Raw genomic sequence first — 44,078 nt, forward strand, 5'->3', positions numbered from 1 at the left:
CTGTGAACCGGTTCAGGAAACAACTTTCAACCCTGTGAAGTTTTTCAGGAGAAGCTTCTCTAAGATGTGAAGTACCTTAGAAAATAACAGTAAAATCTGTGAAGTAAATTTAGGCATAGTCAACGCAGTACTTACTTGGCCAAGTAAGTATATATCCTTTGCCACTTGCAGTATATATTCTATGGGCAAGTAAGTACTGCCGTATTTTTCGGGCTATAAAAATGGCTGTCCTACATGTTGTACTGAGGAAATAGAGAATCTCTGTTAGTGGTATTGTTTTTTATGCTAACTTCGCGTCTCAAACAGAAATAATAAGAGTATAAATGAAACGATTAGGTTTTAGTTTATTGCTTTCGTTGGCCGTATTCGGAAGTGTGGCCGCACAAACCGGAAGCAAGCATGTTGACTTAAAAGAAATAACCGATGGGAAATTTCGTCAAGTGACGGCTATCGGAGAGATGCGATCCCTGCCGGATGGAGAACACTACACAGCCATGAACGCCGATAAGAGTATGATCATTAAATATTCCTATCGTACGGGAAATCCTGTGGATACATTGTTTAATGCCCGTAAAGCTCGTGAATGTACCTTTACGGATTTTGATGGATATACAATCAGCAGTACCGGGCATCACATCTTGGTTTGGAGGGATACGGAGTCTATTTATCGTCGCTCTACTAAGGCGGTGGTTTATGATTATGACGTGCGTCGTAATTATGTGAAGCCTATTTCCGATGCCGAGGGTAAGCAAATGATCCCAACTTTCTCGCCGGATGGTCGTATGTGCGCTTATGTACGGGATAATAATATTTGGATACGTAAGTTTGATTTCGACACGGAGGTACAAGTCACCAAGGACGGTGAGTTGAATAAGATATTGAATGGCATCACGGATTGGGTGTATGAGGAAGAATTTGCGGTGACAAATCTAATGGCGTGGTCTCCCGATAGCGAGTATCTGGCCTTTGTCCGTTTTGACGAGTCCGAGGTGCCCGAATATTCTATGCAGATGTATGGTGAGGGACTTTATCCGGGGTATTACGAATATAAATATCCGAAGGCCGGGCAGAAGAATTCAAAGGTTTCCGTACATTCTTATAGCGTAGTCACCAAAGACACGAAGGAGATGAAGGTCCCGGTAGAAGGCGACTTCTATATTCCCCGTATTACTTTCACGCAGAATCCGGATCAGTTGGCTATCATGACATTGAACCGCCAGCAGAATGTATTCAATATGTATTATGCAAATCCGAAGAGCGGTGTGTTCCGTTTGATCTTGCGTGAGGAAAATAAATGCTACGTGGATTCTGATTGGTTGACTTCCATCCAGTTCTTGAACAATGGGTTTACCTATGTGAGTGAACAAGATGGCTATTCCCATATTTATTTGTATTCCCCGACAGGTGTTATGCAACGTCAGGTAACTCAAGGGAACTGGGATGTCACGAAGTTCTTGGGCGTGGATGAGAATACGAAGACTTTCTATTACGAGTCTGCCGAGGAAAGCCCGATCCGCCGTTCTATCTATAAGATCGACGCTAAAGGCGTGAAGACAAAACTCTCTACAGAAGAGGGTATGAATAAGGCGGTCTTTAGTGACAATTTCGCTTATTTCGTGAATACCTATTCCAATGCGAATACCCCGGCGAAGATTACGGTGAATGAGACGAAGACCAAAAAGGAACTACGTGTTCTGCAAGATAACGCCGCGTTGAAGAGTAAGCTGAAGGAGTATGTTTTTGCTAAGAAGGAATTTATGAAGGTACATACGGCTTCGGATTATGAGTTCAACGCTTGGATCGTAAAACCCGCTGATTTTGACCCGTCGAAGAAATATCCGGTGATGATGACGCAATATAGTGGTCCTAACTCCCAGCAAGTATTGGATCAATACGGTTTCGATTGGGAGCAATATCTGGCCTCAAATGGTATTATCGTGGTATGTGTGGATGGTCGTGGAACCGGTGCCCGTGGTGAGGCATTCCGTAAATGTACTTATTTGAGAATGGGCGAGCTGGAATCCAGAGACCAAGTGGAGGCTGCGCAAGCGTTGGGCAAGTTACCTTATATCGATAAGGATCGTATCGCGATCTGGGGTTGGAGTTTCGGAGGTTATAACACGTTGATGGCCTTGAGTACCGGAAACGGAACGTTTAAGGTGGGTATCGCTGTAGCTCCTCCGACGGACTGGAAATATTATGACTCCGTTTATACGGAGCGTTTCATGCGTACCCCGCAAGAGAATTTCGAGGGCTATGCGGCTACCTCCCCGTTACGCCGGGTGAAAGACTTACAAGGCAAGTTATTGCTGGTTCATGGAACCGCCGATGATAATGTTCATTTTATGCAAACAATGGAATATGCCGAGGCTTTGGTTCAAGCGGGTAAGCAGTTCGATATGCATGTTTATAAAGATCGGAATCATAGCATATACGGTGGTAATACCCGTTACCATTTGTATACGAAGATGGCTAATTATTTATTCAATAATTTGTAAGACATGGCGCAGCATTTAAGAAAGCCGGATTGGTTGAAGATCCGGCTTGGCGGAAATGAGCAATTCACGAAGACAAAAAGTATTGTTGAATCTCATTGCCTTCACACAATATGCACAAGTGGTAAATGCCCGAATATGGGTGAATGTTGGAGCCGGGGAACAGCTACATTCATGATCGGTGGTGAGATCTGTACTCGCTCTTGTCGTTTTTGTAATACGCTAACGGGTAAACCTCTTCCGTTGGACCCGAAAGAGCCAGCGAATGTAGCGGAGAGCATCCGTTTAATGAATCTCAAGCATGCGGTGATCACGTCCGTTGATCGTGATGACTTACCAGACTTAGGCGCTTCTCATTGGGTAAATACGATCCGTACGATCAAAGAGGTGAATCCTCAAACGACCGTGGAAGTCTTAATCCCGGATTTTCAAGGACGATTGGATCTGGTTGATCAGGTCGTGGATGCGGCGCCTGAGATTATCTCCCATAATATGGAGACTGTACGCCGTATCAGTCCGCAAGTGCGTAGCGCCGCAAAGTATGACGTGAGTTTATCCGTTTTGCGACGAATCGCTGAGCAGGGTGTGGTAGCCAAGACTGGTATCATGGTCGGACTGGGTGAGACCGAGGATGAGGTGCTTGAATTAATGGATGATGTTTTGCTGGCGGGTGTTTCTGTTTTAACAATCGGGCAGTATTTACAGCCTTCTCGCAAGAATATTCCCGTCTCTGAATATGTGACTCCTGAATGCTTTGAATATTATAGACAGCAAGCCGTTGGCAAAGGTTTTAAGAAAGTAGAGAGCGCTCCGCTGGTACGCTCGTCGTACCATGCGGAAAAGCATATATGATTCATGAACTTTTGACAATCTTTGTTGTTATTAATATAAAAGTGGACTAAAGGGGGGGAAGGAATGAACAGAGTAAAGAAAGGTCTAGATAATCAGGCGATAGGTTTATTGCCATTGTTGTTATTCATGTTTTTGGATAACTATTTTTCTTATTTATTATCTTTTATAATTGGGGTTACTTTCTGTTTTGTTTGTATTTTTTTGTTTCAGGTGTTGAGCAAGGATAAGGTATACCAATTTATGCTTCTGCCATCGGCGGGCACATTGGTCTTATATTCCGTATTTCTTTGTCTCAAGCTTGAACCTGTGTTGTTTATATACTCTCCTCTTATCACGGAAGTATTACTGGTCGTGGCGTTAGCGATCGTGGGGTTCACGAGGAGAACGGTCATACAACGTATACGCGATTCGAAACGTCCCTCTTTTAAACGTACTTTGCTTCGTACTACCTTGAACGAATTTTATTTCCTCGCTCAGTTGGTACAGAACCTGTACACGTTGCATCTTTTCATCATCTTGTTATATAGTATCTTGCCGGAAACGATGCAGAATATGCGTACCGAACGTTTTTTATACCGGGAGTTGGGATTGGTAATCGGTGTTTTGGTCATTGTTTATGAGCAAATACGTTTGTCCTTGATGCAAGGTAGCTTGAAAAAGGAAATGTGGCTTCCCGTATTGAATGACAATGGGAAGGTGATCGGTTGTATCGCACGTTCGGTCAGCCGCTCTTTACCGAAGAAATACTATCATCCGATCGTGCGTATCGCCGTTGTTTATAATGGTATGTTATATCTGGTGAGACGAAGTAAGGATGAGTTTGTCTCTCCGGATACGATGGATTATCCGTTCCATAATTACGTGCTCTTCCGACATAGTATAGATAGCACGGTCAAAGAGACTCTCGGAAGTTTGGCGCAAGATAAATCAATTGCTCCACGCTTCCTGATCCGTTATACATTTGAGAACGAGAAGGTGAAACATTTGGTATCTCTCTATGTTATTTGTTTACGTACGGAAGAGCAATTAAATCAATGTAAGCGCCGTAGCGGAAAGCTTTGGACAGCGAAACAAATCGAGGAGAACTTGAGCTCCGGGGTGTTTAGCGAATATTTTGAGAAAGAGTTCGCTTATTTGCAAAATACGATTCTTTTCGCCGAGAGTTTCTGTTGCGGTAACTAATCATCTTATAATGCCCGATTCCCTAGCTCTATAACTTCCAAATCTTTGATATCCTTTCCCGCAATAACGAAACGTAATAAGGTACGTACTTGATGAAAGCCACTTTTTCCAGCCGCTCCCGGATTCATATGCAGACACTTCAAGCTTCGATCGAATACTACTTTCAGGATATGCGAATGTCCGGAGATGAATAGATTTGGCCGTGTATCGTATAATTCTTTGCGGATCTCGGGATTGTAGCGGCCCGGATAACCTCCGATATGAGTCATCATAACGTTCACGTCTTCTACCTTGAAATGAGCTACTTTAGGATATTGCAGGCGAATGGCTTGTCCGTCTATATTTCCGTATACGGCCCTGAAAGGTTTCAATGCCTCGAATTTCGCGGCCAAAAGATCGGAGCCTATATCGCCCGCATGCCAGATTTCATCGCAATCTTTAAAATATTCGGCGTACTTATCATCCCAGTACGCATGGGTGTCTGAAAGCAATCCAACTTTAATCATAACAATTTCTTTTATTGCTCGAAAGTATCTATATTTACACGCCTAAGATAAGAATATTATGGAGAATTCATATCAATATTTTAAACGGGACTTAAGCTGGTTGTCGTTTAACTACCGTGTCTTGCTGGAAGCGGAAGATGATACGCTGCCTATTTATGAGCGTATTAAGTTCCTTTCTATCTATTCCTCGAATCTGGAAGAATTTTATGAGATCCGGGTTGCGGAACACCGGGGGGTAATCATGAAAAAGAATTATTCGGAGGAGAGCGCAGCTGAGGCGGAAGAGACCTTGGCGGCTATCACCCGGGAGGTTAACCGCCAGCAACGGGACTATTACCGTATTTTCTCGGAGAAGATATTGCCGGAATTGAATCGCCAGAATGTTTACTTATACCAGAATGAGAAGCCGGAACCTTTCCATGAAGAGTTTGTCCATAATTTCTTTAATGAGGAGGTTTTCCCATTCCTGTCGCCGGTCATGATTCAAGCCGGTGATATACGTACGTTCATCCGGGATCGTCGGCTTTACCTTGTGATCCGTATGATTAAGCGGAGCAAGCGGATGAATGAGCCGGGCTTCGTACCCGAGTATCATTATGCGTTGATGAAGATTCCTTATGCGAAAGTTCCCCGTTTTATCGAGTTGCCTCAGCATGACGGGAAATATTATATCATGTTTATCGACGACATTATCCGTGCGAATTTACAGAATGTTTTTCCCGGTTATATTATTGATGGCTGTTACAGCATCAAGATTTCCCGGGATGCGGATATTTATTTGGATGATGAGAGCCGGGCGAATATCGTGGAGAATATCCGTAAGAAGGTGAAGAAGCGCAAGATCGGAGCCTTGAGCCGTTTTATGTATGATCAAGCGATGCCGGGTGATTTTCTGGCTTTTGTTTGCGATGCCTTTGGTATTACGTCGGAGGACTTGGTGTTAGGTGGACGATATAATAATTTGCAGGACTTGATGAAATTGCCGAATCCGGCAGGAAAGCATTTGGAGCAGCAGCCACCGGTGCCTATGCGTGTGCCTTTCCTTGATGAGATGGGGTCGGTATTCAAGGCCGTGAAGAAGCGGGATATCTTATTGCATTTCCCTTATGAGTCGTTTGATTATTTGATCCGCTTTTTGATGGAGGCGGCCTTTGATCCGAAGGTGGATGAGATCAAGATTACCCAGTATCGAGTGGCAGAGAATTCGGCCGTGATTAATACGCTGGTCAGCGCTGCCCAGAATGGTAAGAAAGTGACGGTATTTGTGGAATTGAAAGCCCGTTTCGACGAGGAGAATAATATGAGTACGGCAGAGCGTATGGAGCAGGCCGGTATTCGTATCATTTATAGTATTCCGGGCTTGAAAGTACATGCGAAGGTTGCGGTCATTCTTCGGAAGGATACGTCCGAGGGACTTAAACGGCGTGATTTTGCCTATTTGAGTACCGGTAATTTCAATGAGAAGACGGCCAAGATCTATTCGGATATGGCGTTATTGACTTCGAATACGGAGATTATTACGGATATCAATAAAGTATTCGCTGTTTTGGAAGGGCGTATGAAAGAACCTACTTTCCGCCATTTGTTGGTGGCCCGTTTCAATATGGTCTCGGAATTGATTGGTAGGATTCGGCGGGAGATCGAGCATGTGCAGGAAGGCCGAAGAGGACGGATCATATTAAAGATGAACGGACTGCATGACCAACATATGATCGAGGAACTCTATCATGCGAGTGAGGCGGGGGTAGAGATCGATCTGATTGTCCGGGGGATTTGTTGCCTGGTACCGAACCAACCTTACAGCGCTAACATCCGGGTTACTCGTATCGTGGATATGTTTTTGGAGCATTCCCGGGTTTGGTATTTTCTGAATGATGGTCAGGAGGATCTTTTCCTTACCTCGGCGGATTGGATGCGTCGGAATTTGAACCGACGGATCGAGACGGCTTTCCCGATCCTTGATCCGGATCTGAAGAGGGAGATAATCGATATCTTGAATATCCAGCTAAGTGACAACGTGAAAGCTTGTTATTTGGATGGCGAGTTACGTAATAATTTTAAGTGTGATGATAATCCGGTAAAAGTGCGTTCGCAATTGGCTATCTATGATTATCTGAGAAATAAATCCATACGGTAACCGGGATGGGGGAGTTTTGGGGATTTGTTGATTGGGGGGCTGGTTGCTTAGCCTTGATCGTGGCGGTGGTATTTAGCTTTTTGTTGGGAGTACGTACGGGACGTATCCGGGAGAGAAATGAATCTGTCCGTTCTCGCATTCGGCAGAATAAAGCGAATATGTATCGTTATAAACAACAATTAGCCTCCTATCAAGAGCAAGTCGTACGCTTGGAGCGGGAACGGGATTCTCTGGTCATCCGCTCGGAGGCTTATGACCGGATCGAGACGGAGCTGACAGCCTATCGCCAGAAGATGGAGCAGTTGGAGAGAGAGATCCTTGTTCTTTCCGGCGATAATAACTTATTGGACAATGCTACCGGAAAAGTAGATGTGGATGTACCTAAGCTTTTATGTGCCCTTAAAGATGATCCTCTCCATGTGAATCCAAGTAAAGAGGAATGGGCTGAGATTATTGATATGACCGATCTTCTGTTTAATAACTTCTTAACCGATCTGAGAAATAAATACAGTATTACCCGCCATGAGCAGGAAATATGTTGCTTGATCAAATGGAATTTCTCCCGAAAGGAGCAACTAGCCGTGTTTAATAATACTCCGGATGCGTTAACCAAATCGAAAGGCCGTTTAAAAAAACGTCTAGGCTTGGATGAAAAGACGGATTTGGATGCCTATGTCCGTTTATTATAAAGCTTAAAGTTATTTTGTTTGTCGTGATTGTCCGGCAATATTATCCGTTTATCTCCCATTGCGTGGTTTATATGTGTGATTATTAGTTGTTTGATGTTCGCTTGTTTTGTCCGGTACCATTTCTTTCCTCTTTACGATCCTTCCTGTACTTTTGCGATGTGTAGTTTAGTTTTTAAGAACGAATAATCAGGAATGCTATGAGAACACAAATTGTACTACTATGGATCAGCCTTAGCCTAATGGTGGGGCTTTCCGCTTGTGATTGGACTTCGTCCTCTCCGGTGGCCTCGCTACGGCGGGCTACCGGATGGCCTTTCGAGGTGGTGGTTGTAATGGATCGAGACGCATGGAATGGTGAGGTGGGGGAGTTGCTGCAAGAACAATTGCGAGCGCCGATACCTGCTTTGCCTCAAGCGGAAGCATCTATGCGTGTCACCTATTCGGAGCCATCGGGCTTTTCCGGTTTATTACGATACGTACGAAATATCTTGATCGTATCCGTAGATACTAACCGGTATACGAAAGCTGGAACAAGAGAGAGTCCCGATGAATGGGCCAGCGGTCAGAATGTTGTGACTCTGTATGCTCCGACTACCGCTGCTTTAACCGAGTTCCTTTTATTAAATGAAGGACGGTTGGTCAACCATTTCAATCGAGTGGAAAGGGAACGTTGGATAGTTGGACTTTCTAAGAGCCATAGCAGTTGGATCAATGAGAAGTTGAAGTCCCGTTTCGGTATCTCGCTGTTCGTGCCGGAAGATATGTCGGCCTATAAGGAAGAGACCGATTTCTTTTGGGGCTCGAATAACGCAAATAGGGGACGGACTGATATCTTGGTATATAGTTTTCCCTATACGGCTCAAGAGGCATTTACCGAAGATTATCTGGTCGCTATGCGTGATTCTGTAGTGAGGCGGAACGTACCGGGCTCTTTCCCGAATTCTTATATGAAGACAGAGAAGCGCTTCGAGCTTTCTTACGAGCCGATCACCTACCGTGGCGAATACCGCGGCGTATTGCGTGGTCTTTGGCGTATGGAAGGAGATAAGATGGGCGGCCCGTTCGTCAGCCATGCCCTGCTCGACAAGAAAAAAGGGCGGGTTATCGTAGCGGAAAGCTTTGTCTATGCCCCGGAATCAAAAAAGGCGAACTTGATCCGCCGGATGGAGGCCGCCTTGTTTACGTTGCGATTCGTGGATTAGGATTGATTCTCTCACGTATATAGGCGTAACCTCATGCGTATATACGCATCGGCCTACACGTACGTAAGTGTGGTCTTATACGTATATACGTGTGGCTTTGTGCCTATATAGTGGTCTTATCGTCCTAAAAATAGTTTGATTTCCTCCGGAATATATCCCGTCCGTATACGCCACTCTTGCGGATACAGGTTATTGGCCCGGTTGCCAAGGTTCTTTACAAAACCTAGTGGAAGTCCTTGGTAGCGTACCAACACATATCCCTTATCTGTACCGGAGGGTAAGACGAGCGCCTCTTTCTTTAAGAATTTAATAGCGTCTTCCCATTCCAGTTCCACGGATGGAAATGCGTTGGGGGTTAAGGCAGTACTTAAAGCCAGCTCTTGAGATGGGATAAAGTCTTTCCCTTTCGCTTCTCCTAGGTAAATACCGGCGGAAAGTACCCGTAAAGGCTTGGCATTGATGAGTGAAAATAGATCCGAATGGGCTTTGGGATACGCTCGAAGGAAACTGCCGTTCCATTCGAGAGAAAACGAAGTTTCATCCGAAAGGAACAGACGGGCCTCCTGTGGGATGGACGGAGCGGCTTTTCCTCGCTCTTTTTTCCCTTTGGACTTGACACGAATTTCCTCGATCTCGCCTTCCGCTTTCCGGAGGGCGGCGAGGAAAAAGCCTTCGCCCCGTGTCTTATGCGGGAAGAAGCGGTAAACCGGATGTTCAAACCGGAGGGCGCCGGTGATCTGCCATTCCTCTTGGGTAGGGATAGGCAATGCCTCGGCTCCCAGCTCCTCTATTATATAATGTATGTTCTCCTCATCCTCTTCCGTATTATAGGTACATGTACTGTAGATCAAGATACCTCCGGGTTTCAAGGCGTTCCAGATATCATGGATGATGCGCCGCCCACGGGAGGCGCAAAGCCGTACGTTATCTACGCTCCATTCGCCTGTGCTATCCGTATCTTTCCGGAACATGCCCTCACCGGAACAAGGTACGTCGGTGACGATCACGTCGAACAGATGAGGCAATGCCTCGCCGATCTCCTCCGGGTCATTATTGATAACGATCGTGTCCGGGCGGCCCCATTTAGCGATATTCTCGGCCAATACATAACTCCGGCTGCGGATCACCTCATTGCTCACTAACAGGCTTCCATCCGGCAATAAGCTCGCCAGATGCGTGGACTTGCCACCCGGGGCGGCGCATAAATCCAAGCAACGTACCGGCTCTTTTACGTATGCCTTGATCGCTTGTTCCAGAAACATGGAAGACGCTTCCTGCACGTAATAGGCCCCCGCATGGAATAGAGGATCGAAGGTGAAAGACAACCGTTCCGGCAAATAAAAACCGCTCTCGCACCAAGCAACCGGAGCACCTACTTTGGGAGCGGGAGTCCCTTTCATCGAGTTGATACGGATACTTACGGGAACATCAGCGTTTAACGCTGCCTCTAAACGATCGAACTCCTCGCCAAGTAAAGCCCGTGTACGGGTAATAAAATCAATAGGAAGTGCCATGATTATTCTGTTAGTTTGCGGCAAAAGTACTACTTTCGCGGAAAACAAACAGTATGCGAGCATCTCTTTTCCTTATACCAGTTACCTTGGGCGATACGGAACATCGCCGTGTTTTACCAGAGTACAACCGTGACGTGATCTTATCTATCCGGCATTTTATCGTGGAAAACGTGCGTACGGCACGCCGTTTCTTGAAAAAGGTGGAGCCGGGGATTGTGATCGATGACTTGACATTTTATGAGCTGAATAAACATACCTCACCGGAACAAGTAGCTGGTTATCTGGCTCCTTTGGCGAAAGGCGAGAGTGTAGGCGTGATCTCGGAGGCGGGCTGTCCGGCGATCGCTGATCCGGGCGCTGACGTAGTGGCTATCGCCCAACGGAAGGATTATCCGGTGGTACCGTTGGTAGGGCCTTCGTCTATCTTGATGTCGGTGATGGGATCGGGCTTTAACGGACAGAGTTTCGCTTTTCACGGTTATCTGCCGATTGATGCTTCCGAGCGAACGAATACAATCAAGAAATTGGAGGGAAGGATCTATTCCGAGCATCAGACGCAATTGTTTATCGAGACTCCTTACCGGAATAATAAACTGGCCGAGGAGTTGATCCGTACGTGCCGTCCGTCTACGAAACTGTGTATCGCCTCGAATATAACCTGTGAGGATGAGTATATCCACACTCGCCCGGTCAAGGAATGGGCGGGTAAAGTTCCCGATCTGAGCAAGAAGCCTACTATTTTCCTAATCTATAAATAAGAGGATTGATATGAGTTATCAAGCGCACGAGACAGCGGTAATCGATGCCGGTTGTGAGATCGGGGAAGGAACCCATATCTGGCATTTTTCCCATATCATGACGGGATGCGTGATTGGCAGGGCGTGTAATATCGGCCAGAATGTAGTCGTATCGCCGGGCGTGGTCTTAGGGAATAACGTGAAGGTACAGAACAATGTGTCTATTTATACGGGGGTGATTTGCGAGGATGATGTGTTCTTGGGGCCTAGTTGCGTGTTTACAAATGTAACCAATCCGCGTAGCGCTGTCTCTCGGAAAGACCAGTATAAGGAGACGGTGATTGGCAAGGGGGCCTCGATCGGAGCTAACGCTACGATTATTTGTGGACATACGGTCGGGCGGTATGCCATGATCGGTGCCGGGGCGGTGGTAACGAAGGATGTTCCGGCTTATGCGCTGGTTGTAGGAAATCCATCGCGGCAGATCGGTTGGGTAAGCGAGTACGGCCATCGCCTTGTATTTGACTCCGAAGGATTCGCCACCTGTCCGGAAAGCGGCCAACGTTACCGCCTATACAATCACCAAGTTGTAGAGACGGGGCGTGCCCCGTCTCCCACAGACTGATCGTATCTTAAATTACTATTTTGCAGGGATGAGACGGGGCACGCCCCGTCTCTACAATACAGACAATATTAATATTCTATACAAACATGAAAACATCTTTTTTCAAGCAAGGGTTCTTAGCGATAGGGATAGCCTGTTGCATGCAGCTTTCCGCCGTAGAGAATCCTGTAGACTACGTGAATACGTTAGTCGGTACCCAATCCAAGTACGAATTATCTACCGGAAATACCTATCCGGCCACGGCTATGCCTTGGGGTATGAACTTCTGGACTCCCCAGACCGGCGAGATGGGCAACGGCTGGACCTATCGTTACGACGCGGATAAGATCCGGGGGTTCAAGCAAACCCATCAACCGAGCCCGTGGATGAACGATTACGGGCAGTTCTCCATTATGCCTACTACCGAAGGCTTGGTCTTCGACGAGGAGAAACGGGCTAGCTGGTTCTCTCACAAAGGGGAAGTGGCTACACCTTATTATTATAAGGTCTATCTAGCCGATCATGACGTGACTACCGAGTTGGTTCCGACGGAACGTGCGGCTAAGTTCCGCTTTACATTCCCGGAAACCAAGAAAGCGTATATCGTCATCGACGCTTTCGATAAAGGCTCTTATATAAAGGTATTGCCTGCGGAACGTAAGATCATCGGTTATTCCACGAAGAACACGGGCGGTGTTCCCCGTAACTTCAAGAATTATTTCGTGATCCAATTCGATAAGCCATTCACGTTCTCCTCTACGGTTAAGAACGGGGCGATCCAGTTGGATGAGTCGGAGGTGAAGACAAACCATGCCGGCGCTATCATCGGTTTTGAGACAAAGGCCGGCGAGGTGGTGCATGCCAATGTGGCTTCTTCTTTCATCAGCACTGAGCAGGCCGAGTTAAACTTGCGTGAGGTGGGAGATACTGGTTTCGATCAGCTAGTGACCAAAGGGAAGGAAATCTGGAACCGGGAATTAGGTAAGATCGAGGTAGAGGATACGAACATCGATAACTTGCGTACTTTCTATTCTTGCTTGTATCGTTCCTTGCTTTTCCCTCGTAGCTTCTATGAGATCGATGCCAAAGGGCAAGTCATGCATTATAGCCCTTATAACGGTGAGGTCTTGCCGGGCTATATGTTTACCGATACCGGTTTCTGGGATACGTTCCGTTGTCTTTTCCCCTTCTTGAACCTGATGTATCCGGAGATGAACCAAAAGATGCAGGAAGGTTTGGTGAACGCTTATAAAGAGAGCGGTTTCTTGCCGGAATGGGCAAGTCCGGGCCACCGGGATTGCATGGTCGGCAATAACTCCGCTTCCGTGGTAGCCGACGCTTATATCAAAGGCTTGAGAGGATACGATATCGAGACGCTTTGGGAAGCTTTGAAGCATGACGCGAATAGCCAACTGCCGAGAACGGCTTCCGGTCGTGTCGCTTACGAGGAGTATAATAAACTGGGTTATGTACCGAATAATATCGGTATCGGACAAAACGTAGCTCGTACCTTGGAATATGCTTATAATGACTGGACAATTTATGCGTTAGGAAAGAAACTAGGCAAGCCGGCAAGCGAGATCGATATCTTCAAGCAACGGGCTAACAACTATAAGAATGTGTACGACCCAAAATATAAGTTGATGGTCGGACGCTCTGATAAGGGCGAGTTCAACCCTTCTTTTAAAGGTACGGACTGGAGCCGTGATTTCTGCGAGGGTAATAGCTGGCATTGGAGTTTCTGTGTTTTCCACGACCCGCAAGGTCTTATCGACTTAATGGGAGGAAAGAAGGAATTCAACCACATGATGGATTCCGTCTTCAAGATGCCTAGTCGTTTGGGTATGGATAGCCGCGGTATGATCCATGAGATGCGTGAGATGCAAGTAATGAATATGGGACAATACGCCCACGGAAACCAACCCATCCAGCATATGGTATATCTATACAACTATTCCGGCGAGCCTTGGAAAGCCCAATACTGGGTGCGCGAGATCATGCACAAACTTTATACCGCTGAGGCGGATGGCTATTGCGGCGATGAGGATAACGGACAGACTTCCGCATGGTATGTGTTCTCTGCCTTAGGCTTCTATACCGTATGTCCGGGCACCGACCAATATGTATTAGGTACTCCTCTGTTCAAATCCGTAAAACTCCATCTGGATAACGGAAAGCAGGTGTTGATCCAAGCGGACAAGGCTGATCGGGAGAACCGTTACATCAAGGGTATGAAAGTAAACGGCAAGACATACACCCGCAATTTCTTGACACATGAGCAGTTGCTAGGTGGCGCAAAAATTCAATACCAAATGAGCGATACCCCTAATAAACAGCGAGGTACGCAGGATAGTGATCGCCCCTATTCATTCTCTTTGGAATAAGAAAACCATGATGCCCATTGTAAGCCTGTTACAATAGGCATTCTAAGCACCTTACGATGCCCATTGTGAAGACCTTACGATGGGCATTGTTATTTTATGTGAATTCCGGTTTGAAATAATGATGGAGAGAGTTGCGTTTTACCTTAGGGTTGTTACCTTTGCGATGACTAATCAGTTTTTCTATCCTCTTTGTTTATCCTTTTAATTTAGATGTATGGCAAACTCAAAAGAGATGACGAGGGGTGCTGTATTCCCTCTTCTATTCAGTTTCACGATGCCATTGTTATTAGGGAATCTGCTTCAGCAGACTTATTCTTTGATCGATGCCGCTATCGTAGGTAAATTTCTAGGTATAAATTCGCTGGCTGCCGTAGGAGCCAGTACCTCGGTGATTTTCTTGATTCTGGGATTCTGTAACGGATGTTGCGCCGGTTTTGGCATCCCGGTAGCTCAAAAGTTCGGGGCGAGGGATTATGCGACGATGCGCCGTTACGTGGCGGTGGGGTTGCAATTGGCTACGGTGATGTCCGTGGTGATCGCCGCTGTCTCCGGTTTCTATTGCCGGGATATCTTGCGGGGGATGCAGACACCCGGGAATATCTTCGATGGGGCCTATGATTATTTGTTTGTTACTTTTATCGGTATTCCTTGTACATTCTTCTATAATTTGTTGGCAAGTATCATGCGGGCTTTGGGAGATAGCAAGACTCCATTCTGGTTCTTGCTGTTCTCTACGGTCTTGAATGTTTTCTTGGATTTATTCTGCATCTTGGTGCTAGGATGGGGCGTGATGGGAGCGGCTATCGCTACGGTTTTCTCGCAAGGGCTTTCCGCCATTCTATGTTATTTATATATGCTTCGGAAATTTCCGATCTTACGGGCTACTTCTTCCGAGGATCGAAGGTTTCATGCCGGGCTGGCCCGTACCTTATTGGCGATGGGGGTTCCGATGGGATTGCAATTTTCTATTACCGCTATTGGCAGTATCATGTTGCAGAGCGCCAATAACGCCTTGGGCACGGCCTGTGTCGCTGCCTTTACTTCCGCCGCCCGTATCAAGATGTTCTTCATTTGCGCTTTTGAGAGTTTGGGTATCGCCATGGCTACGTATTGCGGACAGAATTATGGGGCGGGAAAGCCAGAGCGTATTTTGCAGGGAATTAAAGTGAGTTCGTTGATGATGCTTACGTATGCCGCCGCTACATGGATGATCTTGATGCTGGGGTCTCGTTGGCTGGCCTTGTTGTTTGTGGCTCCATCTGAGGTCGAGATACTGGACTATACGGAGCAGTTTTTGCATATTTCTTGCTGGTTCTTCCCGGCTGTCGGGCTACTGTGTATCTTGCGTTACGCGATACAAGGGGTAGGTTTTAGCAACCTTGCGATGCTCTCGGGTGTTTCAGAGATGATCGCACGTGTCTTGGTGAGCTTGTATGCGGTTCCCGCTTTTGGGTTCTTGGGCGTTTGCTTCGGTGATCCGTTGGCTTGGGTTGCCGCTGACTTATTCTTGATACCTGCGTTTTTGTATGTTTATAAAAAGATAAAGAAAAGATTAGATGATGAGAAAGTATCGGTGTCCGCAGTGTGATATCCCTTCTATGTATGTAAAGAATGCGGCAGGGGAACGTCTTTTAGTGTATGTTCACGAGAATGGGGAGGTCGTTCCCAAAGATCCCACTACGGATCTGTCCGGATTTGACTTGACAGAGGTATTTTGCCTAGGATGCTCATGGCATGGAGCGCCTAGGAAATGCCGGTGATTTTAATGGGTGGCAAGTTCTTATAAGTCTTCTTTGGGTAATTCTCTGATCACTCTACATGGGTTACCGACGGCCACGCTATAGGTGGGAATGGATTTTGTCACTACACTGCCTGCCCCGATCACGCTGTTCCTCCCGATCGTGATGCCGGGTAAGACGATCGTTCCACCACCAATCCAAACATTGTCTTCAATGGTGATGGGGAGGGCTTTTGTCCTGAAAAATAAATCCCCCGATCGTTCGTCCCAATCATTCACGAAGCGTTCGTTCGCATTTATCGGGTGCGTAGCCGTATATAATTGTACGTTGGGGGCGATGAGGACGTTATTTCCTATTTTGATAATATTATCGTCTAAAAACGTACAGTTCATATTGATAATGACCTTGTCACCAATAAAGATGTGCTTCCCGCATTCGCAATGGAAATTTATATCAATGCTGGAATACTTGCCAATGCTTCCTAGCATTTGGCGTAAGAGGGCATCTCTTGTAGCGCTGTCGGTTATATTGGTTGCGTTCAAACGAGCGAGTAGGTTTTTCGTCTGGACGATCATTTGCAGGACTTCTTGATCCAGATGGTTGCAATACTCGCCCGCCAAGAACTTTTGATAATTTGTTTCCATAATGATTACAGGGATTTGATACGGTTATTTACATATGTTGAAGTTGTATATAGAAGACGATGAAAAAGGCGATAGTCGCAATCAGGGCGATAGAAGAATATAGACGGAAAGGCTTATCTTGTTTATAGACTCCATAGGCTAGTCCTATCAAGGCGCACAGTAGTATACCAGTAGGGATGCCGAAGAAGCCTAAAACAATGACGCTAATAAGCATTACCCATCCCATGGCTATTAATATTTTACTTCTGATAGTTCTCATCTTTAGTATCTGTTTAGTTATTGGATATAATAGACAATTTTAGTGTTGAGAAAATGGAATCTTGGCACGTATCTCTATCCTCTCGAAAGTGATAGGATGCGTGAATGCTAGATATTCAGCGTGCAGATAGAGCCGTTCCGCCTTTCGTCCGTAAAGCTCGTCGCCAAGGATGGGGCAATGAAGACCTAGGGGATGGGCGGCGTGTACCCGTAGCTGGTGGGTACGTCCGGTTTGGGGATAAAAGGCGATAAGGGTTTTTCCGGAAGTCCGTTCCAATACCCGGTAGCGTGTAAAGGCAGGTTTCCCGAATTCTTCGCTTACGATTTGCCGGGGTCTGTCCAAAGGATCGGGACATAGCGGGAGACGGATCTCGCCCTCATCTTGGGGAACTTCGCCCTCTAATAAGGCGATATACCTTTTCTGGATGGTTCGGTTCTTGAATTGGGCTTGCAGGTTCTGATGCGCTTCTTTGGTCTTGGCGGCGAGTAGCAAGCCGGATGTCGCCATATCCAAGCGATGTACGATAATTGGGCCGGTGGCTTCCGGATAAAGGATCGATAGCCTTTGATAGACGGAGTCCACATCTCCCTTGCCGGGAACGGAGAGCATACCTTCCGGTTTATTGATGACCAACAAATAGTCGTCCTCATAAAGGATATCCAGCTTCGTCTCCCGGTGAGAGTCCGCCAATAACGGATTTTCATCTACCCGCAATCCCTGTAGCATATGATGGAGGATCGGCTCGCATTTTCCTTTGCAAGCCGGATAATAATATCCATGGTGCCGGATCTCCGTCTTGGGAGAATCGCCCCACCAGAATTCAGCCATGGCGATCGGTTCCAACTGATGCTGGTAGGCGTATTGCAAGAGTTTAGGGGCGGCGCACTCACCCGCTCCGGCAGGCGGCGCACCTTGGTAGGTAGGGGCGAACAGTTCGCATAAGTCCTTCACCTCGCCCCGGGCGTTCAGGATTCGGAATTGTTCGAACAACTTGCGTTGCAAGGCCGCCGACCGTCGCTTGCGTTCTTGCTTCAGTTGCTCGATCTCCTGCTCAAGCCGATCCACCTTGGCTTGATCCTCCTCCAGTATAGACCGCAATGATTTCTTGGTTAGCTTGTGAGCGGCTTTCATGTGTTGGCTCTCTTTAATAAGAAGTGTGGTCTCTTCTTCCGTGAGAGGGAACTGCCGAAGTCGGTCGCGCTCCTCTTTCCTCTTTTTCATCAAGTCTTTTGCGGCCTGTAATACGAAATCGCAGTATTCGATCGTGCTTTGTAACCTCGACCGTGCGTCTTCGAGAGCTGGAGAGGCTTGCAGGGTTCGGATACGGGCATTGATCTCATTGATCCGCTCCTCCTCTTGCCGGAAGAAACCATCCGGTTGTAATAGGTCATAGATCGGGGGGACGAAGAAAGGATGTACATTCTTCCCCGCTAGGTTACCGGAGAACGCGGCCAGATAGCCGACCTCTCCGGCGGGAGTACGAACCACCAATACGCCGAACATTTTTCCGGTTTGTAACTCTTCCCGCCATTCGGTTCGTTCTTTCAGGTATGCCTGCGTCTCCTCAGCCGCTATTACGCATAGAGGATGCGGTGTATAGTGAAAAGGATACGTGAATCGTTCCGGTAAGGGGATCGATTGTATCGGTTGGGCAAACGTGTGAAACTTAGATTCCATCATTCATTTTTTAATAGACAATAAGCATAAACGGCCGGTGCCGTAGGATCTCCCTCTTGATACAATCCCGGACGGGAGATACGATCCCATTGGATCAACGACCGGGTCTCTTTCGCGGAGAGAGCTTCGCCGACGATCTCGTTCCATGCTTGTCCGTCCTTACTCCAGTAGAACGTGCTATGCGTACCGTTGGTCACTTTCATCCGTAGATATAAAGGCGAGGCGGGAAGAGGAAGATCGGCCAATTGATGTTCTTTCCCCTCTAGGATATATTTCAATATCAAACGGTCTCCAGCGCATCCGCAGGTGATTAGGTTATTTGCGTCTCCGTACATCGTGATTCCTTTCCAACTGTCATTCCGGTTTACGATCGCTGTTTCTAACGTGTAATCCGGGGAGGTTGGGCGTAAACAAAGTGCCGCTCCGGTCTTTACGCCGGGTTTCGGTGTTCCGGATAGAGATAGTTTACCGTTCTTGATCTCGGTCTTGACATCCGTGTAAGGATAGTTCCAACTCCATTCGGGACGCAAGGTAGCACCGGTGAAATCATCCGAGAAATCGAATACCGGCACTTGTGCGGACTCGGCAAATGGCATGGGTTGCGTGCGGCTCGCATATTCCCCGGTTACGAAGTGAGGCCAATGATCCTCGCCCATTCTCACCTCTTGCAGATAAGGTTGGCGACCTTGGTAGAAGCCGCTTCCCGGCTGGTAAGCGTGGCATAGGTAATACATGCGTCCGTCCGGTGTTGTCGTAATCGTTCCGTGACCGATGGAGAGAACCTCCTTGCTTCCGTGCAAGATCGGGTTTCCTTGGTATTTCTCGTAAGGACCTTCCAGCTTTTTCGAGCGAGCCATGGATACGGCGTAATCGCTCTGCGGGCCGCAACAGCCTCTCACGGAGTAGATGATATAGTAATATCCGTCTTTCTTGAACCAATGCTGACCTTCCATACCTTGACGCTCATCGTCACGCAGCAGGCTGAAAGGCTTTCCGTCTAGGCGAAGCCCATCGTCCGTCAACTTACAGGCCAATAACTCTATGGGTTGGTTATCCAATCCATAAGCCTTCCAACTGATGTAAAGTTTGCCTTTGTCCTCCAAGATAAATGCGTCTATCGCTTCCTTCCCAAACTCTACCACCGGGCCGTAATCCTTGAACTTGCCCGTAGGTGAATCCGCCACGGCGACACCGATGCACGAGATGTTATCCGATTGCTTCCGGGCCGTATAATAGACATATACCTTCCCTTTATGCTGATACCATTCCGGAGCCCAGAATGAGGATTTAGTCCATTCCGGCTTCTCGTCGAATACATGTCCGGTTTGCTGCCAGTTCACCAAATCGGTAGAGGTGAAAACCGGATAATAGGGGGCCCATTCCGAGGAGGTGCCGGTGATATAGTAAGTCTGATCGATCCGAATAATGGAAGGATCGGCTACGTCACCGTGGATCACGGGATTGGTAAAATAGGATTCTTGTTGCGCTAGTCCTGTGGCCAAGGAGGCGGCACAGAAGAATAGTGTGAAAATCTTTCTCATGTTTTATCGTATTTTTTTTAAGATGTTCTTACGTACGGTTCGCAAAGAGATTTGTAGTAAATCGGGTTCCGCCAGATCGAGTAGTGTCTTATATTCCTGTAATAGCTCTGGAATGGGACGGCATAACTCATATCCCAGTTTCATGCAAAGCGTTTGCACACCGGGTAATTCCTTCGCTGAAAGCATCCGGTCCAGGCAGAAGTTCAGGAAATCTACCCGTGGGGGATTCGTCTGGGGTTGTCGTACAAGCAAGTTCAAGAGAATGCGTCGCTTTCCGGAGTGCTCACAGTTAAGCACCTCATTTATCAGCTCATCCTGTTTATCATATAGCCATTCGTTTTCCTTGGTCGAGAAATGGCTACAGACCCATAACGCTTGATAACTAACGGCATCATCCGGATCGAATATCAGATCGTATAGCTCTGCTTTCCGTTCTTGGTTCCCTTGTACATAAAATAATATCTCATGGATATCCTCTATATGACAGCGGCTTGATAGTCTCTCTTTTAGGTCCATTCTCAATCTTTGTTGTTGTCTCTTTATCTTTTCTGCCGTAAAGTTATAGTCTTTTTAGCAAAGTTTCCTTAGTTCGCTTACTTTTGTGCCCCATTGATAAAAGAATGGATAGATATGCGATATATGAATTTATTAAATGATTTAACAATTGATTGTAAAAATAACGGAGGGTGTTACCGAGTAAAGGATCAGTTGAAGAAGGTTAAGTATTTATTAAAATAGTATCTTTGCTCCACAAGAAACAGTCTTGGGGCGAATGGTGACGGTTGGCTTGCGTTGTGATTTGTTTTTAAATTAGTATCTTTGATCCATTGGAAACAGCCACACGCTGGCCGTTCACATAACCCGTGTCGTTGTGGTTTGCTTTCAAATTAGTATCTTTGATCCATTGGAAACAGCGATTAAGACCGATCCTAAGCTCGTTAGCGGTTGTGATTTGCTTTCAAATTTCTATCTTTGATCCATTGGAAACAGCTTCGATGATTTGATTATTACCATACACGAGGTTGTGATTTGCTTTCAAATTAGTATCTTTGATCCATTGGAAACAGCACGAGCTTGGTGACTTGATAAAGGATTGAGTTGTGATTTGCTTTCAAATTAGTATCTTTGATCCATTGGAAACAGCACCATTTACATATACAGGTGTGCCAGTCTTGTTGTGATTTGCTTTCAAATTAGTATCTTTGATCCATTGGAAACAGCATCCGTCTTTTGTCATGTTGGATGAAGCCCGTTGTGATTTGCTTTCAAATTAGTATCTTTGATCCATTGGAAACAGCGGTAAAGGAACCTGTATATGTTCCGGTACGTTGTGATTTGCTTTCAAATTAGTATCTTTGATCCATTGGAAACAGCCATCCACGTGTATTAACTTTATGATATCCTGTTGTGATTTGCTTTCAAATTAGTATCTTTGATCCATTGGAAACAGCTTTAAAGAGGAAAGTAGGTTTGAAACCATGTTGTGATTTGCTTTCAAATTAGTATCTTTGATCCATTGGAAACAGCTTAATCTGTATTATATGCTGTATATCAACTAGATGATAGAATGGTTAGAAAATAAAAAAGAAAAGTTTCCAATGTAATAAATCCCGTTTTATGACGGGATTTATTATTTCTAGAAAAGCTCTAATTGTTGGCCGGGTGTATTAGGAGGTTGTACTTTTTTCCCATAGAACAACTCAATATTCCCAAATTGTTTGTCTGTAATGCACATTATTCCTATTTGCCCGTGTTCTGGTAAAAATGATTTTACTCGTTTTATGTGTACTTCTGCATTTTCTTGGCTGGCGCAATGTCGCACATAAATAGAGAACTGAAACATGGTAAAGCCATCACGCTGCAGATTCTTACGGAAATCACTATAAGCTTTCTTTTCTTTTTTTGTTTCCGTAGGTAAGTCAAATAATACCAACACCCACATAATACGATATTCGCTAAATCGATCCATGATTATTACCGTTCTGGATACACGATTCTTCGTTGCTCTCCACTGAAACATTTGTAAAGAGAGGCTGTTGTTTGAGCGACAGCGATCATTAACGGACTTCGTTTACCTCCAATCTTAACTTCTAATGTAGGAATAGAAAGAAGTGATGCTTTCCATTCTCTTGTTAATATTTCGGGTGATATACCCTTTGTTCTTATTAAACCAAATACAAGCTCATCAACATAAGGTCTATAAGGTTCCATGATGTCATCAGCTAAACAATAAGCATTATATCGGTTATGGTGATGAATACCCAATGTGGGTAACATACCACTTGTGACTAGTCCACGTGCAACAATAGCACGAAGGATAGCATAACCATAATTTAATAAATTATTAGGAGGTATACCTTCCCGATCTCTTGTAAAACCTTCTATGTGTCCGAACAGATACTTCCAATAATAAGCAGCTGCACGTCCTTCCAAATTGTCAGGATCTCCACTACGTACATCATTGGCCCATATCCGCATACATTTTATTTCTTCGTTTTTACAAGAGCATAATACTGATGCTTGATTGTTGATTTTCGCTTGAATAGTCTGTTGCCAAAGTTGTTTCTTTAAAGGTAAGGAAGCGTCTAATTGATCTCGAAAGCGCTCATTTTGTGTCGTGTTTCCATAAAGCGGAAGCATGAGGCCTACTGGCATACTTCGTCCATCACATGTAATAACTGCGCAATTATTCTCTAGTAATGCTTCCAATACACCCTGGGTAATAGTAATTTGTTTGTTGTCAAGAACTATCACTGCAATATCTTCAATTGGTTTAGTAATTTCTGATTGTCGTTTGAAGCTTTCGGGCACAGTATCATTCTTTACTATCTCCGGTAACTTAATAACTAATTGCTGGTTACGAAGTGACAGGTAAGCTGGATTACCAAAATAAAATGTTTTCTTAATCATAGGATAAAATCTAATTAGTTAGTATACATAAACCTACTTGAATTATATTTCCTAATCTATCAACTTTAATGGGAAAACATATTTCTTTAACCATTTCACCTGTTATAGCTTTTTGATTTTTAGATTGAGGACTACCAATACCATATTCATTCTGAATGCAATTTTCACCATTACAATAGATTTCTGCAGTAGCTTTAGGTAAAGCAAAAATCAAATTGGCTGTTGAAGCTGGGATGAAATTAGCGGTAATGCCACTTGAGTCAACCATTTTGTATATTCGATCCCTATCTATCGGCATTACGACTTCCCCCTTATTAATCTCCTCCTGTGTCGGTACATATACCAGATCATTAGGAGAGAGTATATATTTAGGTAGATTACCATTCTCATCTTCAGGAGCCGAGGAAAGTCCCTGCTTTTGGCGTTCGATCACTACATTTAAGGGAATCGTGCTATAACTTCTTTTACGGATTACTTTTTTCGTATCCTTATCAATCTCTTCTGTTTCATAGATAGCAAAGAACAGGTTGGTTCCTTTTGCTGCCTCTACAAATTTAGTTCGCTTATTCCCTTTTTGTCCTACAGTAAACTTTTCAGCTTTTTCGTAGACACGCACTTTATAAATGGGCTGATGCTTTTTTCCTTTATTCAATATAAGAATATTACGGTTCATTTCATCAATACCATCTGGAGAGAATGCCAATGTGGGATCATTGTCTTTAGTTTCCAAATGTCGAAGCATAATTTGTTGGATACCTGTATCTGTAATGCTTTCCTTTATCTTCTTTTTGTCGAAACTAGTATCTATAGGCTTCCGCACCGCAAAATAGCGGTCTTTCGTCTCTTTTGTAAAGTAATAGACTTTGATTTTTGGTGGATTAATATCTTGCCAAGTATCTTTATTTTCCTCGAAATAGTTCTTTATTCTTTTAGTGTCATAGCCTAACTCGAGCATAGCGAGTATTTTCTTCTTCAAGTCCATTTCTACTATTGCCTGTGGTTTCTTTAAGGCCTCATTAAATGATACGGTTTTTATCATACGCAAATTTACTTCTCCGTGAACCGTTTCCTTATGCATTGATTTACGGATAGCCCAACTATCCCCTTTTGATTGGTTGGAGACTATCTTCTTTCCATTTTCATAATGCTGATAGTGGTTTGTTGTCTTGTTGATCACACGCAAATTTTGCTTAAAGCTAACCGTTATTTTCTGCAAAGCTGTCAATGTATCTTGAGTGAATGTTTCCCAAGGCTTGTCAATAACCCATTTGTAATTACCGTTATTATCAGTCTTGTCCTTGTGACATAATAGGGTTTGCAAATCTCGCCGTGTTATCTTTGTGTTTTTACTAGCCGACACATTATTGAGATAGTTCACGATGTTACGATTTGCGCATGCAATGATAATGGCATCCATCGCATGATGGCGGTGATCAATACGTTTTTTATTGAATCCCTTTTGTAACTCTAAGGGCATGGAGGGGATCATTGTATTATTGGTATTGATAGAAGTGAAACGGGTACTTTCAGTCAGTTCATTCAACCGAATGAAACGAGGAAGTACAATCTTATTCCAAACATCGTTGATGCCCCAATCCTTTTTTAATCGATCGGTAATACCTCCTGTACAAGGAATGACATTCTTGGAGATAGCCTCTTGCTCGTTTTCTTCACGCACTATATTAGAAAGCAGAGATTTTACTACTTTACTAATATAGCGGCTGTCGTTGAGTTGCCGTTCTATAAATTGATCTGGAATATCTTCCATGAGTAACTTTTTCATTTTACTTCTGTTATGTGAATAAGATTCATGCACAAGTTTTTCATAGGCTTCCACGGAAAGTACCTCAACAGGCTTGTCAAAAGCTAATTCCACCTTTTCTACATGATGGTTTTTAATAAACTCATAGCCGAGGCTCCTATCCTTCAATTTATTTATCTCAGATTCACAGATCACCTTGTTGCTAAGTGAATCATCGAAATAACGTGATTGAGGAATAATATGTTCTATTTCATAAGCAGGAGTGAATAATTTACTTAATGGTATCATTTCGCCTGTATAAGGTGAACGATATTTTTGCTCCAACCATAGTTTGTAACGTAGTATTTCCGAGCGTGTTGGACGTTTTAGAGTATCTGTTTGGTTGAATTTTCCTAATATAATTCCTATATCTTCCGGTAATTCTAATATACTATTTAGTACGCCTTCTTCATAAATACGCAATAAATCCTGCTGGCTGGGGGAATATGGACGTACATTCTCTATTCCAAATTCCGGATTCAAAAATTCAGTCAATAGTGCTTTTATGCGTAAATTGGTATTCTCGTTCTTTATCATTTGTTGTGACATCCGGGCACGCTTGTCCGCCGGATTTTTCATTTCCCGTCCTAATTCAATATGTATCTCATCGATATGGCCTACTTGTTGCCAAATATCTCGTACGGTACGCAAGGTTTCCGTTATCACTTGCTCCACGATTGGGTTGCGTAACGAATGTTGTTTAAACGATTTTAAATAGAGATCTATATCCTTGGGAGTCTTCCATTTAACTATATCCTTGACTTCGGAGTGACGATCGTAAACTAGATAACAAGCTAACCATAAAGGCAAAGCTCGAAAATGGGTAATATCAGTTAGGTTAATAGCTTTTTGTCTAACTCTCTCACGAATGTTCTCGTCATACTCTCCATCTATAATTTTATTAATTCGTATTCTTGTCCCATTATCTATGTTTTCGATACTCCAATATTTACCCATTCGCATCAATGGAAGCAATTTCTTTATCGCCTTAGCCGAGTAAGAGCCATATTCCTTCTTGAAAGGAGGGAAATTCTTGAATTGTTCAATAAACTCTTCGCTTAGGTTATTCTTATTGGCAAAAGAGTGTAAGGCTTTTTCTATTTCTTGTTTATCTTCTATGGAATATAATATATGCCATAATGTCTCTTCCTTTTCCTTAGAAAGAAAAGCTTTTGGGATATGCGCTTTTCCTAAACGAGCTATTATTTGTGCATGGGTTTCATTACAGGGATAAGGTTTATCTTCCACATAATTCCAACGATAGTTTGAAGTTGTTTTCTTAAAGCCGAATGGCGGGTATTTAAAAAAGGCTTTTTGATCGATTTCTTTCTTTTCATTCAGCCACTCAAATAAAGTGACATAATCAGCCTCGGTAGGGAGTAATTCTTGTGTTACGTCAACATCCGTTTCCTTCCTGTAGATACGTAGGTTTACAATAAATTGCCAAAGGCGAAATTCTTGATAGAGAGGATGAGACTTGGCTATACATTTAATGGATGCATGTTTGATTTCTCCACTCTCTTTATCAATATACCTATTTTCCTCATAGGGACAATTGTCGATCAATGATTTCTTGCTCTTCAGTGGACGTTGATAGAAAATGATATCTTCTATAAATAAATGACAGAAATCTCGTGTGGAAATACTATTCCTACGTGGTTCGTTATTGGGATAAAGCTCATTAAGGCAAGCAATATATAACTGTTTATCTCGTAATTCCTCATGAAATTCACTTTGGGTCTTTAGTATTTGATAGAGTTCGTTTTTATAGTATTTACGTTCGATAGTACGTACTAGCTTCCCACGTATTTTCTGGTCTGGTTTTTGCAGAAGTGTATCATAAATATAAGCGCCGACAGTCATCTTGATCTTGTCGATATCTGCTTCCGTCTTCTTTTTAATTAATGTCCAATCATCATCTTTTGGCGCACGGAAAGAACGCTTTATATTTCCTTCCTTATCTTTCTTAGGACTACCATCAGCCTCTAGATCAGTGGTGACTATAAATTCTTTAGTTTTACCTTCCCAATCCAATGGTATATTACTTGTGCGCCGGTAAATCATCCCATTCTCCAAATGTACGTTATACCAGGTGTCCTTGCCTTTTCTCTCTCCCGAGTCTTCGACTTTTTCTACTTTCAATGAATAATATTCTACTAGTTTATTTGGAGTTTCCTCCTCTTCACCTCGAAGTTGATAGTATCCTCGTTTCTGATTAAAGTTCAAAAGAATCCAAGCGAGTTCCTCTTTTGATATTTTTTGTGTTAATGCTTTCTTTCTAAGGTAATAGATCGTCCAATCGTAGGGTACTTTTTTGTTGTTTGCGATAAGTATGGGATGATGTTCGGTAAAATTGGCCAACATCTCTTTAAAAGACTCCTGAAAGATAAATTTGTAAGAACCTGTATCGTCTTTTACCCAAGGTAATTTACATTCTATGTCATTTAAGAATTTGCCATAGCGATTGAGAGAATCGGAATAATGCTTTGGTAAAAAGCCGAGTAAATCGAGAATTCTATGCAGGCGCTCACGTCTTAATAGATGGCGTTCACGCAATCTACGTATACCACGATAGCTTGTTCGATCCGCAGTTTGTGAGATAGAATTTCCCTTATCGAAATTTCCTAAAATGGCTGCGTCCATAGGTATAATACGACTGCCACAAGCTTCTATACCATATAAGTGTTCTTTATTATATTCATCTATATAAGCATTGATTAATGCCCATCCTATACTATTTGTACCTAAATCTAATCCTACTATTTTTTTCATGACTAGTATTGTGTTAACGATTTTTTCAAAGATAAAATAAATTATCAAGAAATACTTGCTTTATAAATATATTCTTTATTTCTTTGCTATACTAATTTGAAGCAAATCACAATAAGGATTATTCCGTTGTGAAAACATTTAGGTTCTAGCCCATCGTCCTTTATCGGTGGGCTTTTTTTATGTGTAACTAGTCCTGTTTTTTGATAAGAATGCCTTCGTTAGGCTACGCATATAGTCATGATAGGCTACACGATTACCTTAAATTTTTAAGGAAGTGTAGCTTGAAGATGAAGTATCGGGAATGGCTTGTTGGAGGAATCTGTCTCGTCTCTTCCTATCACTTGGAATCCCAGATGCTGATAGAAATGAAGTGCGGTTGTGTTTTGCTCATTTACGTCGACTTTTCGGATGGGTGTCTCTTGCAAGGCGAATTGGATAAGTCGTTTACCTAATCCTTTGCCTTGCTCTTCCGGATGTACGAAAAGCATCTCGATAAGCTCATCGCTTAAGCCCATGAAGGCGGCGATCTTTCCTCGCTCATTTCGGATGATATAAAGTTCTACCAATGGGAAATATCCGGGAACAAGTTCTTTATAAAATAAGATATCCTCTTCTTTTAGGAAATGATGGGTACTACGTACGGACGCTTCCCAAAGCAGAAGAAGCTCATTGAAGTCCTCGAAGGAGGGACGGGTTATCGTTCGCTTCATCGGGGTGTACTTCATCCCATGTGTAGTTTGTTCTTCGCAGATTGGTTCGAACCCGAATTTCCGGTAGATTGGGATTGCATAGGAAGAGGAGTTGACTGTCATTTCCGAGACTGGCTTATCTTGGATAGCGGCCTCGAATAATCGTTTGCCGATACCTTTTCCATGATACATAGGCGTGATGAAGAATAAGGAGATATGCTTTCCTTCATTTTTTGTCGCGATTAGACCTATTAATGACTCACCCTCGAATGCTCCGTAAATGGTTAGCTCATTTACCAGATCCTTATTGTAAATGAAACTCTTGAAGGTTTTCAATCCCTCTTCGTCGAAGTCATTCTTGCCACATTGGATGAACACGTCCAAAGACAAGGTTAATGCCTTATCGTATTCGTTTACCTGTAATTGTCTTATTTGCATAAATGGATTATAAGTCTTTGTTCCCAACTAATTTCTCATCCGCTACGATCTCAAAATGATGCGCATCGATGAATCGTCCGTTTTTGTAACAAGCTTTTCGGAAGATGCCAGTCTTCTTGAATCCCACTTTCTCTAATACCCGCATGGATGCCAGATTATATTCATACACCGTGGCGAATATACGAATAACCTCCGTATGCTCAAAATAATACTGGATCGCATCGGCTAACGCTTCAGAGGTAATCCCTTGGTTCCAATATCTCTCACTGATCCAATAACCGACTTCCGCATTGAAACGTTCCACATCCGTTCCTCTCACAAAACCTATATTGCCGATTGCCTCACCATGAACCACAATGCAGAAATCCGATATTTCAGTTTTTTCTCGTGCTTGGCTGATGAAGCAGCGGGCATTTTCTTTTGTATAAGGATGAGGCAATCCATCCCGACAGTTATCCCAGATCTTCTTGTTATTAAGGTGCAAGGTTAAGGATTCCGTATCTTGACCTTCCCAACTCCTGAGCGTATATAAATCTTTTGTTACTACTATCATAAACTATTGTTTTTGTTTGAAAAGGAATGATGGTCAAGATAATAGCACAAATGATCCTCTATTTGTCCAGTATGCATTAGCTCTGCTTGATGAAGCCGTCCTTCGTATACGAATCCATTCTTCTCTAATACACGTTGTGAGCGTTGATTGTGAGGATAACAATTTGCCGTGATCAAATGTAAATCCATTTGAGTAAATCCGTAATTCAATACGGATTGCACTGCTTCTGTCATGAAGCCTTGTCCCCAACACTCTTCTTTTAGCCAATAACCCAGCATGCGAGCATGTGGGTTTTCTCTTTTGGGATCAGGAATGATGCCAATGGAGCCAATGACTTGTTGAGTCTCTTTTGATACGATAGCCCAAACCCCTTCTTTTCCGATAAATATGGTATTTAGTACATCAATAGTCTCTTCGATCGTTTCGAGAGGTTTCCATCCTGCGTTATTGCCTAGGTTTGGATTCTTACAGCTCTCAAAAACATCAGGAGCATCGCTTTCGCTGAAAGGACGGAGCACAAGACGGTTGGTTTCTATATTCGATGTTTGTGTCATATACGGATGTTTATTTAGTCGAGATAGATCATTTTCTTGGTCATCCCACCGTCAATCGTAATATTCTCGCCATTAATGAAATCGTTTTCCTCTTGACAAAGAAATAAGCACATACGGGCGATATCCTCCGGCTTTCCCACCCTTCCGGACGGATGTTGAGCATGATCCTCCGGGCGAAGCTGGTCGTAATTGTTATTCTGTATCCAACCGGGAGCGATAGAGTTTACCGTGATATGCCATTCCGAGAGCGATAAGGCCAACGCATGTGTCAAAGAATAGATACCTCCTTTAGAGGCGGCATATCCCTCGCTACCGGGTTCACTCATCAAGTAACGGGTAGAGCAGATGTTGATAATCCTGCCGTATGGATTGGGGATATCGAGAGATTGCCGATGGAGCGCTAATTGGCGGGAGGTGATAAACGCCGGGCGTAAGTTTATGGATAGTATCTTGTCGAAATCCTCTACGCTTGTTTCCGTGATGGGAGAGAACTGACTGACACCTGCGTTGTTGATAATGATATCAATATCTCCCCACTCCTCGATGATCTTTCGCAGGCAATCTTCTAGTGCGGTTTTATCACTAACGTCCACGAGATGGAATTGTGTCCCGGTTTGTAGGGCAGTCTCTTTTCCTAAGGTCTCGTTCTTGTCGCAGAAGGCCACACGATGTCCGGCTCCTCTGAAAGCCCTTACAATCGCTTTCCCGATCCCCTCGGCTCCACCGGTGATGAAGACTCTTCTTGTTTTATGAAGTGTCTTCGTTGTATGCCCCGTTCTAGTGCCGGAAGTCTTCCGGGCTTGGTATTCTGCGTACTTATTTTCCAGATAATTGTCTGCCATGATTCAGTCACTATTAAATGAGGACAAATATAGTTGTTTTCTGTCGAACCGATTTCTTTTAGTCGATATTCTGTTTGGGATACTAAAATAGAACCGGAAATTGCCATCTAAATTGCTTGTGGATTTGTTTTAATAGAAAAGTATTGATTATGAGAATAGCGATCAGCGGGGCAAGCGGATATATCGGTCAGCATCTTTCATCTTTTTTAGAGGGAAAAGGATATGATGTTATCCCTTTAGGGCGGGATTTGTTTAAGGAAGATTGTTTTGATGAATTATGCCGATGCGTGGAATCCTGTGAAGTCGTCATTAATTTGGCGGGTGCTTCCATTAATAAACGTTGGACGGAGGCTTACAAACAAGAGTTGTATGATAGCCGTATTTGCGTGACCAGACAGTTGGTGCATGCCATAAACACGAGAAGCGTGAAACTTGAGTTGTTTATTTCGGCCTCCGCCGTAGGTTATTATCCGGCTTTCGGGGAATATGACGAGTATCATGATTGCCGGGGAATGGATTTTTTGGCCCGGTTGTGTGGGGCGTGGGAGGAGGAAGCGTCCGCATGCTCATCGGATGTGAGGCTTGTCATTACCCGTTTTGGTGTCGTATTGTCTGAGGATGGAGGGGCCTTGAAAGAGATGCTTCGTTTGCAACGCTTCTCACGGGTAAGTGTCGTGATCGGTAACGGGCAACAGCGTTTTCCATGGATCAGCCTGTTTGATCTATGCCGCTCTTTTGGGTATATCATACGGAATAGGCAGATGAGGGGTGTGGTAAATTTGGTTTCTCCAGACCTTATCACCCAAAAGCAGTTGGCTCATACGTTAGCGAGAGCGGATAAGATCCGTAGGATCATCCCTTTGCCTGAGTTCTTTTTTCGGCTGAAGTTTGGCGAGGGAGCGTCGTTCGTGACAAAAGGGCAAACCGTCCATCCCTCTAAATTACAGGAATCTGGGTTTACATACATTTATCCAACAATAGAGAAACTTATGAATATAACAGATCATCATACCGTACCGGAACTGGATATTAAACGGTATATGGGGCGATGGTATGAAATCGCCCGTTATGAGAATCATTTTGAGAGAGGCATGACGGATGTGACGGCCACGTATACGTTGCTTCCGGACGGAAAGATCCGTGTGGAGAACGAAGGATATAAAGGCGGCGTTCACAAGAAAGCCACCGGTCGTGCGAAACAACCGGACCCTAAAAATAATCCCGGAAAATTGAAAGTGGCTTTCTTCTTATGGTTCTATGCGGATTATTATATCTTAGAACTTGATGCGGATTATCAATATGCGGTGATAGGAAGCAGCACGGATAAATACCTCTGGATCTTGAGCCGTGAGAGGAACTTACCGGAGGCGGTTCGGGAAGATTTACTGGGGAAGATAACGGAACGTGGGTATGATATCTCTAAATTGATTTCATGAGCTGATGTATAAAGGGGTAAAGCCGTAGTGATTACGCCTTTGCCCCTTTTATTACTCATATTGGAAAACAATCTTAACAGAGGCGATCTGAGAGAGTTCCTTTTGCTCACATGATAGGCTTTACGATTTCAATTTTAAGGCCAAGCGCATCAATAATACGGAAAAATAAACCAACTCCCGGTTCTATGATTCCTTTTTCAATTCTTGATATATAGGTCTTATTAGTTCCTACTTTTTCGGCCAACTCGGATTGTGTCATTTTCTCTTGCTTCCGTGCGTCACTAATAATTTGCCCCACACAATAAGAGTATGCTTCTTTGCGAAACTCCTCTCTTTCTGGTGAGCCAACCTTGCCGTATAATTTATCTAATACAGCGTCCATACTCCCGATCTTAGGATTTGCTTGCATAATATTCATTTTTGAGTTTTAAAGCCTTTTCTATTTCGCTATTAGGGGTTTTCTGAGCCTTTTTCTGAAACCCATTGAATAGCATGACTATATTTCCATCATCAAAGATAAAGAAGGCCCGATAGATGTTTCTGTTATGGCTTGCCCTTAACTCGTACAAACCGTCACGGATTAGCTTAACGAAGTTCTTGTTAAGGCGTTCTTGCGTTTTAAGCATATCGAGCACATAAGAAACTTTTTTCTTTGCACCATCATCTAATGACATAAAGAAATCTATGAAATAATCTTCATAGTATAATATTTCTCTTTCTTTTTCCATAGTGCAAATATAAATTAAGTTTACATATATAACAACTTTAGATAGGCTTTTCTTTTATGTTTTCAGTTGCTTCCCATCGGAAAAGGCATTTCCTACCTTTTCGCCCACTCTCAAATAGTCGTTGTTGAATGGATCAAAGATGATGGGAGCGGCTTTAGCTACATTCACCTTGCCGTTCTCATCAAGTACACGCTCGTCAACACTGACATTTACGATCTCGCCACGGAGTATGCAAGTATCTGGATCGTAATCTTTCAATTTACATTCGATAGCCACGGCCAATTCGTCGATCAACGGAGCATCTACGAAGTCTGATTTTGTAGCGTGAAATCCTGCTTTGGCAAACTTGTCGGTAACTTTATTGCCTGACACGATACCTACATAATCACAAGCTACGACATGATCGGCATCTGCCATGCTTACCGTGAAAGCTCTACGCTTCAGGATATTCTTAACTGTCTTGTGACCGGCGCTAAGACACATGCTGATCTCATTCATCTCACTGATACCGCCCCAAGCGGCGTTCATCGCGTCGGGAGTTCCATCTTCTCCATACGTGGCGATAATAAATACGGGTTGCGGATAGCTCAAAGGCTTCGCTCCAAAATTCTTTCTCATAATCATTTATTTTTTAGTCCAATTCTTGATATCTTCTTCTGTCGCTCCGTTCATCAACTTCCCTTTTTGCCAGTTCACATCCGGATAGGCTTTCCGCAATTCACTCTCTGCGTTCGAGATATTGCTGCTGCCTGATGTGGCGAATGGGATAACGGTTTTGCCCGAGAGATCGTATTTCTCCAAAAAGGTGTTGATGAGTCTTGGGGCTTGATTCCACCAGATGGGAAATCCTAGGTAAACGGTGTCATACTCCGCTAGGTTCTTCAAATCATCGATAATGGCCGGTCGTGATGTAGGATCGTCCATCTCTACGCTGCTGCGTGAGGATTTATCCCGCCAGTTCAGATCGGCGGAGGTATAGCTTTTCTCAGGTTGGATCTTGTGAAGATCACCACTGACAATAGACGCGACTTGTTGGGCCGCTTTTTCAGTATTTCCCGACGCAGCATATTATGCTAATTGATTGTCAATAGTTTATGGTTTAAAAGATAGAAGCCTCAAAAATTTACTTGTTTTTTTGCCGAAAATCGAAGATTTAACACTTTTAACCTTAGTTTGTTTTCAAACGAAGGGAAAAAGAGAAAAATGACTCTATTTTGCTCTTAAATCTCCGTTTCGCAAAGATAGGGCATGTCTGTGATTATTTCGCTGATTATGGATGCAAAATCATAAATGAGTTCACGGATTTTTTAGCTTATAATTGGGGTGGTCTTCGATTTTGGTATAGCTATTTCTTTCTTCCCTCTTTTAGTTTTACTTTAATGCGTGTATATATGAATACAGGGATAAAGTAAAGTTACTTTTCGTTTGAATGGTCAAACTAATATTAAACAGACATAGCAAGGAGGGGTTGTTTACGCCTGTATAACGAATAGTATTTTATTTGTTAGTAGATGTATACTGTGCTTATGAATAATATGATGGCATTTAATTTTGAAATTCTATTCCAAATGATTATGTCTATGACTGATTATATGGCTTTGATGCGATTTTTTATGTGTAATGTATCATTAAATAAGTAAAAAGTAGTATCTTTGTATATTATATGATGAGTTAACATGGCAAAGAATACAATGGGGACTAAGTTGCCCCGAAAATTAGAACAAAAGATGTCCGTTGTGGGAGAACAGATTAAACTGGCTCGCTTGCGCAGGAATCTGAGTGTAGCTCAAGTGGCGGAACGTGCCACCTGTTCTCCGTTGACCGTGTCCCGAATAGAGAAAGGTGTGCCGACAGTGGCAATCGGAATATATTTGCGCGTGTTGTATGCTTTACAGCTTGACGATGATATTCTGTGGTTGGCCAAAGAAGACAAACTAGGGAAAACATTACAGGATTTGAGTTTGAAGACAAGGAAAAGAGCTTCGAAAAAGAGATAAAACTCACTTTTTTCTGCATATAAGTCGATAATGACTCTATCAGGATAAAAAATACAGCTTAAAATTTTGTATTATGCCATAAAAACATTATGTTTGCACTGCATAATAATGTGGGATATGAAATTTGTTGATAGAATAGATGAAGCAGCACGACTGAAGGATGCTCTTGCAAGAGAGAAATCCTCGTTAGTTGTGATGTATGGTCGCAGACGATTGGGTAAATCAACGCTTATTAAAAGGGTGTTGTCAGAAAATGATGTATACTTCCTTGCAGACCGTTCGGAAGGTCAACATCAGAGGGCATTACTTGCAAAAGTGATAGCACAGGTGTTTCCTGATTTTGAGAAGTTGTCGTATCCCGATTGGGAGTCGATGTTTCGTGCGGTTAATTATCGAACAGACAAACGTTTTACTTTGTGTTTGGACGAATTTCCGTATCTTGTGGAGCAATCTCCTGAACTGCCGTCTGTATTGCAGAAACTTGTTGATGAGAAACAGTTGAAGTATAATCTGGTGCTTTGTGGTTCATCACAAAATATGATGTATGGGTTGTTTCTTGATTCTACTGCGCCTCTTTATGGTCGTGCTGATGAGATAATGAGACTTACCCCTATACGTTTACCCTATATTCAGGAGGCATTGAACCTTAATGCGATGAACGCTATTGAAGAGTATGCTATATGGGGCGGTGTGCCGCGCTATTGGGAACTGAGGGAAAACAGAATTTCGCTTGATGATGCCATGTGGCATAATATCCTTTCTGTAAATGGGACTCTTTATGAGGAGCCGGTAAAACTGTTTCAGGATGATGTTAAGGATATAGTCAAGACTTCGACAATAATGTCTTATATCGGTACTGGTGCAAACCGTCTTTCCGAAATTGCTGCACGATGCAATGAACCTGCAACTAATCTGTCGCGTCCATTGAAGAAACTTGTTGATCTTGGTTTTTTGGAAAAAGATGTTCCGTTCGGGATTGATGAAAAGAATGCGAAAAAGAGCCTCTACAAGATTGCCGATCCGTTTATGGCATTCTACTATCAGTTTGTTGTCCCTAATCGTTCGTTCATTGAACTTGGTCGTCGCTTACCCATAGAACAGGCTTTGACTGCTCATTTCTCTGAGTATGTGAGTATGCAATGGGAAAAACTGTGTCGGGATGCCGTAACAGGAAATCTTGTTAATGGAGTAGTTTATGGCAAAGCAAAACGCTGGTGGGGCTCTGTTCTCAATGAGGATAAGAAGCCGGAACAAGTTGAATTTGACGTGATGGCTGAATCGCTCGATAAAAAGTATCTGTTGGTCGGAGAATGTAAATGGACAACAGGGGAGAATGGCAAACAGCTAACTGCTGAGCTTCTCCGCAAAGCTAATCTGTTGCCGTTTGCTAAGAACTACACTATCGTTCCTGTACTGTTCCTTAAGAACGCTCCGAAAGATGATGCTGGGAATGCAATGTTGTCGGAAAATGTTGTAGAGTTAATGAAGTAAAGAGATATCAAATTTACGATTTGACAGAGTTATTAGATGGCAAAAAAAACAATAAATAAAGAGCTTACAGGTGCACAGGACTTATACAATTTCTTGTTTGAGGCCTGTAATATAATACGCGGTCCTGTAAGCCAAGATAATTTTAAGGATTATATCACGCCTTTACTTTATTACAAGCGGATATCTGATGTTTATGATGAAGAAACAGAAGAAGCTTTAATATCAAGTGGTGGTGATAAGGAGTATGCATCTCTGCCAGAACAACATCGTTTTGTTATTCCTGATGGTTGTCATTGGCAAGAAGTCCGAGAGCGTACAGAAAATCTTGGAGCTGCCATAGTCGGTGCTATGAGGCAGATAGAGATAGCAAACCCAGATACATTGTATGGGGTGCTATCTATGTTTTCATCTCAGAAATGGACTAACAAAGCAATACTCAATGATAGCAAGATTCGTGACCTGATAGAACATCTATCAAAACGAAAACTTGGTAATAAGGATTACCCTGCGGACTTAATGGGTGATGCTTATGAAATATTATTGAAGAAGTTTGCCGATGATAGTAAGGCTCAAGCTGGAGAGTTTTATACTCCTCGTTCTGTTGTGAGATTATTAGTGCATATTCTCGATCCGCAACCGGGGGAAACTGTATATGATCCTGCTTGTGGTAGTGGAGGAATGCTTATCGAAGCTATACGATATATGCACGATGATTCTCTTTGCTGCGGAAGTATATTCGGACAGGAAAAGAATGTCGTGAATGCGGCCATTGCTAAAATGAATCTATTCCTGCATGGTGCATCTGATTTTAATGTAATGCAAGGCGACACATTGAGAGACCCAAAAATTCTTCAAGGTGGTAATATCGCCAAATTCGATTGTGTTATAGCAAACCCCCCATTTTCTCTTGAAAATTGGGGAGCAACGGAATGGAGTTCAGATAAATATAAGCGCAATATCTATGGCACACCGAGTGATAGTTGTGGTGACTATGCGTGGATTCAGCATATGATATGTTCTATGTCTTCCGGCAAGGGGCGTATGGCTGTTGTAATGCCGCAAGGTATTCTGTTTCGTGGAAATCAAGAAGCAGAAATAAGGAAACAATTAGTCGAAAGTGATTTGATAGAAGCCGTTGTTACATTAGGAGATAAATTGTTTTATGGAACTGGACTTTCACCGTGCTTTTTGATAATACGAAGAATGAAACAGGCTCATCATTCCGGACGGATTTTGATGATAGATGGTTCCAAAATTCTAACTCAAAAGAGAGCGCAGAATATTTTAGAAGAGAATGATATAGATAGGTTATATTCACTTTATCAAAATTACTCCGATGAAGAGGACTATTCTCGAATCGTTACATTGCAGGAGATAAGAGATAAAGAGTATAATCTTTCGCCCAATCGCTATGTGGTTTACCACAAGGAGGAAATTCGTCCTTATGCGGAAGTGTTGGCTGAGTTCAAACAAGCATACGCAGATGTGAAGCGATTGGAGAACGAATTTTCATTACTCATTAACGCATAATCAATATGGCAGAAAAAGTAAAACAATATCGTCTTCCTGATGACCCTATTACGCTCGATGAACTTAAAAGTTTCCTTTGGGCGGCTGCCACTCATTTGCGTGGTCAGATTGATGCTGCAGGATATAAAGAGTATATTTTCCCTTTGCTTTTTTTCAAACGCATTTCCGATGTTTATGATGAACAGTTTGAAGGATTTGTGTGTGAAGGAGGAGTTGAGTATGCAGGTATGCAAGTAGAAGATCTCCCCATCCGTATTCCTGATGGTGCGCACTGGAGAGATGTTCGTGAGGTGACGGAAAATGTTGGTAATAAATTAGTCGAAGCATTTATTGCCATTGAGCAAGCCAATCCTGCTAAGGAAATGGATGGTAGAAAAATCGGAGGATTAGAAGGTATTTTCGGACCTAAGGATGGCTGGACCAATAAGGCGAAGATGCCTGATAATATCATTACTTCGTTGATTGAGGATTTTTCTAAATATACGTTGAGCCTAAAGGCTTGTCCTGCCGATGAGATGGGGCAGGCATACGAATACCTTGTTGGAAAGTTTGCCGATGATGCCGGAAATACTGCTCAGGAGTTCTATACGAATAGAACAGTCGTTCAACTTATGGCTGAGATACTGCAGCCACAACCGAATGAAAGCATTTATGACCCAACTTGTGGTTCCGGGGGTATGTTGGTTAAATGTTTAGACTATCTTCGCAACAAAGGTGCAGAGTGGCAGAGTGTACAGGTGTTCGGACAAGAGGTGAATGGCTTGACTTCTTCTATTGCACGAATGAATCTTTATTTGAATGGAGTTGAAGATTTTTCGATTGCATGTGCAGATACGTTGGAGCATCCTGCATTCTTGGATGGCAGCCATCTTCGTAAGTTCGACATTGTTCTGGCAAATCCTCCTTATTCAATCAAAGAATGGAATCGTGAAAAATTCATGAATGATAAGTGGGGACGTAATTTCTTGGGAACGCCTCCGCAAGGAAGAGCTGATTATGCATTTTTTCAACATATTATTGCTTCGATGGATAGAAATACTGGTAGGTGTGCTATATTGTTTCCCCATGGTGTACTATTTCGTGATGAAGAATATGAGTTGCGCAAAAAATTAGTTGAAATAGATATTGTAGATTGCGTAATTGGACTTGGTCCTAATCTATTTTTTAATGCTTCTATGGAGGCTTGTATTATTATCTGCAAAAATAGAAAAGAAGATAGTCATAAAGGTAAAGTTATTTTTATTGACGCAAAAGGAGAGGTATCAAGAAAGAATGCTGAAAGTTATTTAGAAAATACTCACATCCAGAAAATTATTTCTGCTTATGAAAATTTTGAAGATATAGAATATTTTGCAAAAGTTGCTGATATAAATGATATAGATAATAATAAGAGTTTGCTTAGTATACAAAGTTATGTCAAGCAAAAAGGAACAAATGAAATATACATTTTGGATGAATCACTCCCAAAATGGATTGAGGCTTCAAGATCAATGCATATCGAAGTTGCTAATCTTTTAAGTATGCTAAAATATGAGTAGGGTAAAGTTTGGAGATGTCGTTAAAGATGTGAAGATAAATATAGATCGTCTAAATAATCCGTATGAATACTATGTTGCAGGCGATCATATGGATTCGGAGGATTTAACCATACATAGGAAAGGATGTTTTACAACAGATGATGTTGGACCTGCTTTTATTCGTGTATTTAAACCAGGTCAGATTTTGTATGGTTCAAGAAGAACATATCTAAAGAAAATAGCAGTTGCTGATTTTGAAGGAGTATGTGCTAATACTACTTTTGTTTTTGAAACGAAAGATCCTCATGCATTTGAGCAACGTTTGTTGCCGTTCATTATGCTATCAAAGGATTTTACGACTTGGTCGATAGCTAAATCAAAAGGTTCTACAAATCCTTATGTGTTATTTTCTGATTTGGCTGATTTTGAGTTTGAATTACCTCCATTAGAGGAACAAAAAGTTCTTGTTGATAAATTATGGGCAGCCTATCGATTGAAGGAGGCTTATAAGAAACTACTTGTTGCCACTGATGAAATGGTGAAATCGCAATTTATCGAGATGTTTGGTAATCCTGTTACGAATACAAAAGGTTGGAAGACTGCTAAGATTAAAGATGTCGCCCCGGAAATGCCTTCTAAAGAGCAACTATCTGGCAAAATCTGGCTATTGAATCTTGATATGATAGAATCAAATACTGGTAGGATAATAGAGAAGGTCTATGAAGATGTTGAGAATGCTTTATCTGTTCAATCCTTTGATGAAGGGAATGTACTATTCTCAAAATTAAGGCCTTATTTAAACAAGGTTGTGATACCAGATGAGCCTGGAATGGCAACGACAGAACTGGTTCCATTACGTCCAGAGCCTAGTAAATTGCATAAAGTATTTTTGAGTCATCTGTTGCGGGGTAATCAGTTCGTTAATTATGCAAATGATATAGCTGGAGGTACTAAAATGCCACGAATGCCGCTCACTGAGTTAAGAAACTTTGATTGTATCTTACCGCCAATGGACAAACAACTTGAATTCGTTTTCATAGCAGAACAGGTCGATAAATCAAAATTTGAGTTGAAGCAGTGTATTGAAAATATCGATAAAGTCATAAAGAGTTTAATAAACGGATAGAATAAGAGAGATACGTTGATAGCTGCGGCTTAATTGGATAACAAATTTATTAATAATATGATAGAGAATCTGATTAATGACATAGAGCAGGCTATGCTGGGAGTTTTAAACAATGAGCAAATGAGTCAATTACGAAAGGTGCTAGATTATGCCTTTCGTGATATCAACGTGTCGTCTAAGAACAATGAAGAGTGCAGTGGTAATAGTGAATTAATAGATAGTTTTTTGTCGGCTAAACGAGTCGAAGGTTGTTCGGATAAGTCGATGCACTATTATCGAAGTACATTAAATAATGCTATCAGGAAAATAGAAAAAAATATTCGCCATATCACTACTGATGACTTGCGTAATTACTTAAATGATTATCAGCAGACAAGCGGTGCTACAAAGGTTACGGTAGACAATATACGTCGCATTTTGTCAAGTTTCTTTTCATGGCTTGAGGATGAGGATTATATTGTGAAGAGTCCGGTACGTCGGATTCATAAAGTAAAAGTCGGAAAAACAGTCAAAGAAACATACTCCGATGAAGCGTTAGAACAAATGCGTGACCATTGCGAAGGTATTCGCGATTTAGCCTTGATTGATTTGTTGGCCTCTACTGGTATGCGTGTCGGGGAGTTGGTCAAACTCAATCGGAACGATATAGACTTTGAAAACCGGGAATGCATCGTTACCGGTAAAGGAGATAAGCAACGTCGAGTTTATTTCGATGCTCGTACAAAGATACATTTACAACGTTATTTGGCAGAACGGATAGATGACAATCCTGCCCTGTTTGTTTCATTATTAGCACCTTACGATCGCTTACAGATAAGTGGTGTGGAAATACGTTTACGTCGTTTGGGGCGTGAATTGAATATTCCTAAGGTGCATCCTCATAAATTTCGCCGTACGTTGGCGACAATGGCGATAGATAAAGGTATGCCTATAGAGCAGGTCCAGCATCTCTTAGGGCATCAAAGTCTTGATACAACATTGCAATATGCTATGGTGAATCAGACAAATGTAAAAATGTCTCACCGTAAATTTATTGGTTAGTATGTCGCAATTTATCGAGATGTTTGGTAATCCTGTTACGAATACAAAAGGTTGGAAGACTGCTAAGATTAAAGATGTCGCCCCGGAAATGCCTTCTAAAGAGCAACTATCTGGCAAAATCTGGCTATTGAATCTTGATATGATAGAATCAAATACTGGTAGGATAATAGAGAAGGTCTATGAAGATGTTGAGAATGCTTTATCTGTTCAATCCTTTGATGAAGGGAATGTACTATTCTCAAAATTAAGGCCTTATTTAAACAAGGTTGTGATACCAGATGAGCCTGGAATGGCAACGACAGAACTGGTTCCATTACGTCCAGAGCCTAGTAAATTGCATAAAGTATTTTTGAGTCATCTGTTGCGGGGTAATCAGTTCGTTAATTATGCAAATGATATAGCTGGAGGTACTAAAATGCCACGAATGCCGCTCACTGAGTTAAGAAACTTTGATTGTATCTTACCGCCAATGGACAAACAACTTGAATTCGTTTTCATAGCAGAACAGGTCGATAAATCAAAATTTGGCGACTTCAAATCGCAATTTATCGAGATATTTTATGGCATGGAAACTACTCCTGTAAAAGATTATATTGATGATTCTTTTCCTGGTGAATGGGGTACTGAAGATAAGGATGGTAATGGAGTAAAGGTTATACGTACTACAAACTTCACAAACTCAGGAAAGCTGAATCTTGCAGATGTTGTTACCCGCAGCATTGAAGATAGGAAGGTAGTTAGAAAGCAAATTAAAAAGTACGATACCATACTTGAAAGATCAGGTGGAACTGCTGATAATCCGGTGGGTAGAGTTGTGCTATTTGAAGAAGATAACTTGTTTTTGTGCAATAACTTCACGCAGGTTTTGAGATTCAAAGACGTTGATCCAAGGTTTGCATTCTATGCATTATACTACTTCTATCAGACAAATAGAACTGCAATCAGAAGCATGGGAAGCAAGACGACAGGAATTCAGAATCTCAACATGAGTAAATATTTGGAAATCGGCATTCCAAATGCATCAGATGAGGATCAGAAAGCGTTTGTTACAATTGCAGAACAAGCCGATAAATCAAAATCTGTCATTCAAAAAGCTTTAGTATATTTGAATGACATACAGAGTGACGAATTAGGGAAAATCGCTTAATTATTAAATTGATAACAATAAAAACCATAGATATGTTTAACGAAGACAATACAGTGGAGCAAATGCTCATAGAAGCTGCAACCCAAAGTAGTTGGCAGTATGTAAAGTCACAGGATATACCTCGTAGTTCTGATTCTGTCCTTGTTGAATCATGGCTATTGGAAGCTCTTGTCAGGTTAAATCCAATAACACGTCAACAAGCGGAGCAAGTTATTTATAAACTCCGTGCTGCTATTACTTGTGGAGGTAATTATGATGAATTGGTGACTGCCAATGACCGTTTTCGTACATTATTATTTAATGAAAACACAGAGCCTTTTGGAAAGGATGGTGAATATATACCTATCAGATTCTTTAGCGAAGATGCGGTCGAAGATTATTGTGTAGTGACCAATCAATGGGAGTTTCCACGTAGTTCTGTTGAAGGAGGTAAACGTTTGGATTTGGTTTATCTGATAAATGGAATTCCGGTTTGTGTTGGTGAAGCAAAATCTCCTGTTCGCCCTCAGATAACATGGGCTGACGGAGCCATTGATATGCTGCATTACGAAAAGAGCATTCCAGAAATGTTTGTTCCGAATATATTAACCTTTGCTACAGAAGGTAAAGAACTTCAATATGCCGGCATCTGTGCCCCTGTTGACAAATGGGGACCTTGGTTTAATGATGAAAGTCGTCAGCATGGTACAATAGAGTCGGTTAAAAGTAACGTAATGGGGTTGGTTCAACCAAACCGACTGCTTGATATATATCGTTACTATAGTGTTTTTACAGGAACATCATCAGGCAAAAAAATAAAAATAGTTTGCCGTTATCAACAATATCTAGGTGGTGAAGCTATTGTTCAGCGTGTCTTAAATACATATCGAGAGAAACAAGGTCCGAAGAAAGGTCTTATTTGGCATTTCCAAGGTTCGGGAAAATCATGGTTGATGGTATTTGCTGCCCAAAAATTACGTTTGCAGAACGAATTACATGCTCCCACAGTTGTTATCGTTGATGACCGTATTGATTTGGAAGATCAGATAACGGGCGATTTTACTCGTGCTGATATTCCTAATATAGAATCTGCAAAGACAAAAGATGAGTTAGTTGCATTTTTCAAGCAGGATCAGCGCAAGATTCTGATAACGACAATTTTCAAGTTCGGAGATGTTGATAATGTACTGAATGAAAGAGATAATATCATTTTATTGGTAGATGAAGCACACCGAACTCAGGAAACCTCAAATCCGCAACTAAGCCCTTGAACGTCCTTATTGCGTTTACACGTCCTCTCATTACTGAATTTGCAGATAATTTGAACTTGAAGCACCCACTTCTGCCTACAATATCCCCTTACCC

At 42.6% G+C, this 44,078-nt stretch carries 37 protein-coding genes and 2 pseudogenes; 20 read left to right on the plus strand and 19 right to left on the minus strand.

What is annotated here, in order from left to right:
* The first annotated feature begins 323 nt into the window (after positions 1-323).
* From NBH16_RS18180 to NBH16_RS18190, 3 genes are all read left to right on the plus strand, one after another.
* Positions 324-2,498, plus strand: coding sequence for a S9 family peptidase (locus NBH16_RS18180; RefSeq protein WP_250788943.1), 2,175 nt, complete (start codon positions 324-326; stop codon positions 2,496-2,498).
* Positions 2,499-2,501: 3 nt separating this feature from the next.
* The gene (gene lipA, locus NBH16_RS18185; protein ID WP_250788944.1) at positions 2,502-3,347 is read left to right on the plus strand and encodes a lipoyl synthase; all 846 of its coding nucleotides are present in this window, start codon (positions 2,502-2,504) and stop codon (positions 3,345-3,347) included.
* A 63-nt stretch (positions 3,348-3,410) separates the two neighbouring features.
* The gene (locus NBH16_RS18190) at positions 3,411-4,529 is read left to right on the plus strand and encodes a hypothetical protein (protein ID WP_005864231.1); all 1,119 of its coding nucleotides are present in this window, start codon (positions 3,411-3,413) and stop codon (positions 4,527-4,529) included.
* Between the two features lie 5 nt (positions 4,530-4,534).
* Here NBH16_RS18190 and NBH16_RS18195 read toward each other — a convergent pair whose 3' ends face one another.
* Positions 4,535-5,035, minus strand: coding sequence for a metallophosphoesterase family protein (locus tag NBH16_RS18195; protein WP_005864233.1), 501 nt, complete (start codon positions 5,033-5,035; stop codon positions 4,535-4,537).
* A gap of 58 nt (positions 5,036-5,093) precedes the next feature.
* Here NBH16_RS18195 and NBH16_RS18200 point away from each other — a divergent pair, with 58 nt between their 5' ends.
* From NBH16_RS18200 to NBH16_RS18210, 3 genes are all read left to right on the plus strand, one after another.
* On the plus strand, positions 5,094-7,172 hold the full coding sequence (locus NBH16_RS18200) for an RNA degradosome polyphosphate kinase (RefSeq protein ID WP_122370138.1): 2,079 nt from the start codon (positions 5,094-5,096) through the stop codon (positions 7,170-7,172).
* Positions 7,173-7,177: 5 nt separating this feature from the next.
* Entirely contained in the window at positions 7,178-7,861 is a 684-nt protein-coding gene (locus NBH16_RS18205; protein WP_250788945.1) for a hypothetical protein, read from the plus strand.
* A gap of 197 nt (positions 7,862-8,058) precedes the next feature.
* Positions 8,059-9,063 (plus strand): DUF4837 family protein, encoded by a 1,005-nt coding sequence (locus tag NBH16_RS18210; RefSeq protein ID WP_048927539.1) that lies wholly within the window; start codon positions 8,059-8,061, stop codon positions 9,061-9,063.
* Positions 9,064-9,179: 116 nt separating this feature from the next.
* On the opposite strand, the gene NBH16_RS18215 is transcribed toward NBH16_RS18210, so the two are convergent.
* Positions 9,180-10,577, minus strand: coding sequence for a methyltransferase RsmF C-terminal domain-like protein (locus NBH16_RS18215; protein ID WP_250788946.1), 1,398 nt, complete (start codon positions 10,575-10,577; stop codon positions 9,180-9,182).
* A 53-nt stretch (positions 10,578-10,630) separates the two neighbouring features.
* Between NBH16_RS18215 and NBH16_RS18220 the strand changes: the two genes are divergently transcribed.
* The 5 genes from NBH16_RS18220 (at position 10,631) to NBH16_RS18240 (ending at position 16,062) form a co-directional block, all read left to right on the plus strand.
* Positions 10,631-11,335: an SAM-dependent methyltransferase gene (locus NBH16_RS18220; protein ID WP_005854278.1), complete on the plus strand. Its 705-nt coding sequence runs from the start codon at positions 10,631-10,633 to the stop codon at positions 11,333-11,335.
* 10 nt (positions 11,336-11,345) lie between these two features.
* Positions 11,346-11,939, plus strand: coding sequence for an acyltransferase (locus NBH16_RS18225; RefSeq protein ID WP_121960951.1), 594 nt, complete (start codon positions 11,346-11,348; stop codon positions 11,937-11,939).
* A gap of 86 nt (positions 11,940-12,025) precedes the next feature.
* Positions 12,026-14,302: a GH92 family glycosyl hydrolase gene (locus NBH16_RS18230; protein WP_122378505.1), complete on the plus strand. Its 2,277-nt coding sequence runs from the start codon at positions 12,026-12,028 to the stop codon at positions 14,300-14,302.
* A gap of 214 nt (positions 14,303-14,516) precedes the next feature.
* Positions 14,517-15,890: an MATE family efflux transporter gene (locus NBH16_RS18235; RefSeq protein ID WP_122370142.1), complete on the plus strand. Its 1,374-nt coding sequence runs from the start codon at positions 14,517-14,519 to the stop codon at positions 15,888-15,890.
* Positions 15,859-16,062, plus strand: coding sequence for a hypothetical protein (locus NBH16_RS18240; protein ID WP_005864247.1), 204 nt, complete (start codon positions 15,859-15,861; stop codon positions 16,060-16,062). Before NBH16_RS18235 ends, NBH16_RS18240 begins: the two co-directional genes overlap by 32 nt.
* 20 nt (positions 16,063-16,082) lie before the next feature.
* On the opposite strand, the gene NBH16_RS18245 is transcribed toward NBH16_RS18240, so the two are convergent.
* The 13 genes and pseudogenes from NBH16_RS18245 to NBH16_RS18300 form a co-directional block, all read right to left on the minus strand.
* Positions 16,083-16,685: a sugar O-acetyltransferase gene (locus NBH16_RS18245; RefSeq protein ID WP_005854288.1), complete on the minus strand. Its 603-nt coding sequence runs from the start codon at positions 16,683-16,685 to the stop codon at positions 16,083-16,085.
* A 28-nt stretch (positions 16,686-16,713) separates the two neighbouring features.
* Positions 16,714-16,944 (minus strand): hypothetical protein, encoded by a 231-nt coding sequence (locus tag NBH16_RS18250; RefSeq protein ID WP_121960947.1) that lies wholly within the window; start codon positions 16,942-16,944, stop codon positions 16,714-16,716.
* A 39-nt stretch (positions 16,945-16,983) separates the two neighbouring features.
* Positions 16,984-18,621 carry an RluA family pseudouridine synthase gene (locus tag NBH16_RS18255; protein ID WP_122144608.1) on the minus strand — a complete coding sequence of 546 codons (1,638 nt, stop codon included), beginning with the start codon at positions 18,619-18,621 and terminating at the stop codon, positions 16,984-16,986.
* The gene (locus NBH16_RS18260) at positions 18,621-20,162 is read right to left on the minus strand and encodes a family 43 glycosylhydrolase (RefSeq protein ID WP_250788947.1); all 1,542 of its coding nucleotides are present in this window, start codon (positions 20,160-20,162) and stop codon (positions 18,621-18,623) included. The genes NBH16_RS18255 and NBH16_RS18260 overlap by 1 nt, the downstream gene beginning before the upstream one ends.
* Positions 20,163-20,165: 3 nt before the next feature.
* Positions 20,166-20,678: a HEAT-like fold family protein gene (locus tag NBH16_RS18265; protein WP_057319350.1), complete on the minus strand. Its 513-nt coding sequence runs from the start codon at positions 20,676-20,678 to the stop codon at positions 20,166-20,168.
* A 1,120-nt stretch (positions 20,679-21,798) separates the two neighbouring features.
* A complete protein-coding gene (gene cas2, locus NBH16_RS18270; RefSeq protein ID WP_005864259.1) occupies positions 21,799-22,131 on the minus strand; it encodes a CRISPR-associated endonuclease Cas2 in 333 nt (110 codons plus the stop codon).
* 5 nt (positions 22,132-22,136) lie between these two features.
* A complete protein-coding gene (gene cas1 / locus NBH16_RS18275; protein ID WP_121962670.1) occupies positions 22,137-23,072 on the minus strand; it encodes a type II CRISPR-associated endonuclease Cas1 in 936 nt (311 codons plus the stop codon).
* A gap of 10 nt (positions 23,073-23,082) precedes the next feature.
* Entirely contained in the window at positions 23,083-27,645 is a 4,563-nt protein-coding gene (cas9, locus tag NBH16_RS18280) for a type II CRISPR RNA-guided endonuclease Cas9 (protein ID WP_250788948.1), read from the minus strand.
* A 266-nt stretch (positions 27,646-27,911) separates the two neighbouring features.
* Entirely contained in the window at positions 27,912-28,355 is a 444-nt protein-coding gene (locus tag NBH16_RS23470; protein ID WP_306439182.1) for a GNAT family N-acetyltransferase, read from the minus strand.
* Positions 28,335-28,772, minus strand: a pseudogene (locus NBH16_RS23475) (GNAT family N-acetyltransferase); the annotation flags it as partial. The pseudogene NBH16_RS23475 and the gene NBH16_RS23470, both read right to left, overlap by 21 nt.
* Before the next feature lie 7 nt (positions 28,773-28,779).
* Positions 28,780-29,325, minus strand: a complete 546-nt coding sequence (locus NBH16_RS18290) for a GNAT family N-acetyltransferase (protein WP_005864267.1) — start codon at positions 29,323-29,325, stop codon at positions 28,780-28,782.
* A complete protein-coding gene (locus NBH16_RS18295) occupies positions 29,322-29,879 on the minus strand; it encodes a GNAT family N-acetyltransferase (protein WP_044545687.1) in 558 nt (185 codons plus the stop codon). Before NBH16_RS18295 ends, NBH16_RS18290 begins: the two co-directional genes overlap by 4 nt.
* 14 nt (positions 29,880-29,893) lie before the next feature.
* On the minus strand, positions 29,894-30,721 hold the full coding sequence (locus NBH16_RS18300; RefSeq protein ID WP_005864270.1) for an SDR family NAD(P)-dependent oxidoreductase: 828 nt from the start codon (positions 30,719-30,721) through the stop codon (positions 29,894-29,896).
* 149 nt (positions 30,722-30,870) lie between these two features.
* Here NBH16_RS18300 and NBH16_RS18305 point away from each other — a divergent pair, with 149 nt between their 5' ends.
* On the plus strand, positions 30,871-32,157 hold the full coding sequence (locus tag NBH16_RS18305; protein WP_005864272.1) for a TIGR01777 family oxidoreductase: 1,287 nt from the start codon (positions 30,871-30,873) through the stop codon (positions 32,155-32,157).
* Positions 32,158-32,263: 106 nt separating this feature from the next.
* On the opposite strand, the gene NBH16_RS18310 is transcribed toward NBH16_RS18305, so the two are convergent.
* From NBH16_RS18310 to NBH16_RS18325, 4 genes and pseudogenes are all read right to left on the minus strand, one after another.
* Entirely contained in the window at positions 32,264-32,566 is a 303-nt protein-coding gene (locus tag NBH16_RS18310) for a helix-turn-helix domain-containing protein (RefSeq protein WP_005864275.1), read from the minus strand.
* Positions 32,550-32,885, minus strand: coding sequence for a type II toxin-antitoxin system RelE/ParE family toxin (locus NBH16_RS18315; protein WP_005864278.1), 336 nt, complete (start codon positions 32,883-32,885; stop codon positions 32,550-32,552). The genes NBH16_RS18310 and NBH16_RS18315 overlap by 17 nt, the downstream gene beginning before the upstream one ends.
* A gap of 54 nt (positions 32,886-32,939) precedes the next feature.
* Positions 32,940-33,503: a flavin reductase family protein gene (locus tag NBH16_RS18320; protein ID WP_005864280.1), complete on the minus strand. Its 564-nt coding sequence runs from the start codon at positions 33,501-33,503 to the stop codon at positions 32,940-32,942.
* Between the two features lie 6 nt (positions 33,504-33,509).
* Positions 33,510-33,953, minus strand: a pseudogene (locus NBH16_RS18325) (flavodoxin); the annotation flags it as partial.
* Positions 33,954-34,561: 608 nt separating this feature from the next.
* Between NBH16_RS18325 and NBH16_RS18330 the strand changes: the two are divergent.
* From NBH16_RS18330 to NBH16_RS18365, 8 genes are all read left to right on the plus strand, one after another.
* Positions 34,562-34,882, plus strand: coding sequence for a helix-turn-helix domain-containing protein (locus tag NBH16_RS18330; protein ID WP_004300590.1), 321 nt, complete (start codon positions 34,562-34,564; stop codon positions 34,880-34,882).
* Between the two features lie 117 nt (positions 34,883-34,999).
* Complete coding sequence (locus tag NBH16_RS18335) at positions 35,000-36,373, plus strand: ATP-binding protein (protein ID WP_025813877.1); 1,374 nt, start codon at positions 35,000-35,002, stop codon at positions 36,371-36,373.
* A gap of 36 nt (positions 36,374-36,409) precedes the next feature.
* On the plus strand, positions 36,410-37,903 hold the full coding sequence (locus NBH16_RS18340; protein WP_004300588.1) for a type I restriction-modification system subunit M: 1,494 nt from the start codon (positions 36,410-36,412) through the stop codon (positions 37,901-37,903).
* A gap of 5 nt (positions 37,904-37,908) precedes the next feature.
* Positions 37,909-39,441: a type I restriction-modification system subunit M gene (locus tag NBH16_RS18345; protein WP_004300587.1), complete on the plus strand. Its 1,533-nt coding sequence runs from the start codon at positions 37,909-37,911 to the stop codon at positions 39,439-39,441.
* On the plus strand, positions 39,434-40,546 hold the full coding sequence (locus tag NBH16_RS18350; protein WP_117860470.1) for a restriction endonuclease subunit S: 1,113 nt from the start codon (positions 39,434-39,436) through the stop codon (positions 40,544-40,546). Before NBH16_RS18345 ends, NBH16_RS18350 begins: the two co-directional genes overlap by 8 nt.
* 57 nt (positions 40,547-40,603) lie before the next feature.
* Positions 40,604-41,587, plus strand: a complete 984-nt coding sequence (xerA, locus tag NBH16_RS18355) for a site-specific tyrosine recombinase/integron integrase (RefSeq protein WP_004300585.1) — start codon at positions 40,604-40,606, stop codon at positions 41,585-41,587.
* Position 41,588: 1 nt separating this feature from the next.
* Positions 41,589-42,734, plus strand: a complete 1,146-nt coding sequence (locus NBH16_RS18360) for a restriction endonuclease subunit S (protein ID WP_250741327.1) — start codon at positions 41,589-41,591, stop codon at positions 42,732-42,734.
* A gap of 32 nt (positions 42,735-42,766) precedes the next feature.
* Entirely contained in the window at positions 42,767-43,984 is a 1,218-nt protein-coding gene (locus NBH16_RS18365) for a DEAD/DEAH box helicase family protein (RefSeq protein ID WP_250788949.1), read from the plus strand.
* Positions 43,985-44,078 lie beyond the last annotated feature (94 nt).

Source organism: Parabacteroides sp. Y3-G-102, from assembly GCF_023656845.1.
Classification (GTDB): domain Bacteria; phylum Bacteroidota; class Bacteroidia; order Bacteroidales; family Tannerellaceae; genus Parabacteroides; species Parabacteroides distasonis.

Bases quoted from the DNA above. Each gene is read 5' to 3' on its own strand.
- NBH16_RS18180 (WP_250788943.1), top strand. From the start codon at position 324: ATGAAACGATTAGGTTTTAGTTTATTGCTTTCGTTGGCCGTATTCGGA.
- lipA (WP_250788944.1), top strand. From the start codon at position 2,502: ATGGCGCAGCATTTAAGAAAGCCGGATTGGTTGAAGATCCGGCTTGGC.
- NBH16_RS18190 (WP_005864231.1), top strand. From the start codon at position 3,411: ATGAACAGAGTAAAGAAAGGTCTAGATAATCAGGCGATAGGTTTATTG.
- NBH16_RS18195 (WP_005864233.1), bottom strand. From the start codon at position 5,035: ATGATTAAAGTTGGATTGCTTTCAGACACCCATGCGTACTGGGATGAT.
- NBH16_RS18200 (WP_122370138.1), top strand. From the start codon at position 5,094: ATGGAGAATTCATATCAATATTTTAAACGGGACTTAAGCTGGTTGTCG.
- NBH16_RS18205 (WP_250788945.1), top strand. From the start codon at position 7,178: ATGGGGGAGTTTTGGGGATTTGTTGATTGGGGGGCTGGTTGCTTAGCC.
- NBH16_RS18210 (WP_048927539.1), top strand. From the start codon at position 8,059: ATGAGAACACAAATTGTACTACTATGGATCAGCCTTAGCCTAATGGTG.
- NBH16_RS18215 (WP_250788946.1), bottom strand. From the start codon at position 10,577: ATGGCACTTCCTATTGATTTTATTACCCGTACACGGGCTTTACTTGGC.
- NBH16_RS18220 (WP_005854278.1), top strand. From the start codon at position 10,631: ATGCGAGCATCTCTTTTCCTTATACCAGTTACCTTGGGCGATACGGAA.
- NBH16_RS18225 (WP_121960951.1), top strand. From the start codon at position 11,346: ATGAGTTATCAAGCGCACGAGACAGCGGTAATCGATGCCGGTTGTGAG.
- NBH16_RS18230 (WP_122378505.1), top strand. From the start codon at position 12,026: ATGAAAACATCTTTTTTCAAGCAAGGGTTCTTAGCGATAGGGATAGCC.
- NBH16_RS18235 (WP_122370142.1), top strand. From the start codon at position 14,517: ATGGCAAACTCAAAAGAGATGACGAGGGGTGCTGTATTCCCTCTTCTA.
- NBH16_RS18240 (WP_005864247.1), top strand. From the start codon at position 15,859: ATGATGAGAAAGTATCGGTGTCCGCAGTGTGATATCCCTTCTATGTAT.
- NBH16_RS18245 (WP_005854288.1), bottom strand. From the start codon at position 16,685: ATGGAAACAAATTATCAAAAGTTCTTGGCGGGCGAGTATTGCAACCAT.
- NBH16_RS18250 (WP_121960947.1), bottom strand. From the start codon at position 16,944: ATGAGAACTATCAGAAGTAAAATATTAATAGCCATGGGATGGGTAATG.
- NBH16_RS18255 (WP_122144608.1), bottom strand. From the start codon at position 18,621: ATGGAATCTAAGTTTCACACGTTTGCCCAACCGATACAATCGATCCCC.
- NBH16_RS18260 (WP_250788947.1), bottom strand. From the start codon at position 20,162: ATGAGAAAGATTTTCACACTATTCTTCTGTGCCGCCTCCTTGGCCACA.
- NBH16_RS18265 (WP_057319350.1), bottom strand. From the start codon at position 20,678: ATGGACCTAAAAGAGAGACTATCAAGCCGCTGTCATATAGAGGATATC.
- cas2 (WP_005864259.1), bottom strand. From the start codon at position 22,131: ATGGATCGATTTAGCGAATATCGTATTATGTGGGTGTTGGTATTATTT.
- cas1 (WP_121962670.1), bottom strand. From the start codon at position 23,072: ATGATTAAGAAAACATTTTATTTTGGTAATCCAGCTTACCTGTCACTT.
- cas9 (WP_250788948.1), bottom strand. From the start codon at position 27,645: ATGAAAAAAATAGTAGGATTAGATTTAGGTACAAATAGTATAGGATGG.
- NBH16_RS23470 (WP_306439182.1), bottom strand. From the start codon at position 28,355: ATGAAGCGAACGATAACCCGTCCCTCCTTCGAGGACTTCAATGAGCTT.
- NBH16_RS18290 (WP_005864267.1), bottom strand. From the start codon at position 29,325: ATGATAGTAGTAACAAAAGATTTATATACGCTCAGGAGTTGGGAAGGT.
- NBH16_RS18295 (WP_044545687.1), bottom strand. From the start codon at position 29,879: ATGACACAAACATCGAATATAGAAACCAACCGTCTTGTGCTCCGTCCT.
- NBH16_RS18300 (WP_005864270.1), bottom strand. From the start codon at position 30,721: ATGGCAGACAATTATCTGGAAAATAAGTACGCAGAATACCAAGCCCGG.
- NBH16_RS18305 (WP_005864272.1), top strand. From the start codon at position 30,871: ATGAGAATAGCGATCAGCGGGGCAAGCGGATATATCGGTCAGCATCTT.
- NBH16_RS18310 (WP_005864275.1), bottom strand. From the start codon at position 32,566: ATGCAAGCAAATCCTAAGATCGGGAGTATGGACGCTGTATTAGATAAA.
- NBH16_RS18315 (WP_005864278.1), bottom strand. From the start codon at position 32,885: ATGGAAAAAGAAAGAGAAATATTATACTATGAAGATTATTTCATAGAT.
- NBH16_RS18320 (WP_005864280.1), bottom strand. From the start codon at position 33,503: ATGAGAAAGAATTTTGGAGCGAAGCCTTTGAGCTATCCGCAACCCGTA.
- NBH16_RS18330 (WP_004300590.1), top strand. From the start codon at position 34,562: ATGGCAAAGAATACAATGGGGACTAAGTTGCCCCGAAAATTAGAACAA.
- NBH16_RS18335 (WP_025813877.1), top strand. From the start codon at position 35,000: ATGAAATTTGTTGATAGAATAGATGAAGCAGCACGACTGAAGGATGCT.
- NBH16_RS18340 (WP_004300588.1), top strand. From the start codon at position 36,410: ATGGCAAAAAAAACAATAAATAAAGAGCTTACAGGTGCACAGGACTTA.
- NBH16_RS18345 (WP_004300587.1), top strand. From the start codon at position 37,909: ATGGCAGAAAAAGTAAAACAATATCGTCTTCCTGATGACCCTATTACG.
- NBH16_RS18350 (WP_117860470.1), top strand. From the start codon at position 39,434: ATGAGTAGGGTAAAGTTTGGAGATGTCGTTAAAGATGTGAAGATAAAT.
- xerA (WP_004300585.1), top strand. From the start codon at position 40,604: ATGATAGAGAATCTGATTAATGACATAGAGCAGGCTATGCTGGGAGTT.
- NBH16_RS18360 (WP_250741327.1), top strand. From the start codon at position 41,589: ATGTCGCAATTTATCGAGATGTTTGGTAATCCTGTTACGAATACAAAA.
- NBH16_RS18365 (WP_250788949.1), top strand. From the start codon at position 42,767: ATGTTTAACGAAGACAATACAGTGGAGCAAATGCTCATAGAAGCTGCA.